At 59.2% G+C, this 57,456-nt stretch carries 54 protein-coding genes and 2 pseudogenes (1 of these 56 only partly in view); 14 read left to right on the forward strand and 42 right to left on the reverse strand.

Annotation, left to right across the window (positions count from 1 at the left end):
- Positions 1–84 carry the 5' end (the start) of an MFS transporter gene (locus FHW96_RS05515; protein ID WP_371815637.1) on the reverse strand. The gene continues 1,152 nt to the left of window position 1, outside the view, so only the first 84 of its 1,236 coding nucleotides appear in the window; its start codon is at positions 82–84; the stop codon falls past the left edge of the window.
- 268 nt (positions 85–352) lie between these two features.
- Entirely contained in the window at positions 353–1,645 is a 1,293-nt protein-coding gene (locus tag FHW96_RS05520) for an MFS transporter (RefSeq protein WP_172339531.1), read from the reverse strand.
- A 326-nt stretch (positions 1,646–1,971) separates the two neighbouring features.
- Between FHW96_RS05520 and FHW96_RS26125 the strand changes: the two are divergent.
- Positions 1,972–2,214: pseudogene (locus FHW96_RS26125) on the forward strand (type IV secretory system conjugative DNA transfer family protein); the annotation flags it as partial.
- Between the two features lies 1 nt (position 2,215).
- Here the strand turns inward: FHW96_RS26125 and FHW96_RS05525 are convergent.
- Together FHW96_RS05525 and traA are read right to left on the reverse strand one after the other, a co-directional pair.
- Entirely contained in the window at positions 2,216–4,015 is a 1,800-nt protein-coding gene (locus FHW96_RS05525; protein WP_371815638.1) for a type IV secretion system DNA-binding domain-containing protein, read from the reverse strand.
- The gene (gene traA, locus FHW96_RS05530) at positions 4,012–6,513 is read right to left on the reverse strand and encodes a Ti-type conjugative transfer relaxase TraA (protein ID WP_172339532.1); all 2,502 of its coding nucleotides are present in this window, start codon (positions 6,511–6,513) and stop codon (positions 4,012–4,014) included. The genes FHW96_RS05525 and traA overlap by 4 nt, the downstream gene beginning before the upstream one ends.
- A gap of 154 nt (positions 6,514–6,667) precedes the next feature.
- Between traA and traD the strand changes: the two genes are divergently transcribed.
- The 3 genes from traD to FHW96_RS05545 all read left to right on the forward strand — a co-directional run bounded on the left by traD (position 6,668) and on the right by FHW96_RS05545 (position 9,021).
- Entirely contained in the window at positions 6,668–6,973 is a 306-nt protein-coding gene (traD, locus tag FHW96_RS05535; RefSeq protein ID WP_172339533.1) for a conjugal transfer protein TraD, read from the forward strand.
- 37 nt (positions 6,974–7,010) lie between these two features.
- A complete protein-coding gene (locus FHW96_RS05540; RefSeq protein WP_172339534.1) occupies positions 7,011–7,295 on the forward strand; it encodes a conjugal transfer protein TraD in 285 nt (94 codons plus the stop codon).
- 235 nt (positions 7,296–7,530) lie between these two features.
- Complete coding sequence (locus FHW96_RS05545; protein WP_216650783.1) at positions 7,531–9,021, forward strand: IS4 family transposase; 1,491 nt, start codon at positions 7,531–7,533, stop codon at positions 9,019–9,021.
- Between the two features lie 158 nt (positions 9,022–9,179).
- Here FHW96_RS05545 and FHW96_RS05550 read toward each other — a convergent pair whose 3' ends face one another.
- Positions 9,180–10,097 carry a LysR substrate-binding domain-containing protein gene (locus tag FHW96_RS05550; protein ID WP_172339535.1) on the reverse strand — a complete coding sequence of 306 codons (918 nt, stop codon included), beginning with the start codon at positions 10,095–10,097 and terminating at the stop codon, positions 9,180–9,182.
- A 373-nt stretch (positions 10,098–10,470) separates the two neighbouring features.
- On the opposite strand from FHW96_RS05550, the gene FHW96_RS26660 reads away from it, so the two are divergent.
- Entirely contained in the window at positions 10,471–10,725 is a 255-nt protein-coding gene (locus FHW96_RS26660) for a (2Fe-2S)-binding protein (protein ID WP_371815646.1), read from the forward strand.
- Between the two features lie 5 nt (positions 10,726–10,730).
- Positions 10,731–10,949 carry an NAD(P)-binding protein gene (locus tag FHW96_RS25945; protein ID WP_371815647.1) on the forward strand — a complete coding sequence of 73 codons (219 nt, stop codon included), beginning with the start codon at positions 10,731–10,733 and terminating at the stop codon, positions 10,947–10,949.
- A gap of 299 nt (positions 10,950–11,248) precedes the next feature.
- Here FHW96_RS25945 and tnpB read toward each other — a convergent pair whose 3' ends face one another.
- From tnpB to FHW96_RS05615, 11 genes are all read right to left on the reverse strand, one after another.
- The gene (gene tnpB / locus FHW96_RS05565) at positions 11,249–11,488 is read right to left on the reverse strand and encodes an IS66 family insertion sequence element accessory protein TnpB (protein WP_172339536.1); all 240 of its coding nucleotides are present in this window, start codon (positions 11,486–11,488) and stop codon (positions 11,249–11,251) included.
- Positions 11,485–11,916: a transposase gene (locus FHW96_RS05570; RefSeq protein WP_172339537.1), complete on the reverse strand. Its 432-nt coding sequence runs from the start codon at positions 11,914–11,916 to the stop codon at positions 11,485–11,487. The genes tnpB and FHW96_RS05570 overlap by 4 nt, the downstream gene beginning before the upstream one ends.
- 192 nt (positions 11,917–12,108) lie before the next feature.
- Complete coding sequence (locus tag FHW96_RS05575; protein WP_172339538.1) at positions 12,109–13,386, reverse strand: Glu/Leu/Phe/Val dehydrogenase; 1,278 nt, start codon at positions 13,384–13,386, stop codon at positions 12,109–12,111.
- Between the two features lie 394 nt (positions 13,387–13,780).
- Positions 13,781–14,134, reverse strand: a complete 354-nt coding sequence (locus FHW96_RS05580) for a hypothetical protein (RefSeq protein ID WP_172339539.1) — start codon at positions 14,132–14,134, stop codon at positions 13,781–13,783.
- Positions 14,135–14,301: 167 nt separating this feature from the next.
- Positions 14,302–15,306: a D-2-hydroxyacid dehydrogenase gene (locus FHW96_RS05585; RefSeq protein ID WP_172339540.1), complete on the reverse strand. Its 1,005-nt coding sequence runs from the start codon at positions 15,304–15,306 to the stop codon at positions 14,302–14,304.
- 63 nt (positions 15,307–15,369) lie between these two features.
- Positions 15,370–16,539, reverse strand: a complete 1,170-nt coding sequence (locus tag FHW96_RS05590) for a mandelate racemase/muconate lactonizing enzyme family protein (RefSeq protein ID WP_172339541.1) — start codon at positions 16,537–16,539, stop codon at positions 15,370–15,372.
- Between the two features lie 47 nt (positions 16,540–16,586).
- Positions 16,587–17,903: an MmgE/PrpD family protein gene (locus FHW96_RS05595; protein WP_172339542.1), complete on the reverse strand. Its 1,317-nt coding sequence runs from the start codon at positions 17,901–17,903 to the stop codon at positions 16,587–16,589.
- A gap of 97 nt (positions 17,904–18,000) precedes the next feature.
- A complete protein-coding gene (locus tag FHW96_RS05600; RefSeq protein ID WP_172339543.1) occupies positions 18,001–19,722 on the reverse strand; it encodes a hydantoinase B/oxoprolinase family protein in 1,722 nt (573 codons plus the stop codon).
- Complete coding sequence (locus FHW96_RS05605) at positions 19,715–21,904, reverse strand: hydantoinase/oxoprolinase family protein (protein WP_172339544.1); 2,190 nt, start codon at positions 21,902–21,904, stop codon at positions 19,715–19,717. Before FHW96_RS05605 ends, FHW96_RS05600 begins: the two co-directional genes overlap by 8 nt.
- A gap of 105 nt (positions 21,905–22,009) precedes the next feature.
- Positions 22,010–23,401: an MFS transporter gene (locus FHW96_RS05610; RefSeq protein WP_172339545.1), complete on the reverse strand. Its 1,392-nt coding sequence runs from the start codon at positions 23,399–23,401 to the stop codon at positions 22,010–22,012.
- 126 nt (positions 23,402–23,527) lie between these two features.
- Entirely contained in the window at positions 23,528–25,930 is a 2,403-nt protein-coding gene (locus FHW96_RS05615; protein ID WP_172339546.1) for a TonB-dependent receptor, read from the reverse strand.
- Positions 25,931–26,065: 135 nt separating this feature from the next.
- Here FHW96_RS05615 and FHW96_RS05620 point away from each other — a divergent pair, with 135 nt between their 5' ends.
- Positions 26,066–26,989: a LysR family transcriptional regulator gene (locus FHW96_RS05620; protein ID WP_371815648.1), complete on the forward strand. Its 924-nt coding sequence runs from the start codon at positions 26,066–26,068 to the stop codon at positions 26,987–26,989.
- A gap of 242 nt (positions 26,990–27,231) precedes the next feature.
- Here the strand turns inward: FHW96_RS05620 and FHW96_RS05625 are convergent.
- The 9 genes and pseudogenes from FHW96_RS05625 to FHW96_RS05665 form a co-directional block, all read right to left on the reverse strand.
- A pseudogene (locus FHW96_RS05625) lies at positions 27,232–27,723 on the reverse strand (dihydroxy-acid dehydratase); the annotation flags it as partial.
- The gene (locus FHW96_RS26665; RefSeq protein WP_172339548.1) at positions 27,720–27,968 is read right to left on the reverse strand and encodes a hypothetical protein; all 249 of its coding nucleotides are present in this window, start codon (positions 27,966–27,968) and stop codon (positions 27,720–27,722) included. The gene FHW96_RS26665 and the pseudogene FHW96_RS05625, both read right to left, overlap by 4 nt.
- 71 nt (positions 27,969–28,039) lie before the next feature.
- Positions 28,040–29,335, reverse strand: a complete 1,296-nt coding sequence (locus tag FHW96_RS05635; RefSeq protein ID WP_172339662.1) for a sugar MFS transporter — start codon at positions 29,333–29,335, stop codon at positions 28,040–28,042.
- 76 nt (positions 29,336–29,411) lie between these two features.
- Positions 29,412–30,374 (reverse strand): ROK family protein, encoded by a 963-nt coding sequence (locus tag FHW96_RS05640; protein WP_172339549.1) that lies wholly within the window; start codon positions 30,372–30,374, stop codon positions 29,412–29,414.
- Positions 30,371–31,855 carry a mannitol dehydrogenase family protein gene (locus tag FHW96_RS05645; RefSeq protein ID WP_172339550.1) on the reverse strand — a complete coding sequence of 495 codons (1,485 nt, stop codon included), beginning with the start codon at positions 31,853–31,855 and terminating at the stop codon, positions 30,371–30,373. The genes FHW96_RS05640 and FHW96_RS05645 overlap by 4 nt, the downstream gene beginning before the upstream one ends.
- Positions 31,852–33,126: an MFS transporter gene (locus tag FHW96_RS05650; RefSeq protein WP_172339551.1), complete on the reverse strand. Its 1,275-nt coding sequence runs from the start codon at positions 33,124–33,126 to the stop codon at positions 31,852–31,854. The genes FHW96_RS05645 and FHW96_RS05650 overlap by 4 nt, the downstream gene beginning before the upstream one ends.
- Positions 33,127–33,234: 108 nt before the next feature.
- Positions 33,235–34,065, reverse strand: a complete 831-nt coding sequence (locus FHW96_RS05655) for a phosphatase PAP2 family protein (RefSeq protein ID WP_172339552.1) — start codon at positions 34,063–34,065, stop codon at positions 33,235–33,237.
- 118 nt (positions 34,066–34,183) lie between these two features.
- On the reverse strand, positions 34,184–35,326 hold the full coding sequence (locus FHW96_RS26670) for a YdcF family protein (protein ID WP_216650786.1): 1,143 nt from the start codon (positions 35,324–35,326) through the stop codon (positions 34,184–34,186).
- On the reverse strand, positions 35,323–37,839 hold the full coding sequence (locus FHW96_RS05665) for a TonB-dependent receptor (RefSeq protein ID WP_172339553.1): 2,517 nt from the start codon (positions 37,837–37,839) through the stop codon (positions 35,323–35,325). The genes FHW96_RS26670 and FHW96_RS05665 overlap by 4 nt, the downstream gene beginning before the upstream one ends.
- Positions 37,840–37,941: 102 nt before the next feature.
- Between FHW96_RS05665 and FHW96_RS05670 the strand changes: the two genes are divergently transcribed.
- Positions 37,942–39,078, forward strand: coding sequence for an ROK family transcriptional regulator (locus FHW96_RS05670; protein ID WP_172339554.1), 1,137 nt, complete (start codon positions 37,942–37,944; stop codon positions 39,076–39,078).
- 2 nt (positions 39,079–39,080) lie between these two features.
- Positions 39,081–40,478 (forward strand): MFS transporter, encoded by a 1,398-nt coding sequence (locus FHW96_RS05675; protein ID WP_172339555.1) that lies wholly within the window; start codon positions 39,081–39,083, stop codon positions 40,476–40,478.
- On the opposite strand, the gene FHW96_RS05680 is transcribed toward FHW96_RS05675, so the two are convergent.
- From FHW96_RS05680 to FHW96_RS05715, 9 genes are all read right to left on the reverse strand, one after another.
- Positions 40,475–40,675, reverse strand: coding sequence for a hypothetical protein (locus FHW96_RS05680; protein WP_172339556.1), 201 nt, complete (start codon positions 40,673–40,675; stop codon positions 40,475–40,477). The two genes, FHW96_RS05675 and FHW96_RS05680, sit on opposite strands and share 4 nt — an antisense overlap.
- Before the next feature lie 99 nt (positions 40,676–40,774).
- A complete protein-coding gene (locus FHW96_RS05685) occupies positions 40,775–41,446 on the reverse strand; it encodes a lytic transglycosylase domain-containing protein (RefSeq protein WP_172339557.1) in 672 nt (223 codons plus the stop codon).
- Positions 41,443–42,012, reverse strand: a complete 570-nt coding sequence (locus FHW96_RS05690) for a S26 family signal peptidase (protein ID WP_253950750.1) — start codon at positions 42,010–42,012, stop codon at positions 41,443–41,445. The genes FHW96_RS05685 and FHW96_RS05690 overlap by 4 nt, the downstream gene beginning before the upstream one ends.
- Entirely contained in the window at positions 42,012–42,275 is a 264-nt protein-coding gene (locus FHW96_RS05695) for an AlpA family transcriptional regulator (RefSeq protein ID WP_172339558.1), read from the reverse strand. The genes FHW96_RS05690 and FHW96_RS05695 overlap by 1 nt, the downstream gene beginning before the upstream one ends.
- Before the next feature lie 141 nt (positions 42,276–42,416).
- Positions 42,417–42,893, reverse strand: coding sequence for a DUF2285 domain-containing protein (locus tag FHW96_RS05700; RefSeq protein WP_172339559.1), 477 nt, complete (start codon positions 42,891–42,893; stop codon positions 42,417–42,419).
- Positions 42,856–43,257, reverse strand: coding sequence for a transcriptional regulator domain-containing protein (locus FHW96_RS26675; protein WP_371815639.1), 402 nt, complete (start codon positions 43,255–43,257; stop codon positions 42,856–42,858). The genes FHW96_RS05700 and FHW96_RS26675 overlap by 38 nt, the downstream gene beginning before the upstream one ends.
- 174 nt (positions 43,258–43,431) lie before the next feature.
- On the reverse strand, positions 43,432–43,758 hold the full coding sequence (locus FHW96_RS05705; protein ID WP_172339560.1) for a DUF736 domain-containing protein: 327 nt from the start codon (positions 43,756–43,758) through the stop codon (positions 43,432–43,434).
- 721 nt (positions 43,759–44,479) lie between these two features.
- Complete coding sequence (locus FHW96_RS05710; RefSeq protein WP_172339561.1) at positions 44,480–44,875, reverse strand: hypothetical protein; 396 nt, start codon at positions 44,873–44,875, stop codon at positions 44,480–44,482.
- Between the two features lie 129 nt (positions 44,876–45,004).
- Positions 45,005–45,169, reverse strand: coding sequence for a hypothetical protein (locus FHW96_RS05715; protein WP_172339562.1), 165 nt, complete (start codon positions 45,167–45,169; stop codon positions 45,005–45,007).
- 241 nt (positions 45,170–45,410) lie between these two features.
- Here FHW96_RS05715 and FHW96_RS26140 point away from each other — a divergent pair, with 241 nt between their 5' ends.
- Positions 45,411–45,770, forward strand: coding sequence for a hypothetical protein (locus FHW96_RS26140; protein ID WP_253950751.1), 360 nt, complete (start codon positions 45,411–45,413; stop codon positions 45,768–45,770).
- Between the two features lie 33 nt (positions 45,771–45,803).
- Here FHW96_RS26140 and FHW96_RS05725 read toward each other — a convergent pair whose 3' ends face one another.
- From FHW96_RS05725 to FHW96_RS05740, 4 genes are all read right to left on the reverse strand, one after another.
- Positions 45,804–46,730 carry a DUF2493 domain-containing protein gene (locus FHW96_RS05725; RefSeq protein WP_172339563.1) on the reverse strand — a complete coding sequence of 309 codons (927 nt, stop codon included), beginning with the start codon at positions 46,728–46,730 and terminating at the stop codon, positions 45,804–45,806.
- Positions 46,731–47,068: 338 nt separating this feature from the next.
- The gene (locus tag FHW96_RS05730) at positions 47,069–48,112 is read right to left on the reverse strand and encodes a toprim domain-containing protein (protein ID WP_172339564.1); all 1,044 of its coding nucleotides are present in this window, start codon (positions 48,110–48,112) and stop codon (positions 47,069–47,071) included.
- 61 nt (positions 48,113–48,173) lie between these two features.
- Positions 48,174–50,300 (reverse strand): ParB/RepB/Spo0J family partition protein, encoded by a 2,127-nt coding sequence (locus tag FHW96_RS05735; protein ID WP_172339565.1) that lies wholly within the window; start codon positions 50,298–50,300, stop codon positions 48,174–48,176.
- 123 nt (positions 50,301–50,423) lie between these two features.
- The gene (locus FHW96_RS05740; RefSeq protein WP_172339566.1) at positions 50,424–51,623 is read right to left on the reverse strand and encodes a DUF932 domain-containing protein; all 1,200 of its coding nucleotides are present in this window, start codon (positions 51,621–51,623) and stop codon (positions 50,424–50,426) included.
- A 423-nt stretch (positions 51,624–52,046) separates the two neighbouring features.
- On the opposite strand from FHW96_RS05740, the gene FHW96_RS25950 reads away from it, so the two are divergent.
- The 3 genes from FHW96_RS25950 (at position 52,047) to FHW96_RS05750 (ending at position 53,316) form a co-directional block, all read left to right on the forward strand.
- The gene (locus FHW96_RS25950) at positions 52,047–52,310 is read left to right on the forward strand and encodes a type IV toxin-antitoxin system AbiEi family antitoxin domain-containing protein (RefSeq protein WP_216650787.1); all 264 of its coding nucleotides are present in this window, start codon (positions 52,047–52,049) and stop codon (positions 52,308–52,310) included.
- 68 nt (positions 52,311–52,378) lie between these two features.
- Positions 52,379–52,654 carry a hypothetical protein gene (locus FHW96_RS25955; RefSeq protein WP_216650788.1) on the forward strand — a complete coding sequence of 92 codons (276 nt, stop codon included), beginning with the start codon at positions 52,379–52,381 and terminating at the stop codon, positions 52,652–52,654.
- A gap of 308 nt (positions 52,655–52,962) precedes the next feature.
- Positions 52,963–53,316 (forward strand): serine protease, encoded by a 354-nt coding sequence (locus tag FHW96_RS05750; protein WP_371815649.1) that lies wholly within the window; start codon positions 52,963–52,965, stop codon positions 53,314–53,316.
- 70 nt (positions 53,317–53,386) lie between these two features.
- Here FHW96_RS05750 and FHW96_RS05755 read toward each other — a convergent pair whose 3' ends face one another.
- From FHW96_RS05755 to FHW96_RS05770, 4 genes are all read right to left on the reverse strand, one after another.
- The gene (locus tag FHW96_RS05755) at positions 53,387–53,965 is read right to left on the reverse strand and encodes an RES family NAD+ phosphorylase (protein WP_172339567.1); all 579 of its coding nucleotides are present in this window, start codon (positions 53,963–53,965) and stop codon (positions 53,387–53,389) included.
- A complete protein-coding gene (locus FHW96_RS05760) occupies positions 53,962–54,297 on the reverse strand; it encodes an antitoxin Xre/MbcA/ParS toxin-binding domain-containing protein (RefSeq protein WP_172339568.1) in 336 nt (111 codons plus the stop codon). The genes FHW96_RS05755 and FHW96_RS05760 overlap by 4 nt, the downstream gene beginning before the upstream one ends.
- A 4-nt stretch (positions 54,298–54,301) precedes the next feature.
- A complete protein-coding gene (locus FHW96_RS05765) occupies positions 54,302–55,651 on the reverse strand; it encodes a hypothetical protein (protein ID WP_172339569.1) in 1,350 nt (449 codons plus the stop codon).
- A 207-nt stretch (positions 55,652–55,858) separates the two neighbouring features.
- Positions 55,859–56,074 carry a hypothetical protein gene (locus FHW96_RS05770; RefSeq protein WP_172339570.1) on the reverse strand — a complete coding sequence of 72 codons (216 nt, stop codon included), beginning with the start codon at positions 56,072–56,074 and terminating at the stop codon, positions 55,859–55,861.
- Positions 56,075–56,351: 277 nt separating this feature from the next.
- On the opposite strand from FHW96_RS05770, the gene FHW96_RS05775 reads away from it, so the two are divergent.
- Complete coding sequence (locus FHW96_RS05775) at positions 56,352–57,125, forward strand: hypothetical protein (RefSeq protein WP_172339571.1); 774 nt, start codon at positions 56,352–56,354, stop codon at positions 57,123–57,125.
- Positions 57,126–57,456: the final 331 nt, after the last annotated feature.

A 57,456-nucleotide genomic window follows, 5' to 3' on the forward strand; every position in this document is an offset into this window, starting at 1 on the left:
AGCGATCGCCATTGCGATCCGATCAATATACGATACGATCCAGGAAAACGCCAAAACCGCAAGAACTTTATGCCGAGATTTCACCGTCTGTCGTTCCGATGCGAAAATTTCTGGGAGCGGCGAACCCAGATGATGGAGACCAAGCGCTCTCAATCAGAAGGAGCCAAACCAGAAGGAATGATAGAACACGGTGGAATTTCCGGTTTATGCCGTCAAATGGCGATTTTCGTTGATCTCATTCTGCAAAGTTATGATGGTGCAGCTGGCGGAGGACTCCAACGACAAATCAAGCCAACGCAACACATAATGTCGATGTCGAGCCCTCGGACTCGTCGAAGTGAGCGAATTTCAATTAGATTAGCGTTCGGGGGGAAACTGAGGCAGGTTCAACGGTCCGCTGCTCACGCCGCCCGAAACTCAAGATCGCGATACAGAACGACAGAATTGTTGCGCCGATCTGCAGGCCAAAACCCCAGTTATAATCGTTGTTGCTCAGTTGAAGAGCCAACCCTACCGCTGTCGGCGCTATGATAGCGGCAGTCTGGCCACCGATATTGATGACGCCGCTGCTCAATCCCATCGACGTTTTGGAAATGGCCTCCATGGGCATGGCCCAAAATGCGGGGAAGAAAGCAGCTATCGCTAAGGATGCTACAGTGGCCCAAGCGATAATTGCGACATGCGACGTCGCGAACAACATGGCCGCAGCCCCAGCCGATGCGAGCAATTGTGCTCCAAGGATCAGTAGGTGGCGCCGCTTGCTAAAAAAGCGGTCCGAAAGCCAGCCCCACATCATTGCGCCAAGCGCTCCACCGAGTGAAGACAATGTGATGGTCAAGCCCATGTCGAACGTCGAAAAGCCTCTTGCCTTCAGCAGGTAAGTTGGTAGCCAAGTAGGGAAGGCCCAGGCGATTATTTCGAACGTGAACAGGATCGAAAACCATTTGAGTATGTTCGGCTGGCGAATAACCTCGCGAAGCGTCATTCTTTCAGTTGGGACGCTAGCGGATTCAGCCTCGTTGTCCTCGAGTTCGGCCTGCTCGACAGCCGATAGCTCATCCGCATCGTCGGGGCTGTTGGGCACGAATCTCCAGAAAAGTGCAGCAAGAACAATGCATGGCAGGGCGAGGACGAAGAATGCCACACGCCAGTTCCACATCGTGGCTATGCTGAGAACAACCGCCGCTGCAATCGCCTTCCCGACATTTGCAAAAGCGAACACTGCGGCCGTAGCCGTCGCGCGCTGATGTTTGGGCACCCAAACAGCCAAAGTCTTGTTTAGGCTTCCCGGAAAATAAACGCCGTGCCCAGCACCAAAGCCAAACCGTGCTAGAAGCAGGTAAAGGTGGTTAATCGCAGCTCCCGTCAGAATTAGGAAAACCGACCACGAAAAAATGGCGAACGAGGCAACCTTACGGATCCCCAGCCGGTCATTTAGCATTCCGCCAGGGATCTGTGCTAGCACATAGGCGGCGCTAAATGCGCTCGAAACCATGCCCATCGCGACTGGGCCAATTTTGAAATCTTCCGCGATAAACGGAAGGACTACGAAGATGGCCTTCCGGTCCATGTAAGCCATCGCTTCCACGAGGGCGAGCACGATGAGCACCGTATAGCGGCGCTTCCAGTGTATCTTTCGGCCCATCACGGATGAATTTGGAAGGTTGGCGGAGTAATCATCAGCGTTCTACCTGTTCTTCGTCGTTTTTGTCGAACTCGGCTCCGGGATCAAAGATAAGATCATGGCGTGCTTCCTACCGCCTCCGAAGCTGCTCGGCTTTCTAGTTGAGGTTATGGCCGAGGTGGTGGCGATCAGCCTGCATCCGTCCATCACTCGATGCTGATCGTGTGCAGCTACGATTATTCCGTCAAGCCCAGAAAAGGATGAGGTTATTCTCTTTGCGTATGAAGTCAGAACAAGTCGCGATCCTTGCTTGAGTCTCTACGAGCCGCCACCATTCGATTGTCCCTAATGACGAGTGGACCGCCAGGCGGATCTCGGACGCACTCGGCACCGAGACCGAGCAGCGCGCGATGCGCAACTATGCACGGCCCTGGCTCACGCACGTCATGGTCAGCCGGCGGGAGACCGCGCAGCGCTGCTGACGCTGGGCGAGGTGATGCAACTCGTGCCCACTGACGAACTGATGCTGAACTCGGACCGCCCCGCCGATCCGCGCGAGGAAACCGCATTACTATGCGCATCGCCGCTACTTCACAGGCTCTTGGCGTATGCCTGAGAGTGGCCAGTTGGCCACGCTGGCTCGAATGCCAGAGTCCGTTGGGCGTACGATACATGAGGAATTCGCACGCGCCGCCAGTCGGAAGTGGTCGCTCTTTTGACGAAACCTTCCCTGTTCGCAAGCTGCGTTATCTCGCTCGCGAGGACGACATCTTCCACGGCCCGCTTGCTCTGCATCGACGTGGAGCGCGAGGTGAATCGACCACGGGTCCGCGAACGGCTCATGTCGTCACGCTCGACCTCGCGGCTGCCGATCAGGTCGGTGGCAAGCTCTGCAGTGCCCCCGCCCTCGCTCAAGCCGCAGCGTAGCAGCAGCAGGTTGCCGCAGTTCTCGATAATGGTGTGGGCACCCTCGCCGTAAATCTGCTTGATCTGGGCGAAGCTCTGGAAACCGATTGCCACTCGCCCACCAAATTTTCGCAGGCGCGCTTGGGCATCCTTGAGGCCCTCGATCCGGCCGAGCGCGTCGAGCTCATCAACGTGAAACCAAATCCGACGCTGTCGAGATGGGGCGAGGGAAAGCGTCTCGACGATTGCCAGATTGATCCAACAGGAGACGAGGCCGCGTAGCGCCGCGATTTGATTGGCATTATACGGCATCCATAACGAACCCGATCCGGTGCGCACCCATTGCCGAATGGAAAAGCCATCGCCGTCGCGAACCGCGAAACTCCGCAGACTGACGAGCGCGGGCGTAATGGTCCCGAGGATGCTGGCCAGCATGCGCTCGCCGCCTTCTTCGAAGAATCGAGCGGCGGGCGTGTTCGCGCACAACTCTTCGAGCTGTGTCTTGTTCGCCTGCACTAGGGCGTCAACGAAAGCAGCCGAACTGCCCATCGCGTTGGTGACCCAGCTTTCCATGGCACTGGACAGCAATTGCTGGGCGTAGCTTATCCACTGATCGTGATCGCTATGGCCAAGGTGCGGCAACAGCGATTGCGCGACCATCGGGAAGTCGCTGACGTGTTCGATTTCGGCTAACAAGTCCCATCGGGCGCAGCGGGCATCGAACGGGTTGAGGATGACATCGCCCGGTTCGTAGAAGGTGCTGAGAGCGCTCCCATCGGGATCCGCGACCACCTGGCGATCACCGCGGCGTCGGACGTCGGCCATCAGAGCGCGAAGCGCCGTTGATTTGCCTGAGCCGGTCGCACCGATCGCGGCGATGTGCATCGTCTCATCCTCGATCGTGAGCGGCACGCCACCGAGAGCCACTCGTCCTCCCGCGCCGGTGACCAACCGACTATGGAGACGACTGATCGGCCCGCGCATCTTCGTACCGCGCAGATGCGTGAAGCGTCGCGGCCAAACGCCCAGCCGGGCTGCCACTGCGCCCCCCAAATAAGCTAAAAGAGCGGGCAGCATCACGGCCAGGGTCGGCATCGCGGTGATGAAATCCGCATACAGCCAAAGGCCAACCAGACCGCCGCCCACCCAACCGATAGGCGCGGTCAGCAGCGGCCATGCTGTGCGCCGATCCACGGCCTGGACGGCGCCAATCGCAAGCGCGCCGGGCAGCGCGGCAAGGGCGAAGAACAGATGGTAGCGGTGGGCGGCAAGCCATAGCCAGCGCTGACCGAGCCAAGGCTCAAGCTGATCACGATGCCGCCAGTGCTCGAATACGAGATCGCGCATGGCGAAGCGGGCGTCGAGCGGGATGGTCTCCCGCACGACAGGCCAAGCGAGGCCGATGGCAAGCAGCGAAAGAAGAAACGCGACCTGATGCACGATCGGATCGGCGCCTTGGCTCCCTCCGGGTGTTCCGCCGCTCACCGCTCCGCTCCATAGTCTCGATCGCGGATCGGCGTGCGCTGCACCTTTGCAGCGTCGGCGTAGGCGGCGCACACCTGTTCCGCCGTCCGCTGTGAGGCTTTGGCAAGGGCCGCGAACGTCTCCCGCAGCTTGGTCGCCCGATCCTGCGTGGACGATCCGGCGGCAGCACCCGCGGTTTCCTTGCCGGGCTTCGCGCTGTTAGTCGCGGTGGACTGCTCAGCGGTAGCGTCGCGTGTTGCCGTCGGCACCGATAGCTCCGTCACGTGCGGGACTGCTTCTCGACGGCCACCGGCAGTCGCTTGACCCGAGCGGCTATCGTAATCGAGCACCATGTCTTTTGGCCGCTCGCGTGCGAGCGTCCGACGCAACTGCGCCTCGTCTTGGAAGTCGTCCCGGCCATAGTGGACGGCCGTTTCCGCACGGTGACGGGACAGCGCGACATAGGTGGAGTGAGCATCCATGCCCGGTGTGGCGAGGACGTGGGTGCGGTCCACGGTCATGCCCTGCGTCTTGTGCACAGTTGCCGCATAGCCATGATCGATCTGGTTGTAGCTCTTGAGATCGATATCGATTTTCCGTCCGTCATCTAGCCGTACCGCGAGACTGCTGCGGCCAGCTCTCTCGACGATGCCAAGCGAACCGTTCTTCACACCAAGCTCGCGCTCGTTCTTGAGGAAGAGGATCCGGTCATTCTCGGCAAATTGCCGAACGCCACGCTCGGTCTGGACCGCGACGTTCTGACCGATCTCACCTTGCGAAGCCAAACGCTCTCGCGCCGCCTGATTTAACATCGCGACCTCCTTGTTCATGTGGGTAAGAATGATGCGGGACGCGATTGGATCGGCTCGCCGCTCGGCGTCCCAGTGATCGATCAGCGTCGTTCGGGCAGCGTCGCGTGTCCCAGCGGCATGCACCATGCCCGCGCTCGAGTAAGCGGCGATCGCCTCACCTGTCCGGCCGCTGGCGAACATGCGGGTGGCTTCGCGCATCCAAGGTTCGGCCTGCCGGCGAACCTCGCTGATTTCGGCAGTACCATGGCGCTCAGCGAGCAGGCGAAATGCGGCGCCCGCCTCGATCGACTGAAGCTGCTGTGGGTCGCCCACCATGACGACCTTGGCGCCCGCGTCGGCAGCTTCCGCCAGCACGCGCTGGAGCTGGCGTGTGCCGACCATGCCGGCCTCGTCGAGCACTAGAACATCCCGCGACGTTAGCCGGTCGCGATCGCGTGCCCAGGCATGTTCGAGACTCGCGATCGTGCGTGATGTGATGCCCGATCCACCCTCGAGATTTTCGGCGGCAATGCCCGACAGCGCTGTGCCCCGTACGGTGTAACCCGCCGCCTCCCAAGTTTCGCGCGCAAGGCCGAGCATTGCCGACTTGCCAGTGCCGGCATAGCCGACGACGAGGCTGAGGCCGGCCGGTCGCGCGACATGGTCGAGGGCAGCGCGCTGTTCGCGCCCCAGTACAAATCCGCGCCCCACGGCGGCGTGAATTGCCTGTTCCACATAATACCGAGGAACATTGTGCTTCGCCCCCGCCAGCGCAGTGGCATTTCGCACAAGCGCTTGTTCAACATTGTGCATCGATGCGGTGGTGAAGCGCTCGACGGCGCGACCATCGCGTCCGAGAGCAAGCAGTTGATCAGAGCCACGCATGGCCTCGAGCACAGCTTCGAACTGTTCCTTGCCGTCAGAATGGCGGTGCGCGAACATCGCCATGTCACGGCGGGTGAAGGTGGCCTGATCGCGGGTCAGCGCATCGAGGCCGATCTCGGGGTGCGCGATGATTGTCCCACCGTTGGCACGCGCGATCCGGATATGGTCGTCGGCACGCTCGGCATCCTCGCCGCGCTCCAGCCGCCGCGCCCCAGCCGCACCAATCTTGTGCTGCGGCTGGAGGTCGATCCCGCGCGCGTCATGACTGCGGTGATCGATGCGCGCCGCGATGCCCAATGCGTTCAGCCGCTCGTTGGCGTGGTCGGCCCACCGCTCTCGCCATTGCTGCAACAGCGCTTTCGCGTTCCATTCACGAACCTTCGCGCCAAAGCCGTCCGGCCCGACGTCGCGCATCGCCAGCATGACATGGGCGTGCGGTTTCGCTTCACCGTCCGCGCCGATGTCCCAATGCACATTGAGATCGGCAACCATGCCGCGCGACACGAACTCACGATCAACGAATTCGCGAGCGAGCGCGATGCCCTGCTCCTTCGTCAGTTCGCGGGGAATGGCGAACTCAACCTCGCGGGCGAGTTGGGCGTCCTTACGTTTCTCGGTCGCCTCGACCTCATTCCACAGGGTTTCGCGGTCACGCAGGCGCTCCGGCGCGCCTTCCGGCAGCATCACCTCGGAATGGACGACACCGGCCTTGTTGGTGAACTCGTGAGCGCGGCCGAGCCGCTCATCCTCGAGACGTGAGGCCGAGCGATAGGCCGCGGCTGCCACCGCGCTCCTGCCGGTGCCCCGCCCGATGACTTTGGCCGAGAAGTGATAGATCGCCATGACGGCAACCCATCTACGCCTGATCCCGCGACGTCGGTACGACGTATAAGCGCGCTCTCATACGCTAGAGCGCTCCTGAGAGATTTCCGGCGTTGAACCGGGGGGGCAGGCCGCCCAATTCGGAGGCATCGACACGCAAAATGGAGGTGCACCGATGCGAAAGGTCCGTGATTTCGACGCTGAGCTGAAAGCGCTCAACGACCGCGCCAAGCTGCTCAAGCAGCGCAAGATCCAGCAATTCGGCGAACTGATCGAGGCGACGGGTGCCGATGCGCTTGAGCCCGATCTGCTTGCCGGAGCCCTCCTGGCGGCGGTCGCGGAAAAGGATAAGGCAACCATGTCGGCATGGAGTCGCCAGGGCGCCCAATTCTTTCGCGACACAAGCAGGCAATCGTCGCGCCGCACTGCAGGCGGTGGTGAAGGCGGCAAGGCGGCTGACACAGGTTCACAATCGGCTTGATGCAGCACGGTCGCGATCGGAAACGAGGGCTTGGGTCGTGGCAAGACGCGAACGCACACGGCATTTGATCGAGTTGGGCGGGTTGGTGCAAAAAGCCGGCCTCGTCGGCATTGCAGATGACGATCGCGCCATGCTGTATGGCGCTTTTCTCGAGATTGCGCAGCGCATGCAGAGCGACGAGGACTCGCAGTTCAAGCTGTTGCTGCGCCGTCGGGGTGCGCGCGCCTTTGCGACTGATGCAGAGCAGACATCGGCAAGTCGCAATCAGCGGAAAGCCGATGGCCCGCGCAATAAAATGATTGACGGTGATCACAAATGCTGAGGGTTCAACGAACCGGACAGCGTGGTACACAATAGCAAGTGGCTCAACCGCGCTTCGACGCCGCCGCTCGACGAGCGAAATGGTCGCCGAGGACGGCGAACTGTAAGCGTCGTTCCGGCCTTTCAATTACCCACAAGTCGTCGCGCCCATGGTTCCACTCGACTCATTGCCATTGCCCGCAGGCCGACGCTCATGATTCATCTCCAAGCATCAAATTGCTATGGCGGGGTGCGCTATGGACGGCGGGGCAACGGATATTGCTGCTTGGATTGATCGCGAGCTTGCCGGCTCGAGGTTTTCCGATGAGCGATTGGGCAAGCGCCTTCGCAGCTTGGTGCATCAACTTGGCTCGTCGATCGGAAGCCCTCTGCCGTTGGCGTGTGGCGACTGGGCAAGCGCCAAGGCGGCCTATCGCTTCCTGTCGAACGGCGATGTCAGAGAAGATCAGATCCTCGCGGGTCATTTCTCAGCTACGGCGGAGCGCATTCGGGCGGTCGAAGGGCCTATCCTCGTCCTTCAGGATACAACGGAGTTCATATACAAGCGCTCACGGCCGGAGGATGTCGGCGCAATCGGCTTTGCGCCTATGGCGCGCGGACCGGGCGGGCACCGGAAGCTGCATACCGTGTGTGGACTTCTGATGCATTCGAGCCTGGCGGTTACGCCGGAGGGCTTGCCGCTGGGGCTGACCGCAGCAAAATTCTGGTCGCGGTCCAAGTTCAAAGGGACCACCGCGTTGAAGCGGCACATAAACCCAACGCGCGTGCCTATCGAGGTCAAGGAGAGCATCCGTTGGCTGGAGAATATGTCGCAGTCCAACGCACTCATCGGAGACCCAGCGCGATGCGTACATATCGGTGATCGCGAAAACGACATCTACGAGTTCTTCTGCCGCGCTTTCGCGGAGGGCACCAACTTCGTCGTTCGAACCTGTGTTGATCGACTCGCCGGCAACGGCTCTCACACGAGCAATGCCGAGATGGCTGAATTCAGCATCAAAGGTCTGCACCCGATCACAGTGCCGCTGGGCAATGGCGAGGTCGAGGAAACAACGGTCGGCATTCGCTTTAAGGCCATCGACGTGCTGCCACCCATCGGTAAGCAGAAGCGATATCCGCCACTCAGGCTCACTGTCATCCATGCCCAGGAACGCACGAACCCGGAGGGCCGTAAGCCCATCGACTGGCGCCTCATCACCAACCTGCCGGTAAAAACTGCGGTCGACGCCATCGAAAAGCTCGACTGGTATGCAATGCGCTGGAAGGTCGAGGTCTTTCACAAAATCCTCAAATCCGGCTGTCGCGCAGAAGACGCGAAACTCCGCACCGCCGACCGGCTTGTCAATTTGATTGCGATATTTTGCGTGATCAGCTGGCGCATATTCTGGATGACGATGATAAGCCGGATCGCTCCCGACGCGCCACCGACTCTGGTCTTCACCGAGGAGGAATGCAAAATCCTCGATGACGTGGTTGGGCGACCTGTAGGCGAGACTTCAGCTCCTACCCTCGCCAAATATTCTGACAGTGTAGCTCGTCTCGGCGGATATATGGCACGAAGTCATGACCCACCACGAGGAAATAATGTAATGTGGAGAGGGTGGAAAAGGCTCATGGACATCTCGATCGGTTATCGCCTCGCGGTTCAAAGTTGTGGGCAATTGAAAGCCACAGGCCTCGCCTACCACGGACCGGAGGGGCTAGGCGAACAGTCGGCGACAAACTGACAGCGTTGTCCTCCGGAAATGATCTGGCACCACCCATCCCTTAATCTGTGCGACATAGCTAGCGCCGTCGGGAGCTAAGGGATTAACCGCCGTCGTCTCTTCTCGACGGACCTGCTCGCTCGGTGATACGGTTTGAGTGCTGCAGGCACTGCGCGAACCTACGCACCACTAAGTACAGACTTCGAAATCTGGGCAGCGACGTCCCGAACATGTTGAGCGAATGCCTGCATCAGCTTGGCATTGCGGTCTTCCGGGTTACGGCAAAGCTGGAACTTGAATTTGATATCGGGGCCGAAGGGGCGGACCGCCACACGATCTTCAAGGCCGCTCAGCATGAGCGGATGAACGAGGGACACGCCCAAGCCTGCTGCAACCATCTCGCAAACTGGCAGGGACATGGTGGCCGAAACCACGACATTCGGCCGGATGCCGCTCGCCTCAATCATGCGGTCGACGAGTTGACCGATGTACACTTCTGCATCGAACCCGATGAAGGCGATGTTGTCGAGGTCAGCCGGCTCTACACGGTGCTTGCGCGATAATGGGTGACCGATAGGCATAACACAAACAAGCGCATGCTCCATCAGGGGCTCGCAGGTCAGATAAGGATTGTCGACTCGGCCATTTATCACGCCCACGTCTAGTTTGCGTGCCAGAACCCGATCAACGACCTGCGTCGAGCTAAGCGAGCGCAGCTCACAGAACACGTTGGTGTTGCCAGCCAGGAAGCGCGCCGTGACCCGCTGGATGAAGTTACCTGACAGTGCAGGTATCACTCCGATCACCAGTCGGCCTTGATTCTGCCGGCGAATTACATCGATCGCGCTCTCGACCTGTCGAACGCCAGCGAAGATGCGCTCGACTTCCTTATAAAGGCGCATTGCATGCTCTGTCGGAGCGAGGCGTTTTTTTACTCTGTCGAAGAGCTTCAGGCCCGTGTCCATTTCAAGATGGGCAATCAGCTTACTCATAGCGGGCTGAGAGATATTCAATACCTCAGCTCCTCGGCTGACCGTTCCGTTCTCGATGACTGCTTTGAACGCCTCTATCTGTCGGAGGTTTACATGCCGTGTCATTTATATCCTCTGAGAATAATCACTGCCCATAGGCAGCCTTACTGGCATATCTAGCACTTTATAACCGGAAAGAATACCTCTCAAAAAAACCTAGCGGTTGGATGTCATTGGCGCTGCCATCTAGTCAAGAGTGCGTCGAAGAAATGGCAGAAGGTGGCCTATAGATTGCAAGGAACCGACGAATACGGACACGTTCGCCAGCCCATCTCAGCTCTATTTAATATAACCACATGGAATGATTATCAAGAAAACACGACTTTAACGTAGCTTGGAACGAGGGCCAGCTTCAGAGCTGTAGCAGAGCCAAAGGCAGAAGATGTTTCGTAAGCTTGATCCAGAACGGGGGGGCCTAAACCCGTTACAATCACTCTCGATGGCGTGCCGCTCACGGTCGAAGAAGGTGAACCGATACCGCGTCCTGCTTCGCCAAGCTCCACCATTCACGAGGCGGACGCCAGTAACCCACTCGCCTCGGGCCCCGTTCTGCATGATGGGCGCCTGCTTTGAGTGCCTTGTCCAGATCGACGGTGGCAACTCGATTCGAAGTTGCCAAGCGTGTGCGCGGGACGGGATGAAGGTTTGCCGCCAGGTTGAGCGCCCGAACCCGCTGTTGGAAGCCACGCTTTGACCGACGTGCTCGTGATTGGCGCTGGACCAGCTGGGATGACTGCGGCAATTGAGCTGTTGTCATTCGGCTTCGTGGTCACTGTCGTAGACGATCAGGCCGCTCCTGGCGGCCGGATTTTTGCCGCGATCGAAACTCGGGTAACTCATGGTGTTGAGGAGCGGTCCGGTGCGTCGCTGGTCTCGCGCTTCCGCCAGGCCGGCGGGGAATACCTCTCTCGTACCTAGGCGTGGCAGATCGAGCCGGGACCGCGGGTGTTTATGACACGCGACGGCATCGCAAGCGTCGTCAAGCCCAGTTTCGTGGTGATTGCGACTGGGGCGCAAGAACGACCAATGCCCTTCGTCGGCTGGCAGTTGCCTGGCGTGCTAACTGTCGGCGGCGCACAGATACTTTTCAAGACAGCAAGGCAGATGCCCGATGGGCCCGTATGGTTGGCGGGTTCCGGTCCATTGCTGCTGCAACCCGCTCACGCGGTAAACCACCGCTCAGTGCGATCCGAACAGCCTCTCGCTTAAAATCTTCACTATACTTCATCATCTCGCTGGTCTCCTGATCCGAGCTTAAAACGATCAGGTGACCGGCGCAAAACCGTTACAAGTCCAATCCTGTCAGCCCGCTTGGCGCGGAACACGTAAATCACCCCGGAATAGGGATCACCGCCATACTCGGTGGCCACCAGCGCGGCCAGAGCATCCGGCCCTTTGCGGAAGTCCACCGGGCGCGTGGCCACCATGACCCGCGTGCTCTGGCCAATCCCGATCATTGTTCGATCCGCAGCGCCTGAATGACCGCCACCGCCAGATCGGTCCGCGCAGATGGCCCGATCCGTACCACTGCGCCGCCGACCTCCACCTCCACCTCCACCATCCCATCGCCCGGCGCCGGTGATGAAGCCTGCGCCATCACTGGCACAAACATGGGCTCCTGGCGTGGAGGCAATTGGCTGGCCTGAACCGCGTAACGCAATTCACGCCGCCACGTGTAAAGTAAGGACGTGCTGACGTCGCGCTCCCGAGACAGCGCCGCGATATTGCCGCAGCGCTCCATCTCCGCCACCAACGCCAATTTCTCTTCCAGCGTCCAGATGCGCCGGCGCCCGGCCATCTTGGTCAGAACTTCTACCCGCTGAACCGGCCTCACAGCCGCTTCAGTGTCGATGTCCAGTGTGCTCGTAAACGTCGTGTCATCCATGCCCCCGCATCTGCAGCAGCCATAAATCCGCGCAAGGTGGGGCCGAAACGGCGCTTACGGAGGGGGCATCCTCTCCACCAATTCTCGACGTAACTCAACAGTCGGGACGGTGCGAGCGACGACGTGTCGGCCTATCACATAGTGCTCACATCGACTGGGTCGTAAAAGGTGGATGCGAAGCATCAGTAGCACTCAGGGAAAAAGTCCACGAATAGCCTTGGCGTTCCGCACCGTCTCGACGCCAAGCGCCAGAGCAGCGTCACGATTTGATATGCCGTCGCGCACAGCACGCGCCATCACACGCTGGAGCGCCCGCTCCAGCGTACCGTAGAGTTTATCCAGGACTTCGGGCTCGTCCCAAAAGAAACGCTGGAGATCTTGCACCCACTCGAAGTAGCTCACGATAACCCCACCGGCATTGCAGAGGATGTCCGGCAGAACAAAGATCTCGTCGCCGCGTTTTGCGATAATCTGATCCGCTTCCGGTGTGGTCGGCCCATTGGCTCCTTCTGCAAGGATCCGACATTTGATCCGCCCTGCATTGTCGGCGGTGATCGCCCGTTCCATGGCGGCGGGGACGAGGATATCGCACGGTTGGACGAGGAGTTCATCGCTATCGATTAGCGCCTCCGCGAGTGCCCCCTTCAGGAAGCGATTTTCGCGCGTGAAGGCGACAAGCGCCTCAACATCCAGTCCGCAGGGATCGTAATAGGCCGCGCTATGGTCGCTTACGCCGACGATGCGGACGCCGCGTTGAGCCAGTTCGAGGGCTGCGATCGAGCCGACGTTGCCAAACCCCTGAATGATCGCAGTCGCCTGCGCCGACTCGATGCCAACTATCTCCATCGCGCGACCGATAAGGAAGGCCACACCCCGGCCTGTTGCCTCGCGCCGGCCTAACGTACCTCCACAAGCGACCGGCTTGCCGGTCACGATCTCGGTCACTGTGCTTCCCGAATACATGGAATAGGTGTCCATGAACCATGCCATAACGCGTTCGTCGGTCCCCATGTCTGGCGCCATCACGTCGATGTGCGGCCCGACAAACGGGATCATCTCCTGCATGTATCGGCGTGAGAGCGCCTCGAGTTCTCTAAGAGACAGGGTGTACGGATCCACTGTGATACCGCCCTTGCCGCCTCCATAAGGAAGTCCGACCAGCGCGCATTTCCAGCTCATCCAGATCGCGAGTGCACCGACCTCTCCCACGTCTACGCTAGGCGCGAACCGAGTTCCTCCCTTCGTGGGTCCGAGCGTTAGATGGTGCTGCACTCGATAGCCGTTGAACACGGCAACAGAGCCGTCGTCGCGGTGGATAGGGCAGGACACAGCGATTGCTCGCTTGGGCATGAAGATGCGCTCGCGCTCGTCGAACGCGATGTTGAGGTGATCCGCCACTTGATTAAATTGGCGCCTTGCCATCTCGAAGACGGGACCCTGATATAAGCCTGCTTGCGACGTTGCCGACATGCGTGATCCTTAGTGTACGGTGCGGTTCTAATCGCAGGGGGAGGTGGTCAGCTGTGCCGAAATAGCTTCAAGCTCAGATCGATTTTCCGCGACGTTGCTGAGTGTCGCCCAAGATCGCGAGAAGCAATGGCATCAGCCGCGGCCCCCGAAAGGCTTCCTGCGTTACGGCTAGCGAAGAGCAAGGCAGCCGCAATTGCCGGCGAGGCGACGCCCCTCGCACTAGAAGTTCCCGGTCGGGAGGGTCGGTCCCGCTCGTTGGAAACGGTTCTGTCTTGCTCTGGAGGCACTCGGGGACTGATCGATGGGGGCTTGGGGTCTTCCGTTTTTTCGTTTCCGTGCACAGGTTTTTCCTTATAAATCTATTCGGTAGAGGTGTCGACAGGCCGAATTTTGGTTATTCCGCCAGTGTTGCTTTAACGAAGTCGATAAAACTGCGATTGACTTCGCGCATCTCGCGCAGTGACACGAGATAGCCGGGATCGTTGGGTTTTATTGCGACGACTAGCCATGAGGCTTGGTGAAGCGCCGTGGCGTGACGAACTTTGGAAAACCCACTGCGAATAGCAGGGTGTCCCGCCGCCCCCTCAGACACGTTCGGGACGATAGAAGCGATATTGCTTATATGCCTCGCGATGACACGGCGGACCTGAATCATTTCCTTACGATTGTTTGCTGGCAACTCGACAGACCGACGCAGCTCTGCTGCAAATTCACCAATCACTCTCGACATTTCATCTCGTGCGTTCATGACGGTCTCCGCCTTAGGAGTTTTGCACCGGTCCTTTGCTTTCTATATTGTGAGGATATGCCTATCCTTGATAACTCCGTTTATTGCCAATGTTCAGCTTGATAGCGATAGACTTAGCGGATTTTAGAGAGTCAATCTAAAATTTTTCGCTTTATTGATTCGAGAATTTAGTATCCCGCCAGCGTATTTACTATGTTTCGCAAAGGTAGATTGGACTGCGCGCGCACCAAATTGTCGGATAGTATTGCGAGGCACCTGCCGATGTAGCCATGTGGCGCAGCTGCGGAAACGTGAGGATAGATCATTAAGTTCGGTACATCCCACAGTTCAGATGCAGCCGGCAGTGGCTCCTGCTCAAATACGTCAAGGATAGCGCCGGATAAGTGGCCGGACCGTAGCGATGCGACGAGTGCTCCTTGGTCAATGACGCCGGCGCGAGCGATGTTGAGAAGTCCCGCACCTGCCGGAAGGGCAGCGAATTGTTGTTCGCCCATCAGGTCACGCGTGTCGGCAGTAAGCGGACAAGCGAGTATTACGATATCGGTTCGGGCCAACTCGATAAGTAGCTGATCTGGTGTGCACATGTGGTCTATGGCAGGATGCGGTGCGGCAGAACGCCGGATGCCCGTTAGGGTGAAGCCGGCGGCTCCCAACCGGTCGGCGACCGCTCCACCAAGCGCGCCGACGCCGTAGATCAGCACGCGGTGCCCGGCGGCTAAATCGCGCAGATCTCGATGCCATAGGTGACCTCTTTGGTTAGTGGCGATGGCGGGCGCACGTTGATGAAGCATAAGCGCGGCCATGAGGGCGAATTCGCCAATCTTAGCGGCATGGACACCACGTGAGTTAGTCAGTGTGATGCCTGGCCGCAGCCACTCGAACGGCGCGTAATTCTCAACGCCAGCACCTATGCACTGGATGAGTTTCAGCTTGTCTGCTTCGTGTTCAATGGGCGCGGTCTCAAGTCTAACGGCGAGAAGGACATCCGCACGGCGCCAAGCGGTCAGATCGCGCTCGTCCGAGAACCGGCACGTCAGCTCTTTGAGCTGGCAAACCGGCTCGAGCGCCTCTCGCACCGCCTCAAGCGGGATGTGATACGCCGGCTCTACGCTGCGAGCATTCTCGACATAGACACGCGGCGCCCAACGCCACTCGGTGTTGCCATCAATCATAATTGGAATGATCCTCGAGCTTCAGAACTGGCGGCAATGGGAGCATGTTTCGCAATACGGGGTTTAAGCGGCGGCCTTTCGATGATCGTAGGTTTGAAAGCGTGCGATCGCGCCTGCATCCACTTCCGCACCCAGTCCTGGCGCTGTTGGAACCGGAAGCACGCCGTTTTGGACGGTCTTCTCAGCTGGATTCTTCAATACTTGGACGTAGTCGTTTGCCTCTGAGTAGTATGGATAGGTCTCGAGCGGCATCGTCATAGCCGACGCAGCGATCCCTTGGATTGAGGCAGCGGTGCACAGCGAGCTCGCGCAATTATGCACCGATATCCGTACATTATACGCTTCTGCCATCGCGGCTATTTGAACTAACTCAAAGATCCCACCGCAATTCCCGACGTCCGGCATCGCGATGTCGACGCCTCGTGTTTCAAGCAGATTGCGAAAGCCGCCGCGTGTATAGATCCTTTCACCCGCCGCGATGGGTATCGGCCAGCGCCCGGCCATGTCGCGAAGCCCTTGGAGGTTAAAAGCGTCTAGTGGTTCTTCGACCCAGATCAGGTCGAGTTCAGCACAGACATTCATGAAACGTATCAGCTGATCGTTGTTCAAACCGCCCGATAGGTCGAGCATGAGACCGATGTCCGGTCCAACCACGTTTCGAAGGGTTTTTATCCTTTCGATCGCGCGCTGAAATGTTGTGTCGTCGAGTTGCCGGCGCTGCACGTGGCGAAGAGTGCGGCCTTTTTGATAGGAGGCTAATGGGTAGCACTTAAGCTTTGTGTAGCCTTCCGAGATCGGCCGTTCGGCTGATTTGGCCCATTCGGTAACGTCGTCGTGCCTGGTGCTCCACCCGTTAGCATAAACCTCGATGGTGTTAGAAAACTTTGCGCCAAAAAGCTCGTAAACTGGGACACCCAAGAATTTCCCCTTAATATCCCACAGTGCTTGGTCGATTGCGCTCAACGCTGCAAAGACGATTGCTCCCCCGCCCTTGGTCCAAAAAGAGTTGTCGTATATTTCCTGCCAAAAATGCCGAGGATAGGTTGCATCCGTCCCAATAAGCGACGGTGCGAGAGTTGAGAGCATCTCAGCGGCTGCCGCGCCGCCAAGGCCGTATGCCACCGCAGCTTCTCCGTAGCCGACGATTCCGTCTTTTGTCGTCAATTCGACGATCACAGGATGCACGGGCCCGCTGCGAATGTGGAACACACGAAGGTTTTCAATCGTAAGCATCGGTCGACCTCAATTCTACTATTTGGACAGTTGTCACGACCAATGCTCTAAGGAGCATCAAGTGCAACAAAGAGTGGCTGAAAGCCATGCGAGCGTAGGCCATCGATTGCTGCGACAATTGCTTTCTGTCGGGCAGGACCTAAACTTCGCGAACTGATCTGCTTGAACTTCCGAATGATTTGTTCGCGATCCATCGGATTAGCAACGTCTCCTAGCGGATGCAGAACGGTCAACGATTCCAGGCCCCGGCCTTGATCGATGATCACGCGACCGGGCGTGGTCTTAGGGAACGAGTCTGCGAAGTCATCGTGTGCGACAAGCTCAATGCGGCTTGCGAGTTCGAGGACGCGCTCATCACCGAGGTGTCTGGGGTCAACGGGCTGGAGCGCCTCTACGCCATGGATCGCTGCGAGAGCGCAGCTGAAATAGAAACTGTATTGCGCACCTTCGAGTGTTGTCGGCGCGCGTTCGTTGATAAGCCCGAGGCCTCTTGGGAACGTCTCGATCCTCAGGCTGGTGACAGGCGTTGCAGGTTGTCGCAATGCGTGCAGAGCATCGATCGCAGCGTGCAGATGGCGGCAGCAAGCGTATGGTTTGAGATAGCAGTCTTCGACTGCCCAATGGCCACCAAGCCCATCCGTCAGAATCGAGCGGTCAAACCGATCTTCACAGTCGAGAAGATCTATGGGGCCCGTAGCACCGGCTCGCGCCCGGTATGCGCCGGTGAGGCCGGCGATCACAGCGGGCGGAATTACCTCTTTGACGGTACTGCCTTGATAAAGAGATGTCCCTTTGGAGTATGCGATCGGCCCCTCTGCTCCAGCGATTGCCATGGCGTGCGCCAGCTCGATCGGACTAAGCCCAAGCAGTCGGCCGGCAGCGACAGCAACACCGTAATTAACCCATCGTCCGCTGAAGTACGTTTCGATCGTCGGTGTGGGCCGAGAGGCTGCAACTCTGAGACCGACCTCGTAGCCAAGAGCGATGGCATCGAAGATGCGTTCGGAGGATGCATTTAGGCTCTGAGCTACCGCGAACACAGCAGGTATTATCCCGGCGCCAGGATGCCCAGCCGCACCGCGGTGGCCGTCATCGATATCCAAGGCACTCGCTGCTGCCGCGTTTGCCATCGCCGCGCCTGCGACACTGCTGGGTCCGTCGGCGAACCACACGGAGGTGCTGCCGGATCCGTATATATCCCGCGCTGTCGCCCGAGCTGCTTTCGCAAGGGTGGAGTTCAAGCCGGCGGCAGCCGACGAGACGAGGTCAAGGACCAAAAGGGAACAAGCGTCTACAGCGGAATCGGGCAGACTATTCTCAGCTTGATTAGCGGCGAAGTTCGCAAGTTCTTGAATGGCGTGCATGGAAGATTGCCTGCTGCGAGGAAGGGTAAGCGGATGACGTCTTGTCATTAGAGCACGACGCGGCGTCGACCGTGGTGGGCCATTGCTCGTTTGGTATTTATGCGGCTTGCGATTCACCCCGTTCGCTGCATTCAACGCCATACACCGCCTTCGCTCGATCCTTCGTCACAAAGCCGGCCCTGACATCCGCGAGCACCGCTTTACGGCTGCGTGTGCTGGGATCGCCGTAACCGCCGCCGCCCGGGGTATGCTGTGTCACGACGTCGCCAGCTTTGAGGATAGTCAGATCGCCGATGGTATGAGCGAGCCGAAACTCGGTATCGGTGCCCTCATTGATAACCCAGCTTCCGCCGTCGGCAGCTCCTCCGCCGAGCACGCCCTGGGGGCGGGACACGGACTTCTGCGACGTGTTTGCAAGTGTCGGGGCATCACCCAACACCTTGTACGACAGGGTTATACCGACGCCGCCACGATGTTGACCTGGTCCTTCAGTATCGGTCCGGTATTCACGCTTCAGGTAAAGTACCGGGGCGTCCATCTCGATCGCCTCAAATGGCGGAATATGGCAATTCGTCACATGGCAGGCCATCGCATCAATGCCATCGGCACGCGCTGTCGCACCGAGGCCCCCTGGGACAACCTCGCCAAACTGCCCGCGCTGCCCGGTTTCAGGGTTGGTGGCAGTAGTGAAGTTGTACATACATCCGCAGGAGTCGCCCATTACCCGCTCAGGAGCAGCATGGGCCAGGGCGCCCATGACAAGATCGACGATCGAGTGGCAAACGACCATACGCTGATACACGGCGGCGGGCGCGCGGGCATTTACGAGTGATCCGGGCGGAGCAATTACCTTGATCGGAACCTTGCACCCTTCGGTGTTCGCGATCGAGGAGTCGGTGATGGCGCGCACGCAATAGTAAACGGCCGCGAGCGTGGTGGCTAAGGGGCTGTTGATCGGCCCAGCGATTTGTGGGTCGGTGCCGGTGAAGTCAAATGTCAGTTCGCTGCCGCTTTTCGTCAGATTCAGCCGCAGGTAAAAGGGACCACCTTTTGCGCCGTCGTCGAGAATTGGCTCCTCATGGGTCCACGAGCCGTCGGGAATAGCGCAGATCTCCTCGCGAGTGCGTCGCTCGGCGAATTCCATAAGCTCGCGAAAACACGATTTGACAGTTTCGCCGCCGAATTTCTCGAACATCTCGAGGACGTCATGACCGGCGACTTGGACACTCGAAATTTGTGACAGAATATCGTTATGAACGATTTCGCGCGTGCGCGTATTGTTTAGAATGATGCTCAATACCTTTTTGTCGAGATGTCCTTTATCGACAATCTTCAGCGGCGGCACACAGAGCCCTTCATGGTAGATTTCGGTGTTCCAACCGCGCGTTCCCATATTCACGGCGCCGACATCGAGATGATGCACGAGAAGGCCAGTGAATGCGACGAGTTCGCCATCGAAAAAGATCGGGGAAAAGGCGAGATAGTCGTTGGTGTGTGAGGCCCCAAGCGATCCGTCGCCTAAATACGGATCATTGGTGATCACGATATCACCGGGGTTCCAAGCGGACACTGGGAAGTAGTGCTCGATAATCGTTTTGAGGCAGATGCCGACGGTGTTGAGCTGGATCGGTGGTCCTGCCTCCTCAGCGAGAAGGTGTCCGTGCGCGTCGAGGACCGACGCCGAGCAGTCTTCCATCTCCTTGACAATGAAAGAGTTAGCCGACCGGATCATGCGGCGGGTTATCCTCTGTGCCACGGCCTTGAGACCGTTACGGACGATTTCAAGGGTAACCGGATCGATTTTTGGAAGGTTAGGCATGATGTTCGACCTCCTTTTCGAGGGCTGGTTCGAATGTGACGGACGCGTCGGCGACCCCCTGCTCAAGGTGAAGGTTTGCAAATTGATCTACGTGACCGGCCCATTGGGGCGGAATGAAAAGCGTGCCGCCGGTATATTCGACAATCGCCGGAGCGGGGACGTCTTGCCCGGCGCGAAGATCTTCATGGCGATAGACGGGAATTTCGGTGCGCGTTCCGTTTGAAATCAAGACTTCACGGTAGCGATGAGGGGCGGGCTCCTTGCCTGACGCCGTGTCATAAGAGGCCAATTCAGGCCAGACGATATGCGGCGTCACGCCGATGGAGGTGACGCGAACTTTGACGATTTTGAGGCTTCGACCTTCGAGTCGATAGCCGTATACCTGCTCGTGCATGGCATCGAAGCGGTCGACCAATGGCTTGAATTCGTCGCTGCTGCCGCGCTGTATCTCGTCTTCATCGGTGGTCAGGTTCAACTCGTAATTTTGGCCTTCGTAGCGAAGGTCTAGCGAGATAACGAAGCGGCGCTGCGGCGCTGGGATGCTGTCCTTTTCCAAGGCAGCATTCGCTTCGATCAGAAGTTCCTTGGCAGCTTGTGCCATGTCTCGCTGAATTGCTCTGTCGAGCGGCGCGTAAAGCGTGCGTGCAAAGTCGTAGCGCGTATCGGCGCTCAGCAGGCCCATTGCAGATGTGTTACCCGGCGCTGGTGGGATCAGAACCTTCTTGATCGAAAGCGCCTCCGCAAGCCTTACGGCGTGCAGTGCGCCTGCACCGCCGAACGCGACGAGGGTGAAGTCTCTGGGATCGAAACCACGCTCGACCGACACGAGACGGATGGCATTGACCATATGGGCTTCGGCGATTGCTAGGATTCCGAGGGCGGCGGCGTCGGAGGAGATGTTGAGCGAGGAGGCGACCTGATCGACGGCCTTGTGCGAGAGGCTGGCATCAAGCTGTCGTGCGCCCGCCAGAAAGAAATCGGCGTTCAGACGTCCGGCGACGAGATTAGCGTCACTCACTGTCGCATCGGTGCCACCTTGGGCGTAGCAGGCCGGCCCGGGCCTCGAGCCTGCACTTTGAGGGCCTACGCGGAGCGAAGTACCGCCGTCGATCCACGCGATCGAACCGCCACCGGCGCCGATCGTGATCATGTCCAACGTCGGCACGATCAGCGGATGCGGTCCGACATGGCTGCGGTGCGCCAAGGTAGCCTTGCCATCATAGATCAGCGACACATCCGCGCTCGTCCCGCCCATATCGAGCGAGATGAGATTCTTGATCCCGGTCTGCGCGCTGAGCGCAACTGCGCCGACGATCCCGCCCATCACGCCCGAATGAGTGACACTGGCGGGCGCGTCGACGGCGGCTTGGAAGGTTGCAATGCCGCCATTGCCTTGCATCATCGTTGGTTTCACGAGAACACCATCGGCCTTCAACGCGGCTGAAAGCGAGGCAAGATGCTTGCGTAGGGGACCTTTGATGAAAGCACTGACGCAGGTCGTGCTTGTCCGCTCGTACTCGCGAAACTCGCGGCTCACGTCAGATGACAGCGAGATCTCAAGCGATGGGAACTCGCTATTCGCGATTTCCGCGATGCGCTGTTCATGTGCGGGGTTGGCATAAGCGTGAAGAAGACAGACCGCTACCGAAACTACGCCCTCACTGGTGAGCGTGCGCAACGCTGCACGCACCGATTCCTCGTCGAGCGGCTCGACGATATCACCCCGGTGATCCATGCGCTCGATTACGCCGAGCCGCAGGTGCCGCTGCACGAGCGGCTCTGCAGGGCGCCAATGGATATCATAGACGTCCGGCTTCCGCGAAGCGCGCCCGATCGCCAACACGTCGCGGAAGCCTTCAGTGGTGATCAGCCCGACGGGCGTCTGCTTATGTTCGATAAAAAGGTTGGTAACAAAGGTGCTGGCATAAACGAAGCGATTGATTTCGGAGAGGGCAAATCCAGCTCTCTGAGCTATCGCCTTGACGCCTTCGAGAATGCCGATTGTAAGATCGTGAGTAGTGCTCGGCACCTTGAGTGTCACGAGCTTGCCTTTACCCCCCAGCACCAGATCGGTGTGAGTACCGCCGGTATCGATCCCAATTGCGACGATGTCCTCACGGCGAAGTTCGCCGAGCTCATCCGCTCTTGAGGTTACTCCCTGCTTTTCTTCAAAGATATCCATGGCTGACCTTCAAACGAGAGGTGGAAAATAGGTACCGCGCGGAGGCGCGACGTCTGGGCGGAGCGCGTGACGCTCGGCACCGCACGGGCTAGGGGGCTGGCACGCTCATGCTATTGCGTCCGTCTCCCCCCGATACCGAGGTTTGCTCGGCAAAGTGACCGATATGGCGGCAACGAGGACGAGGCAGGCGATCAACAGCGTGAAAGCCCATGCGTAACTGCCACCCGAAGCCGAGAGTACGGCCCCAATGCCAACAGGCGCGATTGAGGCGGCAAACTGCCCGCCGGTGTTTATGAGGCCACTGGTGACGCCAATCCGGTCTGTGTGGATCGTGCTGACGGGCAAAGCCCAGAACGACCCGAAGAAGATGTTCAGCATCAGACCAGCACATGCCTGGCAGACAAGCACCATGGCAGCCGAAGAGGCGGTGAGCGTAAGGTAGAAGAAAATCGCTGCCGCGAGGACGGATAGAGTGATGGGGATGCGTCTGCTGGCGCTAAACCAGTGGTCGGAAATCCAACCGCCGAGGATGACGCCGACCGTACCGGCAAGGAAGGGCAACGATGCTCCGACACCCATCTGAAGTACTGAGAAACCGCGGACATCTATCAGATAGGTTGGAACCCAGGACAAGAATCCCCAATAAGCGAAGTCGAACACGAAGTAGATGAGCACATAGCGAAGGACGATCGGATCGCGTGTGATTTCCCGAAGCGTCGTCAGACCGCGTGGCGGCAAGACGGCGGCGGGTGCCGTCTCGGCTAGTAGAATCCCCATTTCCTCCTGAGTGATGTGTCTGTCCTCAGCTGGACTGTTCGGAATGAAGAGCCAATAGACTGCGGCAATGATGAAACCAGGGACGCACAGGGCCAGGAAAACGTACCGCCAGCTGCCGGAAGCAGACATGATCCCGACCACGAGAAGAGGTGCTATCCCAGCGCCAAGGCGGCTCGATGAGAGCATGATGGCGTTGGCGCTGCCGCGCGTGCGCTTAGGGAACCACAAGGCGACGCCTTTGGCCGTACAGGGGAAAAATACGCCCTCGCCAAGGCCGAACAGGAGTCTTGCGGCAATCATCTGTACGAAGCTCATCACTGACCCGGTTACAGCAGTCAGGATTGACCACCAGACGAGCGAAAAAGTTGTGACCTTACGCACGCCAAACCGATCCGCGAGCAAACCGCCGGGCACCTGGGCGATCGAGTAGGTTAAAAAGAACGCGCTCATGACCAACCCGCCTTCCACTGGTGTCATGTGGAAGTCCGACTTCATGAAAGGCAACGCGACCGTCATCGCGGTACGGTCAATCCAGGAGACGACCGATGCCGTGAAAAGGACGGCTAAAACTTGGTGCCTCCTCATTATCGCGAACGGTAGCTTCATGGTCGCTCTTCCCTGTTCAAGGTTACGGAGATCTGCTGTCGCATGTATCGCGACGGAAGGGCTTTGCTCACTATTGGAGCGCGCGCTGGCGACCGTTTGGGTGGGAATGGTCATGCTTCAACAATCACACCGAGCGGCTGCTATCGGTCATCCGATAGTATAATTTATGCGACTCGGCAGTCATCGTACGCCTAGCCATTACAGGCGGGACAGCGTGAGACAGATGTCCCGCCATGCATATCAGAAGTCGATCGAGAGCGAGACGGTCGCGGCGAAGGGCGCAGCCATATAATAGCCGGGCTTTGTGCCGGCTATCGTACTTCCGTTAAGCCCGATCGTGTTGTTGGAGGCATTCTGGATGGTGGCGACGCTCGCGATGTACTTGCCCTTCGTCAAATTGATGAAGTTCGCGCTGATGACGGGATGCTGCACAAACCCGACCGAAGGCAGCCGGGCACCAACCGATAGATCAAGCGTAGTGAAGCCAGGCATCTTCTCGTCGTTCATCAGGGTCGAGAATTGCGACCCGACATGTTTGACGGTGGCCGACCCGAACAGAATACCGCGGTCGTAATTCAGACCGAGATTGTACGACCACTTTGGGCTGAGCACCATGGATTTGCCGCGCGTGGGAAGGAAGTCGGTGCCTACGGGAAGGTTGTCGTCCAGCTTCGCATCTAGATATTGCGCGTTGGCGTAGAGCGAAAAGCCCGCATAGCGATGCGACGAGACTTCAGCAGTGGCGCCCTTGAAGGTCACACCACCCGCTGAAAGGACGGCCTGGAGGTTGGTTCCATTGATCGATTGCAGGGACTGGACCTGCTTGTTCTGGAGCTTGACGTGAAACAGATTCGCATCGAGGTTGAAGGCGCCGTGATAGCGCAGGCCGAGTTGCTCTCCGACGCTCGTTTCGGCCTCTGCCGCCGTATTCCCTACTACGGTCGGTCGACCGGTCGAGACATTGTAGACGTTGACATAGGTCGTGATCGGTAGCGGCATGCGAGCGTTCATGACGACGTTGCCGTAAAGCTGAATTTGGCTGGTCGCATCGAACGAAACGCTAAGGCGCGGCTGCCATTTTTTAATGGTAGCTTTGAAACCCGCTTGGCTGCCCGGTAAATAATTCGTGCCGGACGCCTGGTAGATCGTATATTTCGTACCGAGGGTGATCTGTAGTCTGTTGTCGATGAAGGACTGTGTATCGCCAATAAATAACTGGTTGATTTCAGTTTCGATTTTGAAGTCGGAACCGCTGATAGCTGTCCCATCGGCGGCGCGCAGGGCGTAGTTAGGGCCTATGCCTCCAACCTCGCCATTGGTGTTAAGTGGATTCAGTACAGCTTGAACACGGTCATCCCATTTGTCGTACCAATACCCGAGAATTAGGTGGTTTGTGTCGCTGAAGTCGTGCTCGAGGAAGGCATTGACGCCATACTGGTACTGCTTTGCGAGTTGGTTGTTTGTCGCATAAATGCGGCCGCCAACAAGTAAGGCTGGATCGAAAACGGGAGTAATCCGTGTGGCGCCGTTATATGCTGATGTTGGCACAACGCTCGTTCCGCCCGGCGAGACCGATCGCGTATACTTGAAATATGGGGTGATGTGCAGACTCGTGGTATCCGAGAGAGTTATATCGTTCTTATTCGAGACCATGACGGTCTCACGTTGGAAGAGGTATGACCTAAAGTAATTAGTGCTGCCGGTTGCCGGATACGTCCCTAGATAGGGAATTGCACTGAAATCGTTCGCTGTATCGGCCGCGTTGAATGTTGCCAGCGTAATGATCGGCAGGCGCGCATTGACCAGATCATTATACGACACGAACAAGGTCGAAGTACTGCTGTTTCCCCAATCCTTCTTGGCCTTGAAGTCGATATGATCGCGGGTGCTGTGACCGGGGCCGATATAGACGTCGCCCCCAGTCCGCGAATAGGACAGGAATGAGGTCAGGCCGGTATTGCCGATCTCGCCGGAATCGACTCGGGCAAAGCCGCGTCGGCCCTTGAAAGAGCCGAGCGAACCTGTGAGACGGCCACCGAACGTGTTGCTCGGGTCTCTGATCGACTGAATGAACTCGCCGCCGGTCGCGTTGAGGATCGGATCCTGAAGGCGCGAGTTGCCTGCCATTACGGTGATGTCTGAGATATTCTCGTTGTCCGCATAGGCTTCGGTATATGGATTGTAGGTGGCCGGATCGATGCCCGGAACACCCTCCACGAGCCAGCCGATCTCGGTCTGGTCGAAGCCGCGGATCGACACGTAATTGCGAATGGCCAAGCCATAGGCATCCGTCGATCCAGCGTTTACCCCGGGAATGGTCGAGATCAACTGAGTTGGTGACGACAGCGGCGTCTTGAGCGAGATCGCGTCGGAGCCGACCGACGAAACCGCTTGCGGTGCGCGCTGAACCTTCATCAGGCCGCCCACCAAACGGTTCGTACCGGTGATGACGATTTCTTCCGGGTTCGTGACCTTTATCTCCTCCGAGTTTGTAACCCGGCCACTTTGCACTTGATCATCCTTCGATGGCGTGGCCGGCGTCGACTGGGCAAATGCCTGTCCTGCAGCGATGTTGGCCATGACAATCGTGATTGCAGTTAGACATTTCATCGACGTGCTTCCCTGGGTCGTATATGTTTTCATGATCCGCAGCCCCTTTTGCTCCTGAACCCTGCCGCTTATGATGCTCGGTTGACAGGACTCGCAAGTCTTTAATAATGATTGGAGCGATCAAGAAATTTGATCAAACTGCCATGGGTGGGAGCTACCGAATTGAACGTGACGTTTCTTGAAACATTTTATTGGCTCGGCACGCTAAAGAGCGTGAAGGAGACGGCTGCTCGAATGCGGATCGCGCAACCTGTCGTTTCTATGCGGATGGCCGCGCTCCAGCGGTCGCTCGGCGTGGAGCTCTACAAAACGAACGGCAGACGCATTGAGCTAACGCCAATGGGGCAACGTGTGCTCCGGAAATGCGAGGCAATCGTACCACTGGCTACAGAACTACAGGAAGAGGTGCGGCAGGGAGAAAAGGACAGGATAGTTCGGGTTGGAGTCACAGATGTCGTTGGCATGTCATGGTTGCCAGCATTCTTAATGCATCAGCGGGATCATCACCCCGATGTGACACTGAGCATTATCACCGGGATTTATATCAAGCTTGTCGAAGCGGTACGCAGGGAAGAGGTAGATGTCGCTTTCGTTATCGGCCCTATCGAGGATCCTACGCTTTCCAGCGTCGATCTATGCGACTACGCCATTAGATGGGTGGGTTCACCGACGCTGGTGGAGGGCCGCATACCTACTAATGTGGTCGAGCTGGCGCGTTTTCCGATCGTCCAGACTCCCGTTACTTCATATGGCTACCAGCAATTGTTGGACTATTTCCGTTGGCACAATGTCTCAACCTTAGAAGGATTAAGTCCCAAGCAATGGGTAGACGTCGGCTTTGGGACGATGGTTTGTGCGCATTTTGCCCGCGAAGGTGCTGGTGTGACTGCGTTGCCAGTTGCGCTCGTGGCTGATCAGCTTCGATCCGGGCAATTGGTAGAGCTCCCGGTCAAGCAGGAGGTTCCCGCATGGGAGTTAATCGCGCTCTATCGTCGTCAGAATGAGTCTGATGTTATCAGCAAGGTCGTAGACTCGGCGAAGGCGGCTGTCGCTCGCTATGCTGAAACGGCTGACGAGCGGCATTTCCGCTGATGCCGAGCGTACGGGTTTGCTGATCAGTGATGTAGTCGAGGGCTCTCTCAGATGGCCGGGACGCCGTCGGATCATCATCGAAGTCGCGCAGAGTTGTCGGGCATAAAGCTCGTCACGCGAGTTGAGATGGTGCCGTTTTTCTGGACAGGTTGCTAAGCTCAGCCTGATCTGAGGAACGGACTGGAATGAAGACGACGAGGAAGCGCTACAGTGCGGAGTTCAAGGCGACGGTTGCGATGGAGGCGATCCACGCTGACGGAACTGGCGGCCATCGCCCTCGCCGGCACTAGGATCGTCGGCAGATGGCCGAAGCGCAAGGCGTCGATAAGCGGGCCAGGCACGATCTTTTCGCAGATGCCTAGAAGCGCCGCGCTGTCGAACATGCCGTGGCTCAATGCCACCGCAGTCGACAACGCGAGCGTGTCGCGGCTGAACAACGACAGTGCCATGCCGCGCTAGCCTTGGGTCACCCCGGCGCACATCGCCGGCACTCCGCCCGCGACCTGCGCGGTGATCCTCGCTTCGCGCGCCCACAGCTTCATCTGATCAGGGCAGCACCCGTAGGGCCGGTGCGCCGGCAGCATGTCATTGAATGCGGTGACGATGCCGATGTTCATTCGGCCACCGGCCCGGATCGCCGCCTTATCCTCTCCGGCGGCGGCGAAGCAGTGTGCGAGATTTCCGCAGGACAGGTTCGGCCGGTAGACGCCGCTATCGCGCTCGCGCGCAATCAATTCGAGATAGCGGGTCCGCGAAGACCGAGAGCGCTCGATAACCCTAGCCGATTGCCTTCAATCGTCCGCACCAGCGCCTCAGACGTCAGCGCTTGAGGCGTCTCGTCATTCAACGAGCTGAGTGCCGTTCCGAGAATTCGCATATCGGGCGGAAGCAGGCCGTCGCTCTCAAGGCCGAACAGCGATGGTAACAGCATACGTTGTGACAGGTCTCCGGTTGCTCCGAAAAGCAATAACGTAGGCATCAGATCGTCCCTTTGTGTCGCGTTCGCAGGCGGCCTGCGGGGTATTTCGCGCGCGCCAGAGCGTGCATTGGTCAGAAGTCCGGTTTCCGGGAGATCAGGCCGAAAGCGACGATGACGGCGTAGCAAATCGCTGGAATCAGCAGCGACGCACGCAGGCCGGATATGTCTGCCATCTGCCCGGTAAGTGGTGGAATAATCGCGCCGCCGACAATCGCCATGCAGATGACACCTGAACCTTCGGCTGCACGCTTGCCCAAACCAGCACTCGCCAGCGTGAAGATCGTCGGAAACATGATCGAGTTCATCAGGCCGATCGCCAGAAGCGCCCACCCGGAGACTGCGCCGACGGTATTGGCCGCGATAAGTATGAGAAGGATCGCTGCAGTCGCGACGCCCGCCAGTACCTTGCCCGGATTGATGACACGTAGGATGCCAGCGCCGACAAAGCGACCGACCATCGCGCCACCCCAGTAGAAGGCGACATGCTGACCAGCAGCTTCCTGGCCGAGATTGAGGGTGTCCGTCTGCGTTAGATAGCTGACGATCAGCGAACCGATCGCGACTTCGGCGCCCACGTAGAGAAAGATGCAAAGGGCCCCGAAAGAGAAGCGTCGCTGCCCAAGCAGATTAAACGCGCGCAAGATGGGGGTATCATCCGTAGCGGTATTGGCTAGCCGCCCGCGCCGGAGCCAGACCACTCCGGCCACGACCATGAGAGCTACTGCAAGTCCAAGATAGGTCTTGACGACCACCTGAGATTCGGTCGCGCGGTAGGCATCGAGCGCCGTGCCCGACAGCGCCGCTACGTTCACTTCCTTCAGCGAACCGAGGATGAGCATTGAACCCACAATCGGGAAGAGGGTCGTACCGAGCGAATTGAACGCCTGGGCGAAGGTCAGGCGGCTGCTGACCGTTCGTGACGGCCCGAGCAAAGAAATGAGCGGGTTCGCAACGACCTGAACCGTCGTGATTCCGGCCGCAAGCACGAAGAGCGCGACCAAGAAAACACCGAAAGTGGCGGACGCAGCCGCCGGGATGAAGAGCAAACAACCCGCCGTCATCGTCAAGAGGCCGATCGACGCGGTCGTCATGTAGCCGAAGCGTCGCACGACTGCCGCTGCCGGCACTGAAATCAAGAAATAGGCAGCGAAAAACGCCGATTGCACAAGCATGGCCTGAGCGTAACTGAGCGTGAACAAGTCCTTCAGCTTCGGAATAATGACGTCGTTCAAACTGGTAATGCCGCCGAACACCAGGAAGAGGGCGAACACGAAGATGCGGAGATCCGGAGCATCGATACTGTTCTCGGGCGATCCGCCGACTGCAACCGGGTCCGTCGATGAAATGGCTTCGATGTTTAATTGCATGGCTTTGCCCTCACACAGGACACGCTTTTCCCACAGCGACCGATGACCATACCAGGAGTGGTGTTGCTTTTGCCTGTCATCTGTCAGGCAGATCTGCGCGCTGTGCCAGCAGTAGAGCGCCAGTGATTCCAGCACGATCAGACAGATCAGGCGCGACTATAAAGGTGTCATTGCGGATGGTCGGACCGTCGAGGTAACCGCCGAGCCAATACCTCATGCGGTTAGCTATTGCGCGATGAAGACCTGCGACTTTCGATACGCCTCCGCCAATCACAATTCGATCAGCGGACATTGTAAGCGCCAATGTCGCACAAGCCTGACCAAGATAGTCAGCAATTATCCTGTGTGCTTGATGATCTTCAGGCAGACGATCCAGCGAGGTACCCCATCGGCGCTCAATCGCCGGGCCGGATGCGAGACCTTCCAGACAGTCTCCATGATAAGGACAAGATCCAGAGAATCCCGTATCTGCCGCACCACGCGAGATACGAATATGTCCGATTTCAGGATGCAGGTTTCCGCGGACGGGTACACCATCTATGACGATGCCGCCGCCTATCCCGGTCCCAACCGTGAGGTAGATTCCACAACGGCTTCCTCGCAAGGCGCCAAACTGATATTCAGCGATCGCAGCCGCGCTGACGTCCGTTTCCAGTTCAACCGGTATCGCGTATGCGTCGATCAAAGGCTGAACGAAGCTTGCACCTGTCCAGCCGAGTTTGGGAGTTGCGATCAGCCTTCCCCAGTCAGAAGCTGTGCGGTCGAGGCGGACGGGGCCGAAAGACGCCACACCAAACGATAATATTTTGACACGGTATTCTTCAAAGAAGCCGAGTATGCCTTCGATCGTAGCCGTCGGTGTTCCGGTTTCTATACGATCCGTCGCGACAATGTCCGTCGCGCTTCTGCCGACGGCGACATTGACCTTTGTTCCACCAGCCTCGATCGCGCCATAAAGCCGATCCTCGTCGGGACGCTTAAACGTATGGCTTATGAACAAACAAATTTCCTTTGATTGAGTGGGGGGGGTGTCGGTCACAAGAGTCCAGTTCTCGCTGCGCTCTGAAGCACGCCGATTGCACCGTCGTTGTCGAGAGCAGTCAGCCAATGGCGGATGCTAGATTTCAGGCGCGGATCGCTGCCGAGATCTCCGAATATCTCAGAGACATCGAGGAATAAGGCGGGATCTGCAATCGTCTGTGACAGCTGCTGAAGTTGCTCTTCCGATTTACCCATCGGCCGACCAGAGGTCGGCAGCGCTGCTTCTACTTTGACGCGTTTGAGCCACGCTGCGAGTCCCAAACTCAAAAGATCGATTGTACCGCCGATAGCCATGCGATCGCGCAAGGGATCGAGTAGGAGATTTAATGGAGCGTCGGCATTTATGCGTTGCAGCTTGTCGTGGATGGCCGGGTTCGCAAAGCGCTCCACGAGCGTTCGTTGATAGACGGCAAGATCGATTCCGGGAACCGGAGGCAACGTCGGGCCTGTCTCGCTCTCCATCAATCGCTCCATATAACGACGGATGAATGGATCTTCGATCGTTTCGCGAACTGTATCGTACCCAGCTAGAGTGCCCAGTCCGGCGGTCGCTAGGTGGCTGGCATTGAGTAGGCGAAGCTTCATCTTCTCATAGGGCGAGACGTTAGTGACAAATTGCGCCCCCACCCGATCCCAGTCGGGGCGACCGTCGCTGAACTCGTCCTCCAGTACCCACTGCCGAAAAGATTCTGCGAAGATGGGAGCCTGGTCGAGCGATCCGCTCTGTTCTTGGAATTCTCTTCTTTGGTCAGCACTGGGGACCGGTGTGATCCGGTCCACCATCGAACAAGGGAAACGGCAATTCTCGTCGATCCAAGCGGCGAGATCGGCGTCGACGCGTTCGGCGTAGGCGAGAATGGCAGCACGAAGTACGCGGCCGTTGTCGTGGATGTTATCGCACGACAAAGCGGTAAACGGCCTCCGATCCTGGTCTCGCCGGCGGCGGAAGGATTCGACGAGGATACCGATGAGGGTCAGTGGTCTTTGGGGTTCGGAAAGGTCGCGCTTGATTGCCGGATCCTCGAAATTGAGTCGCCGCGTAGCGCTGTCGAGGTGGTAGCCGTGCTCCGACACAGTGATGCTGACGATCCGGATCAATGGACCGGCTATCGCATCCAGCAAGGCAGTGCTGTCTTTCGAAGCGTCGACAGCGCGTATGATCGAGCCAACGAGAGTGTGCGTTTCGCCATCCAAATCGCGCTCGATCAGCGTGAAAAGCCCGTCTTGCTGGTTCAGCGTCTCGAGGAGTGGGATGTCGGTGGCGCGCAGCCCCGCTCCGATGATACCCCACCGCAAGGCTGCTTGATCGACCTCCATCAGGTCGTGGGTATAACGAGCGAAGTGCGCGCGATGAAATCCGCCAAGGCCGATATGGACGATGCCAGGGGCAACGGCGGTCATATCATAACGTGGTATAGTGATGCCGCTGGCGGTGCCGGGCGCTCGACGACTCATGGGTTCGAGATTTGCTTCATTCATCGCGCTGCGGCCTCCCCATCGCCGGGAGACTTGATCGATAGGCACAGAAAGGCGGAGATGAGGTGCAGCGATGCGTAAATCCACACTACCCCCTCAATGCCCAGCGATCCGATGAACAATGTCCCGATCAATGGGCCGATCGCGGCCGACGCCCCCGCGCCGAAACTGTATGCGGACATCACCTGCCCCCTTCGTTCGGGAGCCTGCGCGGTCATCATCGGTGGAAGAGCGACATATCCCGCCAATGCGATCCCGTAGATGGCCGAAGCGATAACGGCGACGCCATAATTGGCAGGTGCGAGAGTTGGCGCGTAGTAGAGAATGAGACAGGCCGCCGCGCAGAAAGTGCCACCGAACAACGCCGTTGATTTGCGCCAACTCCAACGGTCGCTGATAATACCCACGGCGACTACTGCCGCCATATTGGCGCCCATCATGATCGATAGCAGCGTTGCCCATTGCCCCAACGTGAACCCGAGCCGCTGAGTGAAGAGTATTGGGAAAAACACCCAGATCCCGAACTGCGACGCGGTGTTGATCACGCGCGCTATCGCTCCGCGTCCCACAGCTGGAGTGGAAAACATGATTGTTATGCCGCCAAGCAGGACATCCTTAATCGAACCACCCCCCGCAGCACGCAGCGGCGTCCGACCAGTTGGTTCTTTGAGGAGGTAGATGGCGGTTACGGCGCCGGTCGCCACCAAGGCCAAAGAGACCCACAGCATGCCAACAGGACGTAATTGAGGCAGAAAGCGAGCGGCGAGCAACGACCCGATCACAGGATAGCCAGCTGTGAAAGAAAACCAGAACCAGCCGAGGGCGGTATTGAGCCTGTCTTTCGGCGTGCCGGCCATCAGCCAGATCATAAAGCCGTAAGCGAACAGCGGATAACCGAACCCTCGAAGGCCGTAGGTAATCACGAGAAGGACAAAGCTATGTGTTGGCAGCGCGACAACCAACATGGCCAGATGCAGCACGAGCCAAACTATCGCACCTGCCATCATCACCTTACGCGGCCCCCACAGATCAGACAGGGCCCCAGCGAAATAGGCGCCCATAGCCGCAGTAATGCCATAGAAGGTGAAAACCGCTCCGACTTGCGGCTCACTGAAGCCGAAATCGAAAAACATGCGCGAGAGGAAACTGGTCTCCACGCCGTCGCCGATCATGAATAGCAGCAAGCCGAGATATCCGAGCACAAAGCCGGCCGGGATGCCGATCCTCGGGAACACCCCCAGTTTCGCTTTTTCTTCCACGATCTTCTCCACCATTTTATCTCTTTTCTTCAGTGAGCACTCTTGAGCGCAGGACTTCTCTGTGTCCGGGCCTCGATCTCGCATCTGCTCGGTTGCCGTGACTGCGCCTAGCCGGGCAGGACGTTATGGTCTCAGCCCCCGACGAGAGCGTGCAGATGTGGGCAAATCCGATAGAAGTGAGCGCCGCGTCAGCGCGTCCTCAGCTGCGCAGGTGGCCCCGCTCAGTGATCCATTACCGCCGCGCACCTGTTGCAGCTCGGCTTTCGCTGCCAAGAAGTCCGCCTGATATCGTGGGCTGAGCCTTATCTGCTGGAGGCTAACGGTTACCCCCAGCGGCGAGGCTTCGACGGCGCTCATGTTGTGGGCACCGCAAAGGATGCGACTCTCGCCGTATGCGCGTGCTCTGGCGAAGAGAAAAGGAGCCCGATCGGGCAAAAGGTCGGCGAGGATCGATGCGACCGTCCAGCCGTGCGCCGTGTGTCCCGATGGATAGTCGTAGGATTTGACGAGATCGGCCTTGTTTTGGCAGATTGGCCCGCTGTCGATCTGGAAGGGACGCAATCTCTTCCAAGTTCGTTTTGCCGCCTCATTCGCCGCCTGAGTATCGGTATCGGCGGCAAACAGTAGGCGATAGGTTGCCGGTGTGGCGGTGGGCGAGAGCGGGAGCGCCGCAGAGCAACCAAAATCGCGCATGAGGTCCGGCATCAAATACGGGACGTCGCGTGTGGCGAGATCACCGCGAGGCGTGTGGAGCATTGCACGCGTCGCCAAGAAAACGCGCCGATCGGCATCGTAGCGAGGATCCGCCTTCTGTGGGGGTGGTGGTACCACCTTGGTCAGATCCGGAAGGGTATCCAGGTAGCCGGACCTTTGCGCTTCCGCATTGACGCTTCCACTCAGGCTGAGCGCCAGAACTCCGGACAGGCAGATCGCTGTGAGCAGGACCTTTTTCATCTACAACTCCGAATAGACCTCCTTTCTCTCGCTAGGCTGGAGCCTAAGTTGCGTGAGAAAGGTGTCATGTGAGGAAGGAAGGCTTCATGATGGAAGTCATCACCGGGTTGGCGAAGTGCTACGGATCGAGAGGGTCGAATGGGTCGACTTGCGCTGATTTAGCCGACGGACGGAACGTGAGCTCAGTATTGGACAGGCGCGAACCGACTTTCCCAGGCTGATACCCCAGTTCGGTTTGGTTACGCTGAAGGAACTCGGCACTTTCGATGTATTGACTTTGTTCGAGCTGGGTGACGATGAGCACGTCCTTGTCCAACGGAGCTCCGATCGCCATGAGACGTCGGGTAACGTTGCGGAGGTTGGTTGTGGTGTGCCTTGCGTAAGGTTCGACGATAATGCTGTCAGGCGGCACCCCGAATCGTTCGATCAAAGCCTTGCGCATCTCCAAAGCTTCCACAAAGCGAGTTCCACGAGGGTGCACGTTCCCGCCGCTAACCACCAAAAAGGGCGCAAGACCTTGCGCAAAGCGCTCGGCCGCCATGCGGACATTTAGAATGCTTCTCGCACTCAGCGGTGTCGTAAGATCGTCTGGCCCAATTCCGGGGACGAGAATGGAACTATAACGATAGCGTCGCCAATCGACATTTTTCGCTTTCTCGAGGGCTTGAGAGTTGAAGCGCTGGTCCAGCGGCTCATAGGCAGATGCCTCACCGCGATCATTAGCGTCCAGCAAGGCGAGAGCGAGGCCGATACTTGGATCTAGCCGCGTAGCCGGATCGGATTGAGCCGCAGCTCGAAGCCAGAGCGCGTAGGCCGCGTTGATTGGAAGACCAGTATTTTGGTTTCGATCGGGAGGGGGACCATCGATTTCAGGATATCGCGGTGTGGCACCGAGGCCGTACACCTCGAGAATATTGTTCAGCCCACGTAACTGTAGCTTGATCGCTTGGCCATTCTGCCCCTCGGTCCCGGAGGGCATGGTAGCCTCCGGACCGGAAAGCGTGGTCACTTCTTCCACGGTCCAACGCATCGCCTCAATCACGCAACGGACCTGTTCTGCGCAATTTCGAACGCGCGCTTTCCGCGCGGCGAGCATGTCCTGAACCTTTGGATGGACATGCTCAGGACTGATTTCTTCTAGCGCTGGAAACAGGGCGGCGGCTGTTCGCTGCCAGTGAGTGTCAACAACCGGGGCTGAAAGCCCCGGTTGTCCAATGCTCATCAGAATGACTAGACCAGCAAGGTTGAGCGGCGACTTCACCACGACTTGCTCAAAACGAAGCGGAAATTCCGTCCAAATACGGGTCGGCCGAAAGTGGCGATGCGAGTGCCCTGTCCGGACAGCGTATCCGTGCGAGTATTGCCCTCGGTCAAACCGCGGGCGTTCGTGAGATTGTCGCCCACGACCTGGAACTGCCATGATTTGTAGGTCGCCGTGACGCCGGCGCTGTAGGAATGATACGCGGGCAACTCGGTGAACGACGTGAAATCGACGAAGCGCCGGCCGGTATACTCAAAGCGCCCGTACAATTCGAACTTCGCGTCGCCCGAACTGAAATTGAACGATGGTCTGATATTACCAAAGACCTTCGGTTCACGAATAACCTGATTGCCCTCGACCTGTGCTGCACTAAGCCCAGCAACGGTAGACTGGAGATTCGAGTAATAGGGATCCTGAACCGTCAAGGAGCCGCCGAGCGAGAACCAGGGGACGATGTTCAACGCCCCGTCCGCCTCGATGCCCTTGACGATGACCTGGCTGATGAACGGAACGGTCGCCTGGGCGGCTCCAGTTGCCGGGTCAAATGGTACGAACGAAGAGTTGAGCGGGTTGAACTTCGTATAGAATCCCGTGACGTACAGATAGGAGCGGCCAAAAGCGGCCTTCAAACCAACCTCGTACTGATTGGCCTTGGTGGTGATGACCACCGGATTGATTGCGTAACCGATAGTGCCGGAGGGCGGAACCTCCAGGTGCGATGCGCGAACATAACCGCCGAAGTGACTGGTGAAGTCGTAGTTCGCACCAACGGTCCAGTTGGTTATACCTGTATTGATCGTACGGTTCTGTTGGCCGCCATTGAAGCCCTGTACGGCATCATCTGCCAGCGTCGCCGTATCGCCGAGATTGTAGGCCTGCGACGTCAATGCATAGCCGTTCAAATGATACCGCTCATAGCGGATGCCGCCATCGATACGCAGGCCTCGCGTTAGCTCCCACGTGTCATTGGCGTAAAGTGCAAGAACCGAGTTGTCGCTGTTACCTTTGTTCAGGGTCGTCGTGTATTGCAGCACGCCCTTGTCGGTCACGTAACCGACGACGTTGCCGGCAGCATTATAGGCGACGAGATCGAGCAGTTGCGGCTGCCCTTTCACCTGCATCAGGTAATTTTGATAAGCTTGGAAATTGGATTCCGAGTAGAAGCTTCCGTATGCTCCGATTTTCAAGTCGTGCGAGCCAAGCCCAGTGTCGAACTTACGGGTGACGGAAAGGTCGCCTTGGGCGGAAGAGAAATTCGAAGCAACGTAGCGATACTGGCTTTGCATAACCAGGCCAGAGTCCGAATTCGGATCGTAAACTTGGGTGCCATTCGTCCCCGCTATTGCGTAGCCGAGGCGCGTGGCCGTCGGAAATTGCGCTGCGCGGGCGGCAGTAAGGGTGGCGTTGGCTGCGCCATCGACAGGATTGGACGTCGAATAGAGCGCATCGAACCTTAGCTTACCGCTGGTGTACCCCCCTTTCGCCGAGACGTGCCAGTCGTCGAAATCTCCCTCATATTGGAGTCCGACATTCCAGAATTCTGTATGACGACCGTCCGCGAGATCGCGGGCTAGGCTTTGTACGACCCCTGTCGAATCTCTGTATTTGATCTGCGCGTTACGCAGGGCGGGGGTGTTCGCGGTTCCGGTGAAAAAGGCGAGCCACGGATCCAGTGAGCGGGTTGGCTGCCGCGGATCCGCAACCGGAACCGGCAGATAGAAGACATTGTGGTCGTTCAGATAGTTGGCAGTGAATTTGATCGAACCGTTGTCAAAGTCGTGCTTGATGTTCGCTCTGATCTGACCGCCGCGATCATTGGGAAAACCATTGTCGCGATAGCCGCCGTTCTTCCGAAGAAAGCCGCCGATTGCGTAGTAGGTGTTCGCACCCAGGGGACCAGACTGCATGAGATCCAACCGGTAAAGGTCGGTCGTCCCATAGGTCAACTGCGCTTTGCCACGCGGGGTCTGGGAGCCCGAGACTGTGACGTTATTGATGACGGCCGCTGCCTGGCTGGCGACAATCGGCGCCGGTCCACCGCGCACGACTTCGACGCGATCGGTCATCAGATCGTAGCGATTGAGGCTGTCCCCACGGAAAAAATTGCCATTCACGTCGTGGAAGAGCGGCAATCCGTCTTGCTGAAAAATAGCGAGGCCGTCGTCGGTCGGGATCCCGCGAATGCGGGTGATATTTTGCACCTCGCCGCCCGTTGACTCAACCTGGATGCCGGGCAATTTGCCGAGCAGATCGGCCATGCTCGCCGGAGCCAACTTCGTGATGTCGTTTTGAGAAAGAGCATTTGCCGCGTAGGAAACATCGAAGCGTCGCTGCTGACGCGCTGATCCAGTTACGATGATCTCATCACCGTTCTGATCTTGCGTAGACGTGCTCGACGTAGCCTCGCCGGCTTTAGGATCCTGCGCCTGCGGCGCGACTTGTGCGGAAGCAGGTTGAAGTTCGGCGCAAAGCGCAAAAAGCGCGCAGCCGCAAAAAAGGGTTTTCTTTAACATGTTTATTCCTCCCCGGGTTCGAGACCCGACGGCATATGGCCATCTTTTTTGACATATTTAATTATTACTTGTAAAATAAATCAGAAAATGTCACTAGCAGGTATGCGGAATCTCCCTCTCAACCTGTTCGACGAAGAGAAACGATTGATCTGGCGATTGAGGACGCACGGCCCTCAGTCGCGCTCCGATCTCGCCATGGCATTGCAAGTCAGCAACGCAGCGATAACCAAGCTTTCTCGCAGCCTCATGTCACTCAGCTTGATACAGGAATTAGACCCTGAAGAAGCGCGTGGACGCGGACGCCCAACGGTTCCCCTGACCGTCGCGCCAACTGGAGGTTACTCTCTCGGCGTCACTATGCACACAGGCACCATAGAACTGGCGTTAGTCAATTATGCGGGCGGAACCATCTGCCATACGGTCGAACGTGTCGAATCGATCAATCCCCATGACTTCGCACGCTTCATCGAGAGGAGGTTGCACGAGCTCGCAGTTGATCACCGTCTACTTGGATCTCGCCTACTAGGTGTCGGCATGAGTGTTCCAGGGCCAGCCCTGTCAAAAGATGGGAACCGGTGGAACGTAGTCGATACGTTACCCGGATGGAGGAACGTGCCGCTCAAAGACATTATGACTGAGGGCCTAAATCTTCCGGTCTGGTTAGAGAATGACGCCACCGCCTCGGCGCTCGCCGAATATTACCTTGGCGGTTTGATTGAGTGCTGCTCGAGTGCCGTGCTCATCTTGTTGGGGCACGGCGTTGGGGCGGGTGTCATATCGGATCGCCGTTTGCTTCGCGGGGAAGTTGGCGGGGCTGGCGAGATCGGCATGTTGTATCCGAAGGGACCGGCGGGGAGACCGACCACGGTCGATTTGATTGCTACACTTCAAGCTGCAGGGTGTAGCGTTTCGTCTTTAGCCGATTTCGAAGGCAGCATTGCGGGTTTTGAGAGTGTCATTGAGTGCTGGTTGGACCGCGCCGCTGCCCAACTAGCGGTCGCTGTTAACTCCGCGATCGCATGGTTTGATCCAGGAGCGATCCGGCTTGCGAGCCCTTTGCCAAGTTTCATCATGCAAAAGCTTGCTGACCGCCTCAATGCCGGCCCCATCGTTTTAGGTGATCATCACGATGATCGAGAGATCGCGATCCCTCCTATAGATGTTTCGATGCTTGGCGGAGCATCGTCTGCGCTCGGTGCCGCACTACTGCCAATCCACGCATCGATTTTGCGAAATTAGATATGAAGCAGCATTCAGAGCAGTCCAATGCAGCTCCCCATCAAAATGCCCTCGCGTGGAAACTGCGCTCCGATCTTCCGCTTATTGGCTACTCATCTGGAAATTTCGGCAAGAACCTAGTTCTTTCAACATTTGACGTGACGTTCGTTTTTGTGTTGACAGACTTGCTGAGGATCCCCCCAAGAGAGGTCGGAATTCTGATGCTCATCGTAGTGTTAGGAGATCTCGTTTTCGATTTTGTCGCAGGTTACTTGGCGGCGTGGGCTGGCGCCCGAGGGTTTGGATATCGTGGTATGATCGCCTTGGGCGCTCTGCCTTGCGCTGCCACATTCACAGCACTGTATAGCTTGCCAGCGTTAGGGCTGCGCTCCTTTGCAGTCATAGCAATGACGCTGCTGGCTTTTCGCGCGACTTACGCGATAATAGACGTTCCCCATAATGTCCTTATTGCGAGGGTAGCTAGCGATAGTCGCGCGCGTGGCAGAGCATCGGGTTATCGGCTATTGTTCAGCACATTGGCTAGTTTGTCGATCGCGGCGTTCATGATTCCGGCCGTGGTCAATGTTGCGCATACTGCCAGTTTCTCGCACCTCGCAGCCTTAGCTGCATCTGCAGGATCATCATTCTGTCTTGCGCTCTGGGTAGCAGCATGGTCTTCAAGCACCGGATACAGTGTGCCAAAACAATCAATCGTTTCGGCTGCTTTAATGCCGAAGCTAGACGGGCTCATGCTAGGGATGTTCGCCATCGCACTCACAACTGGGTTCGCCATGCCCATGTTTAGCCGGACACTGATCTATTTCTCGACCTACGTATTAGAGGTTCCAGGCGTATCTAGCCGCCTGCTCCTTGCTTTAACGGTTGGGCAACTTCCTGGAGTCATATTATGGACTTATTTAATTCGGCATGCTGAAAAAACTCAACTTCTTGCGATCAGTTACATTGTGGCCTCTATTGGGCTACTGATCTTCGCCGTCTCTGGCTCGAACGCACTGCTGCTCACCGGTACAGCGGTAGTAATAGGTGTGGGGCTAGCGGGAGTGTTCATGCTGCCATGGGGAATTCTCGCCGACATTGTTGATGTGGCAGAGTTCCGGCATCGCGAACGACGGGAGACAGCGACTTTTGCCAGTATGCTGGTAATTCTCAAAGCGGGGGCGGCCGCTGGTAGCGGAGTTATAGCTTTTGTGCTCGGCTCCTTGGGCTATCGCGTTGGAATAGAGCAAAGCGCGCAGGCTCAAATCGGGATTCAAAGTCTAGCGATCGGGATCCCGTTAGTCGGTGCCTTTGGTGCACTGCTAGTGCTTCGTCACCTGGCCATCGGGCATGATCGCCATGCACGCATAATACGCGTCCTCAATTATCGACGAAGCCGGCACAAGCCCCGCTTCTCCTTTTAAGCTATTCTGCCAGCAGCAGTGCTGCGCAGCGTTTCACTGCTGTGCCAGAAGATGCTTTTGCTGAAATTCGCCGAAGCATAGGCTCTTCTCAGCGACTGGAACGCGTTACTTTCGAACTTTGTATTCTCCAGATTGCCCTCCCGCAGACACAGCGCACGGGCAGCCGATTCAATGGCTTTCTCGATGTTCGACATCATCAGGCCTCCCTCAAATCGGCCAGCCGTTGCGACGAGAGAGCATAGTTCAAAGCGGCCCTGAGAACACCCATTCCCAGAGAGGGGATCGGTCGCCGCGCGTCATGGTGCGGCGCTGATTGCGTCGCGGCCATCAGGACCGGACAGCGGGAAGAGCGCATTGCGCGGTCGCACTTCGGCATTCCCGCGCGAAGCGATAGGCGTGGCCGGCGGTACAGCCGCCGCTTCGAACCTCGACCCCATCATGAATAGGCGCGCTTCCTGCCAGCGAAGTGCAGGCGCAGTCATCGGCCGAGCTGCTGCGTTTCCGCCCAGACGCGCGGTGTAGGCGATCGTTTCGGCTGGTAGCGCCGCGCCGCCCTGCACATAGCGCTGATAGCGCCCCGGTCCCGCATTGTACGCCGAAAAGGCGCCCGGCCACCCGTAGCGCGCGGCCAGTTCGGAAAAATACATCGCCCCGCCAATCATGTTCATCCGCGCATCAAACGGGTCGGCACCCAGATGGTAGCGCGCGGTCAGATAGGACCATGTCACCGGCATGATCTGCATGCAGCCCATCGCTCCCTTGGCCGAGACGATCCGCGAATTTCCGCCCGACTCCGCGAGCATGACGCGCATCACAACATCCTGGAGAAGCCCCGCGCGCCGTGCCGCTTCGGGAACGTGCGTGGCGCAGCTCTTGGAGCCGATCAGCTCGGAGGCGTCGCCAGGCGAAGGCGAAGCCGAGACGGCGGTCGCAATGACACTGCATATACTGGTCCAACGCACTGTCATAACCAGGTCCACAGCGGGACTGCGCGACCGATCACTTGGGCGCGATCAATCGGGCCGAAATAGCGGCTGTCAAACGAGGCGCGCAGAGCGGGCGCTATCAGCAGGAGCTGATTGCAGGCCAGGCGCTGGCACCCCGACCAACGCGGCAGCGGGCGGCCGAAGCGATCGCGTGGTAGCGCGGTCGCAACGGCGCGCCCGTTGAGCGTGACATGCATATTCGTGCGGCAGACAGTCGCGCCAGCGAGCGCCGCGACTGGCTTCACCAGCAGCGCATTGGCCTCGACATAGTGGCGCTCCGCCATGACGCGCGTGAGCGCGGGCGACGGACGCACTGCGACCAGATCGCCCACCCGCGGGACGGCGTTGGGCTCGATCCGATAGAGGCCAAGCGGCACGCTCGCCGAGGCGTTCCAGACGAGGCGCAGTTGCGGGTGATGCAAGGCCGGGAGGAGAAGCGCGGTGAGCGCCGTTCCCGTCCGGGCAAGCACGCCAACGCGAAGCGGATGGCGGTGCAAACCGGCCGTCACAGGACCACCTTCGGCAGGCTGGTCGAATGCGCCAGTCATTATCGTTGCTCCGCCCGCTCGCCCGGTCGGCGCACAGCCGGCAGGACGGACCCGTTGTTGGGATCGGAGGTGGATGCACAGGCGCCGCGATCGCACCAGGCGCGCAATTCCTCGATCGTATAGACGACGCGCCCGCCTATTTTCCGGTAAGCGGGCCCGGTGCCATAGGTGCGGTGTTTCTCAAGCGTTCGCGCTGAGAGGCCGACATAATGGGCGGCCTCTTTGGTACGTAGATAACGCGTATCCTTGATGATATCGGGCATGGTGAACTCCGTGAATGTCGGACCCGCGAGGCGATGCGGGCAGCGCCTCGCGGGTCCGACGATCATCTGCGTCGAACGGCGTCCACGGGTGGCCGGAAAGTGGGGGCCCGCGATCCGACCGCATCGGAGTGACGATTATGTCTATGCTTCTGGGCGTGCCCCAAGCAGCCGCCTATACCCTCCCGACACCAGCTCGGCCGCCGCGTCAGCAAGGCGGCGCAGATCCGAACGCTCTGAGCTCAGGCGCCAGTCGTCGGGGAGCGGATCGAGCAACTGCCCGGCAATGTCGCGTAGCGACGCACCGTTACTTTGCAGATCGTAAATGTAGAGCATCGCTGCCAGCCGGTGCGCATGGGGATTGGGCGGAACGTGCAACGGCGCGCCCAGCCCAATCACGCGTCGGAAGGTCTCGGCCGCACGGACCCTCTCGCTGTGCTGCCTGTCAGGATGGAGATAGAGCCCAAACGGCTTGCCCGACACCGGCTCGAGCTCTGCGGGAATCCAAAGCGGCAATTCTGGGGCGCCATGCCTGCGGATCAGCAACGATACCCCGCCGGGCGCGGCAATGCGAACGACGCGGTCACCCCACGCCGACGGTCGGAAATGCAGATCGCCCATCGTGCGCGCCCAAGGCACCGGCCGTATAACCGTCAACGCGGTCGCGTCGAGCGATGGCAGCCAGGCGATCGGCGGCGCGTCGGTCGCCGGCGTGTCGGGATCGACGGCGAAAGGTGAGGCCCCAAAGGGACCACCTCCGCGTCAGGGGATGCTGCGGGATATCTATTATGGTACGTGCAGAGCGCCGGATGGCGGTTTGGGCGAGCGCAGAGCTGCGGCGAGCGGCCGCACCGGCGGACGCCCAAATTGCGCGAAAGTCGGGATTGCGGCGGACCCATTCCCATGCAAAGCCGCGCGCATTCAACGTCAGCAGCGCCCGATAAGCCTCGGGTAGGCGCATTCTGTGGTAACCTGGCATCGCCATACTCCTCGATGCCCCCTGCAACGCTGAAGTATGTTGCGAACAACTCGCGATACAAGACCGCCCGCCCTTATCGTCGGATAAGCATGGGTTATCCCAAGTGGTTAATATTACGGCTAATTAGGATCAAACGAAAGCCCCGCCCTGTCGTTCCGGGCGGGGCTTGATCGGTTTGGCTCAGTCGCCGTTGCGGCGGGTTGGGCGCGACCAGATCAGGTTGTAGGTCTCGCCGTCCTCGTCGTCGAACAGGTTGGCGTAGATCGGAGCGGTAAGGCTCGGATCGTCGAGCTTGAGGCCCAAATATGCGCGGCCTTCGTTGGACTCCTTGGTCCAGGCGGCGCCGATTTCGGCCCGGCCGACGAAGACCCTGTGCGAGGGCGCATTGTCGTTGGCGCGGTTGCTGTCGGGAACGACGCGGACGCCCTTGGCCTGTACGCTGAGGGTAACGATGTCGCCGACGAACTCGTTATTGGCGGTCTTCTTGAAGGTGCCGATAGTAGCCATGTTAAGTCTCCAGTTTTGATCCACGAGCCCGTGCCCATCACGGCCTCGATGGCGTTGAAGGTGACCGAGGCTGCCGCGGCTGCAGGCCTCAAGGGACCCGGTGCTCGCACCGGGATGGGACCCGCAAGCGCAGCTGGAGGACGGTAGCGGGGCGCTTTTTTGTCCCCGCGAGGAATGACGGCGCCCTCGGGGTCCCCACGTTGTCCTACCGTGTGGGGTGGGGGGCCGGCAGGGGAAAAAAGTGACCCAAAGCCGTTGCGGCCCCGAGCGGCAGAGGCAAAGCCGGTTTCGGTCATCAAGCCATGAAGAGAGGCTGTTTGGGCACTGGCTTGGATCTGCCGACAGGAGACGTGACCTCAGAATCGACCTCCGTCCAGAAGCCCGACGCCGTGGGTGTGGCGATGGATAGACCTACCTGCAAACAGGCGGGGTCCTTCTTGGTCACTACCACCGCCTCGACCGCCAAATGCCCGCTGCTGGCTACGGGCTCGCCCTGCGCGGGATCGCGCTCCTGAAACCTGATCCTACAATGACCGCCGCGAAAAATGGGCGACCGGCTCACCACCAACATCCCGCAACCATCTCGGTTCGGATTTGGCGACGGGCAGCGAGACGCCTGATCCCGTCGCCCCCTTCAGGCAATGGCAAGATGGGCCTGTAAAAAGCCCCGCGCGGACGATCGGGCGGGCGATGCGCGGAGAAATGACGGCGATATTTGCTATCAGGCGACCGGACGAGCTAGCCTGTGCGCGGCGCCCGCGCTGCTCACTCCACCCGCGACGAGCGCAACGGCGAAGCTGGCGAAGCCAACAAGCGACGCGAAGGCGCTCGCGACCGAAAAGCCGGCGACGGCCGCTGGGATAGCGAAAACGGCGATCAGCATGCCGCGCGCCGGACGGCTCGAAAGCGATAGCGCCGCGAAGCGAGCGAGCGCGATGACGCCCATGAAGGCGGCGATGCCGACGATTACCGACGGCAGTGGCGCGATGCCGAGCGCGGCGCTGCAGAAGCCGGCCGCCAGGCCCACGCCGATCGGCAGCGCCAACGTTGCGCCGGCGAACAGCGCGTAAATCAGAAATCCGACGCCGATCAGCGTCAAGGGAAACAGGATAAGCATGGCGTCACGTCGTTTCTTCAAAGGGTTGGACGCGCCTCCACCGGTCACCACCGCGCGTGCAGAATATAGCAGAAATTGCCCGGCGACGAAACCGTCGCCGGGTTCGGTCGGGCGCTCGCGCCGCAACGATCAGCTTGAGAAAACATCGTATTCGCGAACGACATGATTGGCGTCACCGTCGTAATCGTCGCTCGGCATCGCATTATAGCCGTCGTCGGTCTCGATGAGAATGACGGTGACCTTGAGGGTGCAGGCCAGGTTCCAGGCGTAGCGCTGTGCGGTTTCGAGGGTCATGACAGGCTCCTGTCGTTTGGGAGCGGGGCCGCTCCCCGCTCCCAAACGCCGACGCATCCGGCGTCCGGCTGCGATCACCGCGTGAGGAGGCGCAGCCGAGTAGCGGCCGCATGCAAGGCATAGCGGACCGTTCACGGGCTGATCGTGGAAGGCCGGAGGGCGGAATGGACTAGCGCCTCCAAGAGCGGAGAGAGGTTCCGCGGATGGCCACAGGGAACGATGGCGGTTGAAACCGTGGGATATGGGCTTGACGATTTTCGGGCATCGGGAACACGTCAAGCGGGTTCTATCGGCAAGGATGTCTGCCGCGCTGATCGGTGTGGTCGTCCGATCAGATCTTTCCCGTCCAGCCGCGATTTGCTACTATGATCAGCTCGGGAGGTTGAGTGCGCATATGGATCGAGTCGAAGCATTGATCGCCAGGCTCGCTCCCGTACCGATTTGCGACGAATGCATTGTCGAACGCCTCCATCTGGTGGCGCTCCATCAGGCAAGCCAGCGCACGCGCGAACTCGCCGGCCAGCGTGGTTATGAGCGCGCGACCGCCGAATGTGCCACCTGTGGCCAGCCCAAATCGGTGATCCGGCGATGCCCGCGATGAATGGCTGAAAGAGCACTGCGTCTCTGCTGGCCCTCATTCGCAGCGCCAGACTGGAATGCCCATCTTGCGGGCCTTGTCGAACAAATTCCCCTGAATACCGCCGCCGGGGAACAGGATGATGCCGACCGGAAGGGTCGCGAGCACGACATCGTTGCGCTTAAACGGCGCCGATGATTTGCTGTGCTTCACGAAGTCCGGTGCGAACGGGATTTGCGGTACATTGCGCTGATCGGCCCAGAGCGATGCGATCTTTTCGGCACCCGTCTTCGATCCGCCGTGCATCAAGACCATCGTCGGATGTTTTGCGAGTACGCTGTCGAGCACCGACCAAATGGTGCGGTGATCGTTATAGCTGGCGCCTCCGGAGAGATAGACCCGTTCCCCCGGCGGGATCAGCACATGGCTTTCGGCCCAGCGGCGGGCATTGATGAAATCCCGGCTGTCGACAATGCTGGCGGTAAGCGCCTTACGGTTCACCATCGACCCCGCTCGCGGCATCCAGGCTTTACGAAGATGGGTGCGGAACTGGTCGGCGAACGCTTCACGAAATGCTTCCATCGCGTCGCGGCGCTCGATCATTGTGCGGCCTTCGGCAATCGCGGTTTCAAGCTCGACCGACCTGACCTCACTGCCGTCCTGCTCGCGCTGGAGTCGTTTCTGCGCGAGCTCGTTGCGATCGAGCTCGCGTTCGATCCGTTCGCCTGCCCGGTGGAACACATTGGTGAAGCCCCAGAGCAAATCTTCGAGATCGGGTTCGAGCCGGGTATCCTGCAGGCAGGCGACCATCGCATCGAAGGTGTCAGCGGCTGCAGCCTCCACCAGGCGACCTTCGGGCAATGGTCTTGGGTCGGCGTCGTCCTCGAAGGGTCTGCGCCCATAAAGTTCAAGTTCCTGGAGGAGGTGGGAGAGCGAGGATTCCTCGTGCTCGGGTTCGTCGGGACGTTCGGGGTCGGTTGTCATGGTGGTCGCCTCGTCGTTTGACCGCGCCTTTCGCGGCCTTCGTGGCGACGACAGGACGGTGGGCAGACCGGGCGTGCACGCCCGAGCGAAGCGACGGGGGCCGAAGCAAAGCGGAGGACGGCGATAGCTGCGGCTATTTTTTTCGCGATGCAAAGCGGACCCCAGAGGGTGCGCGGCGGAAAATAGTCGCGGCGCAGCCGTTGCGCGGCAGGCTCGCCTGCCGTTTCAGTCGCCCTCTCAAGAAGGTCGACAGGCGTGGCTCTTCGTCGACGTAAGGCAGCATTTGACCTTTCCGAACGGTCCGATAACGCTGCCACGGCCCTTCGCTCTTGCTGGCTTCAACCCATGGACAGGAGAAAGCGTGCGCGATCTTCGGGAGCGAACTGCCGGGCAAGATGTGCGCGAAGCCGGTCGAGCCCCATCTGGCGAAGATCGGCATTGAAGTCGTCAAGCTGGGGCTCGAGTACGATCATCGTGATGCCGACCGCATGAGTGCGTTCGGCCAATGTCGCCACCGCATGGGTGCCGGCGGGATCGTCGTCGCGTGCGACATAGAGGCGTTGCAACTCCGGCGGGAAGGCCGTCGCCGCGAGATGAGGGGCGGAAAGACCGGCGATCATCGCCAATCGAGGGACTGCCATGCGCAGTGACAGTATCGTCTCGATGCCTTCGCCGGCAATCATGACCGGTCCTGATGTGCCGAACCGGACGCCATGTCCGAGCAGGTCGCCCATCGCCCGGCGCGGCGTCGCGACCGATGCCTTGTTGGTGCCCTCGGAATCAAGCCAAGTGCGATGGACTCCGGTGATGGTGCCGTCGAGGTCGGTCACCGCTGCGATCAGTGCCGGAAAGGCATTCGGAGTGTCCAGCGCGTCGCCCTCATTGGTGCGATACCGGCAGCGGGAATGGAATCGTAGCCGACGTTCCGACCGCATGCCGGTGATGGCGCGATGACGAAGGTAAGTTTCGGCAAGGGTGTGGGCGATCGGCTTCGATGCCGCAAACAATCGGCGTGCGGCCTTGCGCGATCCTGCTGGGCGTCGAGGTTCTTCCCGATCGAGATCCGGCAGCTCGCGAGGCAAGGACAGGAAGATGCGGGCTTCCTCGATGGTCTCGGCGAGCGCGCGGTGCCCGCAATTGAGACCGATCAGGTCGAGCAAGTCGCCATGTTCACCCGTGGCGGCGTCGGTCCATTTCCCGGCCGCGCCCTTACCATGGTCGTCGCCTTTCAGGCGGACGTAGAGACTGCGCCCCGGCGACCCCAGGGCATCGCCGGCAATCCAGTATCGACCTTCGCGCCGGCCAGCGCCGAGATAATGGCGACAGACCGCCTCGGCGTTGCGCGCCAGGGCGCGCGACAGGTCTGATGCGGGACCGGTCATGAAGCACCTCCGCAATAAAAATGGGGCCTGCCGTTGCGGACAGGCCCCGAAGCAAGAGCGATTATTCAGCAGCGACCGCGAACGCCTCATCGACGTCCAGACCATGCTGATCATTTTGCCCGTCGGCGTCCACGGCCTGTTCGCCGTCGTTTGCCGCCACCGGTTCGGGCGCCGGCGTGCGCAGCGGTTCGGCGAGCCAGCCGCTGCCGGCGAGCAGGCCTTCGGCCGCCTCTGCCATCTCGGGCTTCTTGAGACCGCCAAGACGTCCCGCCGCCTCTCCGCCCCTGGCTTCCTCGACCGCCGACAAGATTCGGTGCTTGGTCACCCGGCCGAGATAATTGCTGATCGTGGCAGTCCAACCGGCGGCGACCATGTCGAGGTTCGCGGCCCGTGCGAGGATGTGCGAATGCGCGATCCGGCCCGCGATTGAACGTGCGGAAACCCGGCCCTCGTTGTAGCGGTTGGCCGGTTCCCACACCGCGTTGAGGCCGAACGAAGCGCAGTGCGCGAACAGCGCTGCCTGATCATCGGCATCAAAGGCGATCAGCGTCTCCCACAGATCGGCGGGCGCACCGGGCAGTCGCTCCGACCAGCTCTCATGCCGCTGGTCAATCGCTTTCGCCGACATGCTGTCGTTGAGGCCGGGCGCGTGAATGCCAAGCCCGGCACTGCGAACCGATACCTGCATGCAGCTGTTCTCAGCGGCATAGGTGTAGAAGGTGTCGAGCACGAAGGCGTGGAGCACCGCCGCAAATGCAAGCTGCGGGCTCGTCGCCACGGCATCGCGCAAGGCGAGTGTCCGGTGGGTGGTGAGCTCGGTCACCAGCCGGTCTGGAAGCGGACGAAGCATGTCGTCCTGCTCGTCCTCCTCCTCGGGCTCGACGGCCGTATCCGGCACGCCGCCGACACTGATGATCGGACCCGCCCCAACATCGCCGATCTCGGAACCGTTATCGCCGTCATCAATGGACCGACCCTCGCCATGTTCGTTCACCGGTTCTTCGGCGGGCTCATCTTCTGGCCGGACGAAGCCACGCTCAATGTGGAGCGAGCCGTCAACGTCAATGCTGACGAACACGCCAGCATGCGCCATCTCCGCCGGCTTATAGACCAGCGGCCGCGAGACGATCGCACTGATCTCCTCGTCGATTGCCATGACGCGGGCATCGACCTCGTCCGGGACTTCGTCCGCGCCCGACCATTCTTCCTCGAGCGCCTCGGCTTCCTCGCGAAGCGATGCGAGCCTGGCCTCGTCCTCGTCGGTAATCTCGAGCTGGTCGCCATCGATCACGCGCATGTCGTCATCATAGGTGTAGGGAAAGTCGACCGCGACCGCGATCCACTTCCAACCTTCCTCACCGATCCGGGCGCTCTCGGCCTTGAGCTTCTCGTCAACCAGCCGGTCGAGCAGCGTCACATCCTGCAACCACCCGCCATCGTCGGCTTCGAACAGGTCGCGAAGGACATAGCCGCCCGCTGCGACATAGGCGTCGAGCGTGACGAAGCGCACGCGCTTGTCGGACGCCCGCACCTTATCCTCGGTTAGCCGCGATCGGATGAACCAGGGCTGCTTGTTGTAGCTGGACTGGAGCAGATCCCAGACCTGCTCCTGGCGCTCATGGTTTTCGGACACAGAAAAGGCCATCAGCTGTTCGAGAGTCATGCCATCGTCGGCATAGACCTCGTGCAGTTTGGGCGAGACGGAGGCGAGGCGCATCCGCTGTTTCACGACGGCGGGGGTCGTCATGAAGGTGGCGGCGACGGTCTCGATGTCGGTGCCCTGGGTGACGAGCTGTTGCATTGCCCGGAACTGGTCGAGCGGGTGCAGTGCCTCACGGTGCACGTTCTCGGCGAGCGAGTCCTCCTCGGCCGAGATATGCTCGTCCTCGCGGACGATGCAGGGCACCAGCTCGGTCTTGGCCATGCGGCGCTGTTTCACCAGTTGCTGCAAGGCGCGGAAGCGACGGCCGCCGGCCGGCACTTCAAATAGGCCGGTGTCGTTGCCGTCGGCATCGCGCTGGACGCGGACGGTCAGGCTCTGCAACAGGCCGCGGCGGGCGATGTCGACGGCGAGCGCGTCGATCGAGACGCCAGCCTTAACCCGCCGGACGTTGGCCTGGCTGAGCACCAGCTGATTGAACGGGATGTCCCGCGAACCACTGAGGACGATCTTTACATGCTTGGTCATGAGTCTTCTCCATGACGGGCGGTCGGGAGGCTCTCTCTCGACCCTCAACCCGTCATGGATCTGGCGCAGCCCTCTCCCTCTAAGAGGGGGAGAGCCGCGCCGCCGGTCAGACCGGGAGTTCGCTCACCGCACCGAGACGAGCAGCTTCGCGGCCTTGCCCTCAAGGTCGAGCCGCGCGTCCTGATGCGGTTTATCGCGGGCGAGCGCGGTGATGCCCTGCACGAAGTCGAAAATGGACTCGGGCGGGCGCCCTTCCTCCTCCAACACCCTCGCGATGATCTTCTCGGTCTCTCCGCGCGAGAAGCCGCGCTTGCGCAGGAAGCTCTCGCGGTCCTCGTCCTTGCGGGCGATGATGCATTCGCGCGCCGCCTTGATCCCCGCCATGAACGGAGCCGGCGACGATGATGCGAAATTCTCCAACGCGGGCGCCGCCTCATGCGCGAAGCGATTGGCAGCGAACTTGCTGTGCCGGATGCTGATCTCCTCAAACCCTTCCGCCCCCCAGATATTCCGGTTCATGCAAACCGCCCGAAGATAGAAGGACGCCATCCCGAGTGTTTTCGAGCCGACCTCGCTGTTCCAGGTGTAGAATCCGCGGAAGAAAAGATCGGGATCGCCGTTCGGGAGGCGTCCGGCCTCGATCGGGTGAAGATCGTCGACGAGGAACAGGAAGACGTCGCGATCGCTGGCATAGAGCGTCGTTGTGTCCTGGCTGATGTCAACCACCGGATTGTAGGTCATGGTCGACCAGTCGAGCAGGCCTGGCACTTTCCAGCGCGTGTCGCCAGTTCCGTTGCCCGCGATCTTCATGACCGCAGCGACCAGTTCATGATCCCAGATGCGCCCGTAGTCTGGGCCGGTGACAGCGCGCAGTTCAACCCGGCCATCCTCGGTTTCGAGGGTCTTCATAAGCTCGGCACGGTGGGACAGCAGGCCGTGCTGCATGTTGATGCCCGCCAACGGTGCCGGAAGTTGGCGCAGATAGCCGGCAGGTGCGCCAACCAGGCTGGCAAGCTGGCCGAACGACCAATGGGTTGGGGTAACGGGTTGATCGCGGCCGGGTACGATGAGTGCCAGCCGTTCGGGGTTGTCGCGACTGGCTTCGACCCGGACCTCACGAGTTTCGACGGTGCGAGTAGTCGCGCGCTCCGCGCGGGCCTTCACGGTCGCATGAAGTTCGGTCAGCGAGAGGAAGCGCTCATCGTCGGGACGCGAGAACCATTCGGACGCGACGCGACCGATGCGCTCGCCGCGTGAGATGTCGACCTTATAGCCGGCAGAGGGCGGGCGTGACGCGGGGGTTGGGAATAGAAGTGTAGCCATGGATCATCTCCGCGACGGGCGCCGAGAGCATCTCTCTCAGCCTAAACCCATCACGGTTCTTCAGGCCTTCCTCTTCCTCTGAGCCGGTCGATGGTGCGCCCATCGGGCGCGCCGACAGACCCGAACAACGATGGCGCCCTTGACGAAGCCGGCTGGCATGGCGGCGTGCACGCGGGCCTGTGGGCCTGTGGGCCCGCCGCCGCCGGGCCCTCTGGTCCGAGGCAAGAGCGCAGGCGCGGCCCCGACAAGACGCGCGCGGTTGGGGGCCCCCGCTTGAAGGGGTACGGCCAGACTCAGGCTGGCCGTCAGGGGAAAGCTTTCCCTCACGGTCTTCGTTGGCACCGGCGGAACAGCGCCCCCCGGCCTCCGCGATACAAAACCTTGGTCATTGTATATAAATACAGAGGATTTGTATCGCGCCGCATGGAACCGACGACTCATCGACAAAGGGCCCTGGAGGTTGTCCGTCACCGCGGCATTGCGCGCGGCCGCGACTTTGACGCGGCTGGCGTCACGCGGGCGACCCTGCAAAGGCTGCGCGACGAAGGCGTCCTTCAACAGGTTGGCCGCGGACTCTACAAGCTGGCCGACGCGGACGTCGACAGTGCGACGAGCCTGGCCGAGGCTGTTCGCATCCAGCCTCGCGGAATCATCTGCCTGCTCTCGGGCTGCAATTCCACGAGCTGACCACGCAAACCCCCCATGCGGTGTGGATGATGCTTGGGCAAAAGAAGTGGGCACCGGTCAATTCGTCCGTGGCGCTGAAGATCGTTCGCGCGAGCGGCGAAGCTCTGACGGCGGGTGTAGAGACACACGTCATCGACGGCGTTCCTGTGCCCATCACCGTACCGGCCAAGACCGTCGCCGACTGTTTCAAGCACCGCAACAAGATCGGCATCGATGTCGCGGTCGAGGCCCTGCGCGATTTCATGAAGTCCCGACCCCGGCCGGACCTCAATGCGATCTACCGTTATGCCCAGCTCGATCGGGTCCAATCGGTGATCCGGCCCTATCTCGAGGCCATGACATGAGCCAGCCAGGACCTGTCCGTCGAGCAGATGGGCGTCGGCGAGTTGGACCTCGATGGCCGAGCAGCGATCGTCGAATTGCTCTGAAAGTCCGCCGGTGATTGGCTGATAATAGGATCGCCCGATTTGCTGGGTCACGGGAAAGGTTCTGGGCTGGGCCGACTCCATCATCATCCAGTAATCTTCCAGCGAGTCGTAGAAAGCTCTGATCACTTTCAGCGGGTGATCGGTCGGCAGGATTTCGAAGTCCGCCAAAGTCAGGCTGTCGTGAAAGGCTCCGCTGTACCGATTGAATCCACCGAGACCTCGCGATCCTGGCTCACACAATCCCCACAACCGATTTCTACGAACTTATCAAAAGCCCGACCGCCGCTGTGACCGGCGGTCCTATCGTCGCGATCGGCTATCCCGACTTCAGTCCGGCCGACAAGGTAAATATCCGCGATGGAACGGTCAGCTCGACCACGGTGAAGAGCCTGATCAAGCTCCTCGAGGTGAACTTCAAATTCATCCAGGGCATGTCCGGCGGCCCGGTGATCGACGCCAATTACCAGGTGGTCGGGATCATCCACAAAGGCGGACCGAAAGAGAAACGCGACTTCGCGATCGTTATCGCTGAGTTCGATTCATGGATCGCCGCCGGCCTTCCTTCAGATTATAAATGATGAATGCTAGTCGTCACGAGCATGAGCAATGTAGGTCGGACACCTTCGCAGGAATGGTATGCGACCCGCTTCACTTCGGCCGGTTGAGCGAACGCCAGCTGGCAAGGTCGATCAGTTCGCCCTCATCGGCGCTGAGCCCGGAGATGCTGGCATGTTCAGTCAGAATGACGACGTTGCTTGTCGGCCAGCGCGCATTGGGCACCACGACGGCCTCATATTCGTAGAAGAACGCGACCTCGCCGATTTGCTGCGTGGTTGGATATTCACCACCGCGCTGGACATAAGAAAGCTGCCCGTAACGCTGCATATCGACTCCCAGCGCTGCCAGCCGGCCTTCCCCGGAAAGGTCGAGCACGCGGGTTAGTTCTGCATTGACCTGATGGATGCGCTTTTTCGGTTTGGAGGGCGGAATGGGCTGACCGCGTGCTGCGTGGAACCACGCCTCCGCAAGAGCGCCATCGCGTTCGCTTGATGTGTATAAGGCATCGAAACTGCCGTCGTCCCAACGCCCGCCCGATCGGCCGGCACTTAGCGGATCGCGCCCGTCTGTCACCACGCGCCACAACCGAGCCTTCAGCGAGATCGGCGTTTCGATCTCGATCGCATCCAGCAACACCTGCGGCCGAGGCAGACGATAGTCCTGGCTCAAAGATAGGCCTCTGCATCGAGGCGATCGAGGATCGCAATGACATCGGCCGTGCGGTCGCTGACGATCAGATCAATCGCCCGCTGCCCCTCAAGCTGTGGATGATCCGAATAGAGCCAGATTCGTACCTCCTCGGGAGTATAATATTCATCGAGGCGGCTCACCACGTAATGGAGCCGAGCCAGCAGCAACTGCACGTCCGGCTTAGGCGCGTGTGAGCCGGTCTTCCAGCGGTGAACCGTCGCCGACGATACATCGGCGAAATTGGCAATATCGGTCCCCTTCAGGCCACCGCCATCCTGTAATCTGTCAATGAAACGAGTGACGGCATTCATGAAGTTATGACCTTCCACCCGCGCGTACTCGATCAGCGAGATGCGCCTGTCCGATACGCGGTGCTGAGAGGCCGCGCACGGAATGGAGATTCTCGAGGGTGGCACGGATCTTCTCATTGCGCAGCGATTGTTTGGAGAGCCTAAGCGATAGGCTTTCAGCGGCTTGTTCCTGACTTTGCCCGCGCCGCGGCTTGAGTTCAGCGGCGACGGGCTTCAGTTCCTTGATCTGCCGCGCAAAGCGGTCAGCTTCAGCAACTTCCTTGTCGAGGAAGTGTTGCGTCCGCATCAGGTCCGGCACGTTCCCAAGCGCATTCAACGCCTTGGTCTCCTGAAAGATGGAATGCCGTTTGGAGTGATTAGTCATGTCGGCAAGGCTGCGGCAGCAGTTACGATCCGAACAGACTAGGCGCTGACCGCCTTTGGCATTCACCAACGCGGTCAATTCCGGCACGGTCAGCGAACGGTCGAGAAGCGGAATCGAGACACGCTTGGCAGCACCGCCGCGCCCTTCGTCTTCCTTGTCGCTTTCCTTGGGTAGGCGACTCCAAGGCGTCCCATCGAACCGCAGATGTTCATCAAGCCCGTGCGAAATTCCGCTGGCTACGCCGAATGCGAGCAACGCGCGCCCCACCAAGCCGCCAACATGATCGACAACAACTGGACGCCCCCCCGTCATGAGACGGTCGAGCATGTTGATAAAAGCGCGTAGCTTCGGCGCCTCAACATCTGCGCCGAAGTGCGAGGCGCGTAGCAATAGATTTTCGTAAGGAAGCGCGCCGAGTTGGTGGAGCAGGGCAGACCGGACCGCCTCGTCTCGGAGCGGACGTTCTTCGATTATCAGGTTATAGTCGATCGCAATATGGGTGCCGCCGGACTGATCCAGCGCCTTGCGCAACGCTACACACAGTCGCTTATCGATCGCAAACCACGGATCGAGCAGGCCCTCGCGCAAGAGGTGAGACGGAGAAAGGACGCGATCAAATCCGCGCTCGACAGCGATCTGTGCAATATGCTCTGCCAGCGCCTCACACCGCGCTTCGTCAAACACTTGCGACAGATGCAGGGTGCCATCGGCCCAAGGTGCACCGGATGGATTGCCTTGATAGCGGGTCAGTGCAGCAAGTTCGGCCGCCTTGGTATCGAGCGTAAGCTCGACTCTGTCGTCACGCAGTGTCTTGATGAAATCAACCTGATGCTTAAGCTTTGACGCATCGATGATCGCCCGGCGGACGGGCAGCCTCCCTTCTGCGTAAAGGTTAGCAACCTGACCGTAGTGAGTCTCACCGACCCTCAGGAAGAGTTCAGCGGGCGTAGATACGCTTCGCGGCGACTGGAAGGGAATCACATTTGCCATAACTGGACCTTAGCATATTGTTTTCACGGTTACCATCCCGTGAAAATTATTTGCGATGGTCCAAACGGTATGTAGCTTGGGTGACCAGATGGAAGCTGCCGGTCCTCAAGCGCGCTCCCTACCGAAAGAAATTGGCGCTTAATCGAACGACTGCATTCCAAGGCCATGGCCGGAGGCGCGAACGTCGGACGTTGATAACGGCCACCCTCACCTGCGTACAAAAGCCAGGACGCGCTGGCAGAAGCCAGTCAGTTCCTGACTGTTGATCGCTTCGGTCTGCCAAGCCAGATTCGTGTCGTGGTGAAAGTTATTGCAATAATCCTTGAGGGCACGAAGCTTGTAGATGTCTACTTGAGAAAAAGTCTGGTTGGCGCCGCCGACCCATGGAACACAACGCCCGATAAACGGTCCGATCAGTGCCACCGAGGGGAAAGTCCGCCAGAAAAGCAACGCGCAGATGCGCCTCTGGCATAGGGCGAAGCGCAATTGCGGCGGAACGTTCCTGTGCCGGATCGCCAGTGGCAACGAACCCGGTGACGAGGGTAGCTTCCCAACTTTTAATCCGCAGGCAACCGGACGGGATACGCCGACATTGCGATCACCATACCAAGTCGATAAGGCACTTCGATAGCGGCCGCGACCAGCAGGTCAAGAATGACCGCATTTGCCTCAGTTGGTAGATTAGCGCGAAAGTAGCAATATGCAGAGCCATGAACCAACCCATCCTATTCCTGACTATACGACAAGCCGCCGCGCTTTTCGGGCTACCGTAGGTGAATTGGTGGGCTTGTCGGTAAAGCTCAATGGAACGCCCAGTTGTCATGGGCGAGAGTACTGGTCATCGATCGTCCTAGCCAAACTGGTTTTGACCAGCATGACGCTCGACCGCATAATACCTAAGTCGGCTTCGTCAGGCTCTGGAAACCTGTGGGACCTGGGGTCGATTGCCACGCTGGTGCGCGGATTGGCGGAAAACTATCTACTAATGGTGTGGCTGTGCGTGCAGACTGAAATCGAGGCGTTGTGGAAATATCGCATTACGGCGCTCACGATTGTCGACAATCGCTCCCGTTATCGTATGACGGCAGAGGTCGAAGGGCAGCCCGAACCGGCAGATTTTGTCGCCGCCCAGCAAGGGCCCGCCGACAAGTTATCCGCTATGCCACTATTTCAAGCGCTTGAGCCGCGGCGGCAACGTGAGATCCTCAAAGGCGACAAGCTCCCCTTCATACAGGATGACGTGATCGCCAGCCTTGGAATGGATCAGGCTAGCTTTCGCAGGTTCTATCGCTATCTCAGCGCATTCGTTCACACAGGGACCATTTCGTTTTTTCGCATGGAAGACCATGGGCGGGGAAATGGCGAACATAACGCTTATGAGGAACGGGCAATGATCGCTTTCATGGAGTTCACAGTGCTTGTAATCCGCAATGCTGTTGCTGACATAGAAGGTATCCACGCGCCGCATAGCTGAATGGCCGACAGTGTAGGGCCCATCGCTAACCTGACACGCATTTTACCATGGACGTCGGCGAATGTCGGTGAATCTGCCTCGATCACCCAAGGCCGGACGTTCCAGGCACCCCGACTTTACCGACCTTGAGGGCGTCTTAGGCGTTGACCAAATCAAGCCATTCGTTGTCTGACCCAGCCAAGTGAACGTACGACCGGTGTCGAGAAATCTACTTAAGGTCCCAAACGGCGGCTTTGGCGGCGGATCCCGGCGGCGGGCTGGGCGTCGCTCGAACAGGCAGAATCCGACCAACACACGTCGTTCCAGTTCGATGCCGGGTATGTCGGCTCAC

The organism is Novosphingobium sp. SG751A (assembly GCF_013149295.1).
Classification (GTDB): Bacteria; Pseudomonadota; Alphaproteobacteria; order Sphingomonadales; family Sphingomonadaceae; genus Novosphingobium.

Excerpts from the sequence above, each read along its gene's own strand:
- FHW96_RS05520 (WP_172339531.1), bottom strand. The coding sequence starts at position 1,645 with ATGGGCCGAAAGATACACTGGAAGCGCCGCTATACGGTGCTCATCGTG.
- traA (WP_172339532.1), bottom strand. The coding sequence starts at position 6,513 with ATGGCGATCTATCACTTCTCGGCCAAAGTCATCGGGCGGGGCACCGGC.
- traD (WP_172339533.1), top strand. The coding sequence starts at position 6,668 with ATGCGAAAGGTCCGTGATTTCGACGCTGAGCTGAAAGCGCTCAACGAC.
- FHW96_RS05545 (WP_216650783.1), top strand. The coding sequence starts at position 7,531 with ATGGACGGCGGGGCAACGGATATTGCTGCTTGGATTGATCGCGAGCTT.
- FHW96_RS05550 (WP_172339535.1), bottom strand. The coding sequence starts at position 10,097 with ATGACACGGCATGTAAACCTCCGACAGATAGAGGCGTTCAAAGCAGTC.
- FHW96_RS26660 (WP_371815646.1), top strand. The coding sequence starts at position 10,471 with ATGGCGTGCCGCTCACGGTCGAAGAAGGTGAACCGATACCGCGTCCTG.
- tnpB (WP_172339536.1), bottom strand. The coding sequence starts at position 11,488 with ATGATCGGGATTGGCCAGAGCACGCGGGTCATGGTGGCCACGCGCCCG.
- FHW96_RS05570 (WP_172339537.1), bottom strand. The coding sequence starts at position 11,916 with ATGGATGACACGACGTTTACGAGCACACTGGACATCGACACTGAAGCG.
- FHW96_RS05575 (WP_172339538.1), bottom strand. The coding sequence starts at position 13,386 with ATGTCGGCAACGTCGCAAGCAGGCTTATATCAGGGTCCCGTCTTCGAG.
- FHW96_RS05580 (WP_172339539.1), bottom strand. The coding sequence starts at position 14,134 with ATGAACGCACGAGATGAAATGTCGAGAGTGATTGGTGAATTTGCAGCA.
- FHW96_RS05585 (WP_172339540.1), bottom strand. The coding sequence starts at position 15,306 with ATGATTGATGGCAACACCGAGTGGCGTTGGGCGCCGCGTGTCTATGTC.
- FHW96_RS05590 (WP_172339541.1), bottom strand. The coding sequence starts at position 16,539 with ATGCTTACGATTGAAAACCTTCGTGTGTTCCACATTCGCAGCGGGCCC.
- FHW96_RS05595 (WP_172339542.1), bottom strand. The coding sequence starts at position 17,903 with ATGCACGCCATTCAAGAACTTGCGAACTTCGCCGCTAATCAAGCTGAG.
- FHW96_RS05600 (WP_172339543.1), bottom strand. The coding sequence starts at position 19,722 with ATGCCTAACCTTCCAAAAATCGATCCGGTTACCCTTGAAATCGTCCGT.
- FHW96_RS05605 (WP_172339544.1), bottom strand. The coding sequence starts at position 21,904 with ATGGATATCTTTGAAGAAAAGCAGGGAGTAACCTCAAGAGCGGATGAG.
- FHW96_RS05610 (WP_172339545.1), bottom strand. The coding sequence starts at position 23,401 with ATGACCATTCCCACCCAAACGGTCGCCAGCGCGCGCTCCAATAGTGAG.
- FHW96_RS05615 (WP_172339546.1), bottom strand. The coding sequence starts at position 25,930 with ATGAAAACATATACGACCCAGGGAAGCACGTCGATGAAATGTCTAACT.
- FHW96_RS26665 (WP_172339548.1), bottom strand. The coding sequence starts at position 27,968 with ATGCCTACGTTATTGCTTTTCGGAGCAACCGGAGACCTGTCACAACGT.
- FHW96_RS05635 (WP_172339662.1), bottom strand. The coding sequence starts at position 29,335 with ATGCAATTAAACATCGAAGCCATTTCATCGACGGACCCGGTTGCAGTC.
- FHW96_RS05645 (WP_172339550.1), bottom strand. The coding sequence starts at position 31,855 with ATGAATGAAGCAAATCTCGAACCCATGAGTCGTCGAGCGCCCGGCACC.
- FHW96_RS05650 (WP_172339551.1), bottom strand. The coding sequence starts at position 33,126 with ATGGTGGAGAAGATCGTGGAAGAAAAAGCGAAACTGGGGGTGTTCCCG.
- FHW96_RS05655 (WP_172339552.1), bottom strand. The coding sequence starts at position 34,065 with ATGAAAAAGGTCCTGCTCACAGCGATCTGCCTGTCCGGAGTTCTGGCG.
- FHW96_RS05665 (WP_172339553.1), bottom strand. The coding sequence starts at position 37,839 with ATGTTAAAGAAAACCCTTTTTTGCGGCTGCGCGCTTTTTGCGCTTTGC.
- FHW96_RS05670 (WP_172339554.1), top strand. The coding sequence starts at position 37,942 with ATGCGGAATCTCCCTCTCAACCTGTTCGACGAAGAGAAACGATTGATC.
- FHW96_RS05675 (WP_172339555.1), top strand. The coding sequence starts at position 39,081 with ATGAAGCAGCATTCAGAGCAGTCCAATGCAGCTCCCCATCAAAATGCC.
- FHW96_RS05680 (WP_172339556.1), bottom strand. The coding sequence starts at position 40,675 with ATGATGTCGAACATCGAGAAAGCCATTGAATCGGCTGCCCGTGCGCTG.
- FHW96_RS05685 (WP_172339557.1), bottom strand. The coding sequence starts at position 41,446 with ATGACAGTGCGTTGGACCAGTATATGCAGTGTCATTGCGACCGCCGTC.
- FHW96_RS05690 (WP_253950750.1), bottom strand. The coding sequence starts at position 42,012 with ATGACTGGCGCATTCGACCAGCCTGCCGAAGGTGGTCCTGTGACGGCC.
- FHW96_RS05695 (WP_172339558.1), bottom strand. The coding sequence starts at position 42,275 with ATGCCCGATATCATCAAGGATACGCGTTATCTACGTACCAAAGAGGCC.
- FHW96_RS05700 (WP_172339559.1), bottom strand. The coding sequence starts at position 42,893 with ATGGGCGATCTGCATTTCCGACCGTCGGCGTGGGGTGACCGCGTCGTT.
- FHW96_RS26675 (WP_371815639.1), bottom strand. The coding sequence starts at position 43,257 with ATGGCGATGCCAGGTTACCACAGAATGCGCCTACCCGAGGCTTATCGG.
- FHW96_RS05705 (WP_172339560.1), bottom strand. The coding sequence starts at position 43,758 with ATGGCTACTATCGGCACCTTCAAGAAGACCGCCAATAACGAGTTCGTC.
- FHW96_RS05710 (WP_172339561.1), bottom strand. The coding sequence starts at position 44,875 with ATGCTTATCCTGTTTCCCTTGACGCTGATCGGCGTCGGATTTCTGATT.
- FHW96_RS05715 (WP_172339562.1), bottom strand. The coding sequence starts at position 45,169 with ATGACCCTCGAAACCGCACAGCGCTACGCCTGGAACCTGGCCTGCACC.
- FHW96_RS26140 (WP_253950751.1), top strand. The coding sequence starts at position 45,411 with ATGGGCTTGACGATTTTCGGGCATCGGGAACACGTCAAGCGGGTTCTA.
- FHW96_RS05725 (WP_172339563.1), bottom strand. The coding sequence starts at position 46,730 with ATGACAACCGACCCCGAACGTCCCGACGAACCCGAGCACGAGGAATCC.
- FHW96_RS05730 (WP_172339564.1), bottom strand. The coding sequence starts at position 48,112 with ATGACCGGTCCCGCATCAGACCTGTCGCGCGCCCTGGCGCGCAACGCC.
- FHW96_RS05735 (WP_172339565.1), bottom strand. The coding sequence starts at position 50,300 with ATGACCAAGCATGTAAAGATCGTCCTCAGTGGTTCGCGGGACATCCCG.
- FHW96_RS05740 (WP_172339566.1), bottom strand. The coding sequence starts at position 51,623 with ATGGCTACACTTCTATTCCCAACCCCCGCGTCACGCCCGCCCTCTGCC.
- FHW96_RS25950 (WP_216650787.1), top strand. The coding sequence starts at position 52,047 with ATGGAACCGACGACTCATCGACAAAGGGCCCTGGAGGTTGTCCGTCAC.
- FHW96_RS05760 (WP_172339568.1), bottom strand. The coding sequence starts at position 54,297 with ATGAATGCCGTCACTCGTTTCATTGACAGATTACAGGATGGCGGTGGC.
- FHW96_RS05765 (WP_172339569.1), bottom strand. The coding sequence starts at position 55,651 with ATGGCAAATGTGATTCCCTTCCAGTCGCCGCGAAGCGTATCTACGCCC.
- FHW96_RS05775 (WP_172339571.1), top strand. The coding sequence starts at position 56,352 with ATGCAGAGCCATGAACCAACCCATCCTATTCCTGACTATACGACAAGC.